Raw genomic sequence first — 55,475 nt, forward strand, 5'->3', positions numbered from 1 at the left:
GTGGCGGCACCTCAACGGCTGGGGCCAGATCACGCCCACGCTGTTCGACCTGGTGCCCGTGGCCTATGTCCTGGATCCCAGGCTGTGCCCCACAACGCCCCTGCGCCTGGTCGTGGGCGACAAGGGGGAGACGACACCGGCGCCAGGCCCGGCCAATGCGCAGGTCTGCCTGAAGGAGGACAAGGAGGGCATCCTGGATCTGCTGATGAACGGCCTGCTGGCCCGGCAGTAGGGGGAACGTCCCATGCGCCGCCTGCTGGCCGCCGCTTTTCTAGGCATGCTTTTGACCGGCACCGCCGGGGCGCAGGACACCCAGGCGGTGCCCTATGGCAGCTGGAAACAGCTGATGATCAACGGCCCCGCCTGCCTCACCTGGCGGGAGGCGTGGGAAGGCGGGACGCGGGAGTGCGCGAACGCCGATTACGAGGCCTGGCTGGCGGACATACGTCACTGGCGCCAGGAACGGCGCATCCGCATCGGCTATGATCCCGCCCGCTATGCTGATCCCCGCCTGGCCTGGACGCGCACCAGCTTCGTTCAGACCCAGATGATGGTGGAGGATCGCTATTTCTATGATCCGGTGGCCGGCCGCTATACCGTCGATCGCTACCTGGATGACCTGACGGCCCGCTTCGGCGGCATCGACGCCGTGCTGCTGTGGCCCGACTATCCCAATATGGGCATCGATGACCGCAACCAGCTGGACCAGGTGGCCAACCTGCCGGGCGGGCTGCCGGCGGTGAAGGCCATGGTGGCGGATTTTCACCGCCGGGGCGTGCGCGTGCTGCTGCCCATGATGATGTGGGACCAGGGCACCCGCGCGCCGGACCATCCCTGGCCGCAGGCCATCGCCGAGATGGCCAGGGAGATTGGCATCGACGGCATCAACGGCGATACCCAGGACGGCGTGCCTCTGGCGTTTTCCCTGGCGGCCGACAAGACCGGCCATCCGCTGGCCTTCCAGCCGGAAGGGGTGCTGGCGGACGAGGCCGTGGCCTGGGACCTGATGTCCTGGGGCCAATACACCTTCGCGCCCGTGCCCAAGGTCGACCGCTACAAGTGGCTGGAGCCCCGGCACATGGTCAACATTTCGGACCGCTGGGCCCGGGACAAAACCGACGACCTGCACTACGCCTTTTTCAACGGTGTCGGCTGGGAGGCGTGGGAGAACGTCTGGGGCATCTGGAATGGCATCAGCGCCCGCGATGGCGAGGCGATGCGCCGGGTGGCGACCCTGGAACGGGGCTTGGGAGGCCTGCTGTCCAGCCCGGACTGGCAGCCCTTTTATCCCACCCGTGCCGCCGGCGTGTACGCCAGCCGCTGGCCCGGTGCCGATGGCCGCGTGGCTTGGACCATCGTCAACCGCAACGACCACCCGTTGGATCAGACGGTGCTGGCCGTGCCGGCGGACGGGGCGGCCTCGCGCTATTTCGACCTCTATCACGGCGTGGAACTGGTGCCGCGCCGGGAAGGGGGCCAACTGCTGCTGTCCTTCCCGCTGGAGGCTCAGGGCTTCGGCGCCGTACTGGCCCTGCCGGACGCGCCGGATGCCGCCACGCGCGGCCTGATGGCGCGCATGAAGGCACTGACGGCCACGGATCTGGCCAGCCTGCCGCGCGTGTGGGCGCCGCTGCCGCAGCGCCTGGTCGATATCCCGGCCACGGTGCCCGCCGTCGCCGCGCCCGACGGTATGGTGGAAATCCCGGCGGGCAACTTCACCTTCCGTGTCCAGGGGCTGGAGATCGAGGGCGGCACCAACGCCGGCGTCGACGTCGCCTATCCCTGGGAGGGGGAGGCGCGGCGCTATCACGAGCATCGCCTGTCGCTGCCGCGCTTCTTCATGGACCGCTTTCCCGTGACCAACGCGCAGTTCAAGCGTTTCCTGGACGCCAGCGGTTACCACCCCAGGGACGACCGCAACTTCCTGAAGGATTGGAAGGGCGGTACCTATCCCGCCGGCTGGGACGACCGGCCCGTCACCTGGGTGTCACAAGAGGATGCGCGGGCCTACGCCGCCTGGGCGGGCAAGCGCCTGCCGCACGAATGGGAATGGCAGTACGCGGCGCAAGGGCGGGATGGCCGCCGCTACCCCTGGGGCGACACCTGGCGGGATGATGCCGTGCCCGTGCCGGAACGGGGCCGCGCCGTGCGGCCGCCCGATGCCGTGGGCGCCCATCCAGCGGGGGCCAGTCCCTTTGGTGTCCAGGATCTGGTGGGCAACGTCTGGCAGTGGACGGATGAGTACCAGGACGAGCATACCCGCGCCGCCATCCTGCGCGGCGGCAGCCTGTACCAGCCCCAGGGCTCCATCTGGTATTTTCCACAAGCCTACCGCAACGACCAGCACGGCAAGCTGTTGCTGATGGCCCCCTCCCGCGATCGCTCCGCCTTGGTGGGCTTCCGCTGCGTGAAGGACGCGGCCTAGAGCAAGATGCGATCAGCCATGATCGCATCTTGCTCTTAACCTGTTCATGATAGAGCGGAACGCGATCAGGTGACTCCACCTGATCGCGTTCCGCTCTAAGGGATCAAAGCCCGGGAGCCCGGCCCGTGTGACGCCGGGCGATACGCTCCAACGTGCCGTCCGCGGCCAGGCGGTCCAACCCCGCCTCCAGCCGTTCCCGGACCTCAGGATCCAGGTGGCGGGAGAAGACCATGTATTGGTCCTCCACCGCCAGCGAATGGGGCAGGATGCGAATCCGCCCGTCCCAGCCGTTGCTCTGGATGACCTCCGTCAGGCCGGGGTTGCGGAAGATGAAGAAGCGGCCCCTGCCGTTCATCAGCTTGCGCAGGTTGGTGTCGCTGTGCGCGGCCCAGGCGTCGATGCTGTGGTCTTCGATGCCGGCGCGGTGCAGCCGCTCCAGAAAGGCGGAGCCGGCGTTGACCAGGATGGTGTCGTGTCCGTCTGCCAGCGCCGCGCGCAACTCATCGAAGGTGGCGATGTCGGCCGGGTCGTCGGCGCGCACGGCCAGCACCGTTTCCATGCGGATGACGGCGCGGTGGGAATAGAGTATCCGGGCTTCCCGTTCCGCCGTGCGGTAGTAGCCGCAATCCGTGTCCAGCCGGCCGGCCGCCAGTTCCTGCACCGCCCGGTCATGGGTCAGCCAGTCCGTGGACCACACCAGCCGTACGCCGGCCACCTGGCGCGTCAAGGCCAGCAGGATTTCCTCGCACATGCTGGGGGCTTTGGCGTCCGATGGCCCGTGGCGCGGGATGCGCAGCTCCAGAACCGGTGTCGGCACGCCGCTGGGTGCGGGGGAGGCGTCCGCTCCCCCCCATGCGCCAAGGAGGGCGACTGTCAGCAGCGCCACGCGCCGCGCCCATCGCGCCATGCCTTTTCGATGTCGGCTTTTCCGGTCCACGCGGGCCCCCGTTTCCCACAGACGCCAGTTTACACCCTGGCGCGGCGTCTTCTAAGCGCGCCTTCGGTCAGGCCATGCCCAGGCGCACGCGGCGGGCCAGCGCATCCAGATCGGCGCGACGGGCCAGGATGGCGGCGTCCAGGCTTGCCACCACGGCGGCGCAGTCGGGCAGGCTGCGCCGGATGGCGAGGGTGCGCACCACCTGGCCCAGGAAGGGGCGCGGGGTATAGGCCAGGGTGCCGGTCAGGCCGGCGGCGCGGGCCAGATAGCCCATCTGCAGCTCGTCATGGACAAAGGCGTCGATGCGGCCGGCAGCCAGCATCTTCAGCACGCTGACGGGATCCGGCACCATCGCCAGGGTGGGGATGGTGCCCACATGCTCCGTCGCCCAGCCGTTGCCGACGTAGCTGCCCAGACTGAAGGCCGCCAGCTCCTCCAGGCTGCCAACCGCCTTGAAACGGTCGTCGTCACGGCGGTGCCAGATGCCGATGTCGCTGGTCATCACCGGCTGCAGGCAGAACTGGACATAAACGGCGCGGTCGGCGGAGGGCACGGTGCAGAAGCCGTCCGCTTGGCCGGCCCGCACGGTGGCCTGGGCGCGGCCCCAGGGCATCAGGCTGGTGGTCTGGCTATAGCCGGCGGCCGAGGTCACGACGTCCACATCGTCTTTCAGCAGGCCGGTGGCGTTGCCGTCCGCGTCGGCATAGCTGAAGGGCACCACGTTGTCCGCATAGACAAAACGCAAGGGCAGTAGCGCCGCGCGGGCGGCGTGGGGGCCCAGGGCCAGGCCCAAGCCAGCGCAACCGGCCCCCCGCAACAGGGCGCGGCGGTCCATGATGATGCCACTCATCTAGCCCCCCGCGTGTTCGGTCCTGGATGATCGAAGGTGCCGGGACGTGCGTTAACTAACGATCTGGAAACAGGTCGGTTCGTATTCCTAATCCGGACAGGCTACACCAGAGGGGCTGTGGGTGAAAGCGCCACCATCGATAGTGGTGATGGCGCCACCCCGGATCAGCGGACGGCGTCCGTCATCATGCGGACGAAACCTTCGCGGTCGGCGCGCTTGATGACCCGCATGTTGGGCACCTGGGGCGCCAGATCCGGATCGGCGTCGGCCGCGTCCGGCAGAATGGCGGAGGAGACGCTGGAATAGCCGCGCGTGAGCGTGCCGGCTGTCTCCACGTCCACCACGCAGTGCTCCGCCTCCAGCACCAGGGCCTCATTCAGGGCGCAGGCGCAGGTCAGGGCGTCGGGATGAATGCTGCCGTCGATGCGCTGCCGATCGCGCGAGAAGGCCAGGCTGTCGCGGTTTACGCGGGTGAAGAACTGGGATACCGGGGTGCCCAGGGCCGCGATGGCGTCCAGCTCGGCGCTGGTAATGACACCCTCGACCATGGAGCGGGTCCACGTCAGCATGCTGGCCTTGAAGCCGGCGTTAACCACGATCTTGGCGGCCTCGGGATCGACATAGAAATTGAACTCGGCAGCACTGGTGACGTTGCCCACGGCATTGTCGGTGCCGCCCATGATCCACAAATGCTTGGTGGCCTGGACGATGGCCGGTTCCTTCATCACCGCCAACGCCAGGTTGGTCAGGGGCGCCTGGGCGATGATGGTGACCTCGCCGGGGTGGGCCAGGACGGTGTCGATGATGGCGTCGACAGCGTGCTTGGCCTCCGGCCGCTGCTTGGCCGGCGGATAATTGGCGTCGCTCATGCCGTCCTTGCCGAAGACGTAGGCCGCGTCCAGCGGCTTGCGCATCATGGGCAGGCGGGCGCCCGGGTAGACCGGTACCTCGCCGCCGCGGCCGGCGGCCTCGACGGTGTATAGCGCGTTCTCCACGCACTGGTCGAAGGTCACGTTGCCATGGCAGATGGTGATGGCGTCCAGCGTCACCTTCGGATTGCGCAGGGCCAGCAGCAGGGAAAAGGCGTCATCGCCGGCGGTGTCGGTGTCGATCAGAAGGCGCATGGGCGCGGTCTCGCTTCAGAACTCAATTGGGGGATTGGCCAAGGGATGCGGCGGTGGTTTTAGAGCCGTGGCCCTGGCCCCACAAGCCGCTTTCGGCCTCGGCGGCCACGGCCGCCTCGAAATCGTGGAAGTCCGCCTCCAGCCGCCATTGCAGGGCGGCCTTGGGGCTCTGGTTCAGGAAGGCCTGGCAGGCGGCGGATGGGCTCGTGCCGGGGTGATCGGCGGCGCAGGATGCCACGAGCTGCCCCGGCATCCCCCACAGGCTGGCGCCGGGCAGGAAGGCATGCTCCAGCCCGTTGCGGGAGAAGGTTTTCAGCGTGGCGTAATCCAGGGCGTAGGTTTCGGCCGCGCGCACATACTCATGCGTCAGGTCGATACGCGACACGCCCTCGTCATCCGTGGACAGGGCCAGGGGCACGCCGAATGCGCGGTAGGCGGTGATGGGGTGGTCGCGGCCCTTCACGCCGAGGATGACGTCGTTGCTGGTCAGGTTGATCTCCACCAGCACGCCCCGGTCGGCCATGGTCTTCAGCACGTGCTGGGCATCCGTCTCCTGCCCGATGTCCACGCCGTGGCCGATGCGCTTGGCGCCCGCCACCTCCACCGCCAGGCGGATGTGATCGCGCAGGTCCTCTGGCGGCACCAGGCCCAAGGCCAGCTCACCGGCATGCAGCGACAGGTTGGCCGCCGGCATGCGCCGGCCCAGATAACCCAGCAGGCGCATCTGCAGGCCATAGTCCTTCAGCGTCACCGGGTTGTCCTCCGGCGCCACCAGGTTGACGCCGACGAAGCGCGGGTCGGCGGCGGTCAGGGCGTAGCCGTACAGGCTTTGCGCGAACACCTGCGGGGCGGGCAGCACGCGGATGACCTGGGCCAGATAGCGGATGCTGACGGCGCAGCCCGGCTGGGCGTCTGCCGTGCCGCAGCGCAGGATCTGGCGCATGCGGGCCTCCGCCGCGTCGGTATCGGTCTTCGCGGCGGCGATGATCGCCGGCAGGCCGGGTTCCACCTTGGCGCGCCAAGCCTCGAACGTGGCGGTGTCGCCGGGGATGGTCCCAGGGGCCGGTGTGCCCAGCGGGACGGCCAGGGCCGCCGCCTTGGACATGCCGTTGGACCACATCAGTTCCAGGTACAGCACGTGGCTGGCGGCGGCGCGGTTCGCCGCCTCCGCCAGCATCTCGGGCACCCGGGTCTTCAGCGCCGGCTCGAACTTGGCGAAGCTGTCGAAGAAATGGTCGTGCCCGGATTCCGCGCCCGCCACGAAGTTGCGCATCGACAGGGCGTTGATCAGCCGGTTGTACAGGCCGACGTCGCGCCGCGCGTCGGCCGCCGGCACCAGGCCGCGGGTGCAGGGGGCGGGCTTCAGTACCAGCGCCTTGGGGTCGGCGCACGCCGATTCCGCCGCCGCCCAGTCCACCATGTTCTCGGCATAGATGCCGCCGCTCATATGATTGTGCAGGTCGGCGCCCTTGGGCATGCGGCGCAGGAACATCGCCAGCCGCACCGGGTCGGCGCGCAGGTGGCGGAACAGCGCGGCCGTTCGGGACTCCGGCGTCTGGGGGGCTGCGGCCGGGGCGGGGGCGGGGGGAGCGGCCACCGGTGCGTCGCCACGGCCCCCGTCGGCAGCACAGGCGGCCAGAAGCACCAGGCCGCCCGCCGCCAAAATGGTGCGGATCCGCCCCGCTCCGGTATGCTCCGTCCGGGTACGCCCCGCCTGGGTGCGCCCCACCTGGGTGCGCAGTGCCCCCATACTCATGCCCCTCGCCCCTTGTCATTTCACCCGCCCACGGATGGCCGCCGCCGGGATAGGTCAGGGTCGGGCCGTCGACGCGTCCTGGGGCGGGGGCCACGGGGCGGATACGCCGTTGCCAGTCCAGGGCATTATGGGCATTGGCGGCCAGTGGTGCCACCGCCCAAATCCGGGAAGACTTTCAAGCCGGGCAAGGGTGTCCCGCCATAGCCGCCGGCTATCAAAACGGGATGTTGAACCTTAACCATTGGCCGTTAAACTTCCGGCTGACCAGGGCGCTCCCGTTCCGGGGCGTCTTTCCAGCCGTCAGGAGATCCCAAGGTGCGCGCCCTTTCCGCCCTCACCCTTTGCACCCCGCTTGCCGCTTTGCTGCTGCTGTCCTTGCCGGCGGCGGCGCAGACCCCACCGGCCGACCCCGACAAGAAGGCGGTGATCCAGCAGCAGAAGGAGAATGAGGACGCGGAAACCCTCTGCCGCGTCATCAAGGACAAGGCCGACTACGACAAGTGCCTGGAACTGTACTTCCTGGACCAGGACCAGTTCCGCGCCTTCCTCGATGCGCACAAGCCCAAGCCCGCGCCTAAGGCCTGAGAAAGAACGGCCGCCCTGGGTGTGCCCAAGGGGGGACGCCCCGGGCGGCCGTCTTTACGCCGACCGGTCAGAACTTGTAGCTGACGCGGCCATAGTAGAACGCCCCGTTGAAGCCGAAGGGCGAGTAGTTGCTGTAGGGATAGATGCCGCTGGTGCTGTTGGCGGCGATGACCTTGTCGGGATAGACGTCGAACACGTTGTCCGCCCCGATGGTGACGCCGATGGCGTCAGTCACCTGATAGCTGATGGCGATATCGGTGACCCACTTGGCGCCGTAAGTCTGGTCCAGCGCCGGGTTGCTGCTGTCCAGCGAGGTGGTGCTGCCATAGCGGGTGGTGCGCACCGTGGTCGACAGCTTCTCCCAGTCGTACGTCGCCGCCAGGTTCAGCTTGTTCTTGGGCTGACCCTTTTCGATACGGCCCTTTTCCGACCGGCCGAAACGGAAGACGGTGGTGCCCAGGCTGGCCAGCTGCGACGGATTGCCCTCCACCCGCGTCACTTCCGTATCGTTCAGGTTCAGGCCGGCGGTCAGCGACAGGCTGCCCGCGTCGCCCAGGTCGATGGCATAGCGGCCGACGATATCCACACCGCGCGTGCGGGTGTCGATGGCGTTGGTGAAGAAGCGGCCGCCGCCGATGCCGGTGACGCCGTTGGCCGCCAGCAGCTTCACCACCGCCGCACCCGTCAGGTTCTCCGACAGCACGATGCGGTCATCGATATCAATTTGGTAGAAATCCACAGTGGCGTAGAAGTTGTCCGTGGGGCGGAACACCAGGCCGGCGCTGTAATTGGTGGACTTCTCCGGCTTCAGCGGCTCGGCGCCCAAGGCCTTCGCCGCCGGGTCCGTCACCGGGAAGGTGCGGACGTCATAGGGCACGCTGTTGATGAACACCGTGCTGGTGGCGGAATAGTGCGACTGCGCCAAGGACGGCGCGCGGAAGCCGGTACTGATGGCCCCGCGCACGGACAGGGCGGAGATCAGGTCATACTTGGCCGACAGCTCGCCGTTGGTGGTGTCGCCGAAGTCGCTGTAATGCTCGTAGCGGCCGGCTAGGTTCACCAGGAAGTCGGGCGTCAGCTTGGTTTCCAGCTCGGCATAGGTACCGACGCTGCCCCGGCTGTTGGTGCCGGCGTCGGCTGGTTCGAAGCCGGGGAAGACCTGGGCGCCAGGGGCGGCCGCCGTGCCCTTGGACGGGCCATCCAGCACCGGCACGCCACCGTTGATATAGCTGGCAGGTTCTCCGGCCTTGATCGTGTAATCCTCGCGCCGCACCTCGGTGCCTACGGCGATGGACAGCGTGTCGGGCAGGAAGCCGACGTGGGCCAGCTTGCGCACATCCAGGTTGCCTACCAGCTCGTCCGACACCAGCTCGCCGGCGTGGAAGTCGCGCGGGCTGGCCGTGCCCAACGACACGTTGACGGAGTTTTCCACGCCATAGTCGAAGCGGTTGCGGCCGTAATCGACGCTCAGGTCATAGCTCCAGTCGTCGGGCAGGTCGCCGCGCACGCCCACGGTGGTGGACAGGTCCAGCTGCTTGGACGCGATGTAGGGCAGGTAGCCGTCGGGCGTCAGGGCCCGCACCGTGCGCACGTCCTGCGCCCGGCGGAAGAAGCCGGCGCTCTGCCCGTCGCGCTGGCCCAGGCTGGCGAAGGCGTAGATCTCCGCCTTGTCGTTCACCGGCAGGCTGGCGTTCAGGAACAGGTTGTATTCCTTGTCCAGCGGGTCGCCGAAGCGGCTGTCGTGGCGGTCGAAGGTGGCCTCGCGCGGGTCGCCGGCCGTCAGGTATTGCTGGCGCGGGTCGTCGCCCGACCGGTCGGTGGGGCGCGACCGGTGGGCCTCCGCCGACAAGGTGACATAGCCGTTGCGGGGCAGAGGCAGGCCGACATTGGCCTCCACCCTGCCGGTCTGGCCATCGCCGGCACCGTATTCGCCATATTCCACGGCGGCGCTGCCGCCGCTGTCCTGGCCCTTCAGGCGGATGTTGATGACGCCGGCGATGGCGTCGGAGCCATACTGGGCGGCGGCACCATCGCGCAGCACCTCGATCTTCTCGATGGCGATGGACGGGATGGTGTTCAGGTCCACGGCGTTGGAGCCGCGGCCCACGCTGCCGTTCAGGTTCAGCACGGCGCTGACGTGCCGGCGCTTGCCGTTGACCAGCACCAGGGTTTGGTCGGGGCTCAGGCCCCGCAGGGTGGCCGGGCGCACATGGTCGGTGCCGTCGGTGTTGGCCGGCTGGGGGAAGTTGAAGCTGGGCACCAGGGCGCGCAGCATCTGGGTGGTCTGCACCAGGCCGGTCTTCTCCAGCTCATCCACCGGCAGCACGTCGATGGGCACGGGGGAGGAGGCGACGGTGCGGTCGCTGCGCCGCGTGCCGGTCACCACCACCTCGTCCAGGTCGCTCAAGGTGGCATTGCTTTGCGGTGCCGGATCGGCCGCCTGGGCGGCCGGGACGAATAAGGGGGTGGCCAGGATCAACGCCAGCGCGGTGGCGGTCCGGCGCTGCCTGCCCAGGGGCAGGGACCTTGAGGAAACGGTCATGGATGAAGGCTCCCAATGGGTTGTCGCCGTCCGCCATCAGAGGGACGGACAGAAACAACGATTTTTTTGTGTTCATATTTTTATTCAACATACGAGATTAGCATGGCGCAAATCGTCGCAGTATCGCAAGCGCCGACGTGGAGCGGGGAGCGGCGGGGGTGCCATGCCGGAATTGTATAGATCGCATGGCGTTTGGCTGATCCACGATCTGGCAAATTTAACGGTACTACTAATGTGGTATGTAAGCCAAACGTCGCTTGACAGCGGGGGTGGGCGCCATTGAGCATGGGGATCAATTTGCGGCCCCCTTGGGCGCACCCCACCGGCGCCGGGTAGGAACACCCATGACGACACGGCCGACCATCGCCATCATCGGCGCGGGCTTCAGCGGTTCTTTGCTGGCCTTGCACCTTCTGTCCCGTGGGGCCGACTGTCCCCGCATCCTGCTGATCGAACGCGCCTCCGACTTCGGCCGGGGGCTGGCCTACGCCACTGGCAATCCCGCCCACCTGCTGAACGTCCGGGCCGGGAACATGAGCGCGTTCCCCGACCAGCCGGAACATTTCCTGGCCTGGCTGCGCCAGCAGGGCGATGCGGTGCCGGGGGCGGCCGGGGCCGGTCCCGCCAGCTTCGTCGCGCGCCAGACCTACGGCCATTACCTGCAAAAGCTGATCTCGGACGCCGCCAAGCAGTCACGCTCCGCCGGTCGCCTCATCCTGGTGCCGGATACGGCCGTGGCCCTGCGGCATGAGGGCGGGCGCATGGTGGTGCGCCTGGACGTGGGCCGGGAATACAAGCTGGACGCGGCCGTGCTGGCCATCGGCAATTTCCCGCCGCAGCCGCCGCACCTGTTCGACGGCGCCTTTTTCCGGTCCAGCCGTTTCCACCCCGATCCCTGGGCGCCCAGCGTGGCGCGCGACATCGGCGTGCGCGACAGCGTGCTGGTGGTGGGCACCGGCCTGACTATGGTCGACACGGTGCTGTCCCTGCGGGCGCGCGGCCACCAGGGGCAGATCGTGGCGCTGTCGCGGCGCGGCCTGTTGCCCCGTCGGCACACCGACGCCGTGCCCCACGTGGTGCCGCCGCCGCCGGACATGCCCACCTCCCTCTCCCGCGCCCTGGCCCATGTGCGCCGCCTGGTGCGGCAGGAACAGGCGGCGGGGCGCGCCTGGCAGCCGGTGATAGACAGCCTGCGCCCACGCACGGTGGCCTATTGGCAGGCCCTGCCCCTAGGCGAGAGGAAGCGGTTCCTGCGCCACCTGCGCCCCTGGTGGGACGTGCACCGCCACCGCCTGGCACCGGCCGTCGCCACCCAACTGACCGCCTTGCAGGCCACGGGCGCGCTGATCGTCACCGCCGGCCGGCTGCAGTCTATCGAGGAGGTGCCTGACGCCCTGCAGGGCCGGGTGCGCGTGACCTACCGCCCCCGGAACGAGGACGGCGACATCACCTTCCCGGTCGATCAGGTCATCAACTGCTCCGGCCCGGCCTGCGACATCCTGCGGGTGACCGATCCGCTGGTGCGCGACCTGCTGGCCCAGGGCACCATCCGCCCCGACCCCCTGCACCTGGGCCTGGACGTGGACGCCGAGGCGCGGGTGCTGGATGCCGGTGGCCGGCCGGTTCCCGGGCTGTACGCCATCGGCCCGGTTACGCGCGGCACCTTCTGGGAAATGACGGCCGTGCCCGACATCCGCATGCAGGCCGCCACCCTGGCGCAGCATATCGGCGCCTATATCGACCGCCATGCCAAGGTGGCGGTAGACGCGTGATCAGGCCTCCACCCGCTTCAGGAAGCGGTCGAACGAGGCATCCACTGCGTCACGGCCGCCGCCGATGATGTTGCGGCCCCAGGTGTAGCCATAGACATCCGCGAACCGCAGGCCGGCCAGCCGTTCGCGGATACCCTGCACATCCGCCGCCGTCATGGGCAGATAATTGGGGTAGCTGTACATGAAGGTGACGTGGCGGCGGTCCATCACCACCTGCAGCGCGTCGCCGGGGAACAGGGCGCCGCCAGGGCGGGGGCCGTCCCGCCAATGCAGGGCGGTGCTGCCGGGGAAATGCCCGCCGCAGCGGACCAGGGTGACGCTGTCCGACAAAGCCAGGCGGTCGCCCTCCCAGAATTCCACCTGCGGCGCCGGTCGCATGACCCAGTCGCGGTCGGCGGCATGCAGCAGGATCGGGATATTCCCCAGCGCCTCGCTCCAGGACACCATGGACGCATAGAAATGGGGGTGGGAGATGACGATCCTGTCCACGCCACCCCGCGCCTTCAGCGCCGCCACCCCGTCCTCCGTCACCAGCGGCACGCATTCCCACAGGATGGTGCCGGCATCGGTGGGCAGCAGCAGGGCGCGTTGGTCGATGGCGAAGGGCGGCGTCATGCCCAGCGCGAACAGGCCCGCGTCTTCCTCCAGACGGCTGCGATGGCGCGCGGCCAGCCCCTCCATGGTCGTCCAGCGCTGGCCCCGCCAGCCGACATACTGGCGCTCATCCTCGCAGATGGGGCAACGGTCGGGTGGGGTCGTGGCGGTGAACTGGGTGCCGCAAGTCTCGCAGATGGCGTGCATGGCGGTGGGTCCGGTCAGGCCAGGGCAGGGTGGGGGGCGACGCCTTGGGCAGCGCACCAGGCCAGATAGGCGGCCCGCGCGCTGGCGCTGTTGGTGGTCCCTATCACCTGGCCCCGCTCATCCAGATAATCGATATCCCCCGTCAGGCTGATGTGGATGACGCAGGGCTCATCCCCCACGGTCCGCCAGCTGTCGACATTGCCCGCCGGCTCGTGGACGAAGACGCCGGGGCCGATGATCTCCCCCGTCTCGATGATCTCGCGCGATCCCGACAGGGTGTAGGCGTGAACCTCCCCGCTGTGGCGGTGACGGGGGATGACGGTTCCGGGTTCCACCCGCAGCTGCAGGTCATAGCCGTCCTCGGCGAAGTGCAGCGGACGGAACGACAGGCCGGGGCGCAGCGGAACCCAGGCCTGGGCCAGGGCGTCGATGGGATGGGCGGTGGGGGCGTCTGCGGTGGCGATCATGACGGTTCCTCCGTTGTTCGTATCGGTCAGCGGGCTTGGGCGACGGTGCGCTGGGCGGTGGCCAGGGTGATTTCCTCCGGCCCCAGGATGCGGGTGATGCGGCCCTTGGCATCGATGATGGCCAGGCTGGGCACCTCGCGCACGCCGAAGGCGCGGAACAGGTGGCCGTCGGCGTCCAGGGTCAGGGGCAGGCCGCTTGGTACCGCCGTCTTGGGGTTGGCCTGGTAGTCGGCCAGGTCCTTGGCCGAAGCCCACAGGCCCGAGGCCACGCCCAGCCAATGGGCCTGACCCTGGTCGGCCAGGCTGGACGCTACCTCCCGCGCCTGGCGGCAGGCGGCCGCCATGGCCGGGCGGCTGGTGGCGAGATAAGATTCGCACCAGGGGGAAAAGAACAGGACGGCGCGGGGCTTGCCGTCGCGGCTGGGGCCACCCACGGGGAAGGCCTGGCCGGAGGTGATGCTGGTGGTCAGTCCTGGCAGGATGTCGCCCGGTTTGTAGGTGGCTTCCTGCGGATGGCCAGGGGCGGTGGCGATGCCGGCGGCACTCCCGCCCTCCGCCAGGGCCGCCTGCAGCGCCTGGTGCAATTTGTCGTCCGCCAGATGGCCGACGTACAGGATGCGGCCGTCGCGGCCGATGACCACGTGTTGCGGCGTCACCCGCAGGTTCAGGGCGGCGGCCAGGCTGCCGTCGTCCACCGCCACCGGCATACGCAGGCCCATCTTCTGGCGGAAGTCGCGCACCGTCGCCGGCTTGTCGTTGAAGCCGGTGTTGACGGCGATGATAGCGATGCGCTCCCCCTCCAGGGTGGTCAGTGTGGCCGCCGGGCCGGGCAGGCCCAGCAGGCCGCTGCCCGCCGCCTCCGCCCGGCCCTGGCCGCTTTCCGCATTGACGGCCGGCGTGCCGTCCGTGGCGGCATTGGCGGGGAAGGTGGCGAGGGCGGCCATCAGCAGGCCGGCATGCATAAGGGTGCGCATCAGGGCATTCCTTCAGGATCCGATGGGTCCAGCATGGCGCGGAATTGGATCAGGAACGAGAGCCGATCCGTGGTATTCCTGGTGATCCAATTGCGGACGCCGACACCTTGACCATCGCCCTGCAACTGGGCCTGGCGCTGCCGCCCCCCGGCTCCCGCCATGTCCGTCGCGCCCTGCATGACCAGTTGCGCGCCGCCATCCTGGACGGGCGGCTGGCACCGGGCCTGGCCCTGCCGCCCAGCCGGACTTTGGCGCAGGATCTGGGCCTGTCCCGCACCACGGTGGTGACGGTCTATGACCTGCTGTTGAGCGAGGGCTATGTCGTCGCCCGCACCGGCGCCGGCACCTTCGTCGCCGACACAGGCTCCAAAGCCCAGGCCGGCGCCGCGGCCGGGGCACCGCCGCCCAGCGGCGTACGGCTGAACCCCGCGCTGCTGGCGCCGGGCGGCGCCCGCGCACCCACCCCGCCGCCGGAGGTGGCGGTCAATTTCCGCCTGGGGCTGCCGGACACCAGCGGCTTTCCCTTCGACGTCTGGGGGCGGCTGTACATTCGGGCGCTGCGCGCCTTCGCCCGCACCCAGCCCGGCTATCGCGAGCCGGCGGGCCGGTCGGCGCTGCGGGCTGCGGTGGCGGGCCACGTCTCCTTCACCCGCGCCGTGGCTTGCCGGGCGGAGGACATCATCATCACCGCCGGCGCGCAGCAGGCCTTCGACCTGCTGGCCCGCGTTCTGGTGACACCGGACCGGCCTGTGGTGGCGATCGAGGATCCCGGCTACGCCTCCGCCCGGGGCGCCTTCCTCGCCGCCGGCGCCCGGCTTCATCCCGTTCCGGTGGATGGGGAGGGGCTGGTGGTTGACGCCCTGCCGCCGGACGCGGCGGTGGTCTACGTCACGCCATCGCACCAGTTCCCCCTGGGCGTGCCCCTGTCGCCCCGGCGGCGCCAGGCGTTGCTGGCCTATGCGGCCGTCCGGGGCGCCGTGATCGTCGAAGACGATTATGATGGGGAGTTCCGCTACGGCGGCCGGCCGCTGGACGCGCTGCAGACCCTGGATGGCGGTGTCCGCGTCTTCTATGTCGGCACCTTCTCCAAAAGCCTGTTCCCGGCCCTGCGCTTAGGTTTCATCGCCGTGCCCGCCTGGGCGCGCGACCATGTGCTGAGGGCCAAGCAGGTGGCCGACTGGCACGCCCCGGTGGTGGAGCAGGATGCCCTGGCCGCCTTCATGGCTGAGGGGCACCTGGCCCGCCATGTCCGGCGCATGCGCGCCGTTTATGATGACCGTCGCACCGCCCTGCTGGGGGCCCTTGCCGCCCATTGCGGCGATCTGCTGGACCCGGTGCCGGCGGTGGCGGGGCTGCACCTGGCGACGCGCTTCCGCCGGCCGTTGGACGCGGACGCCGTGGTGGCCCGGGCCCTGGCCGCCGGCATCGGGGTGGAAAGCCTGGCCAACTATGCGCTGCGGCCCACCCTGGGTGGACCCGTCTCGGGGGACGGTCTCGCCGGTCTCGTCTTCGGTTATGGCGGGGTGGGGGTGGATGCCATCGCGCCGGCCGTCAGCCGGCTGGCGGCCATCCTTCGGAACGCAGCGCGGTCCGCAGGCTAAAGGCCAGCAGGCCGGCCGACAGCAACAGGAAGATGGCGGCGTGCGGCTCCAGCCAGGTGCCGGCGATGGCGGCGATGGCGGCGAAGGCGACGCAGCAGCCCATCCATGCCACCAAGCCGGCGGCGCAGATCCAGGCCAACGCCCTGTCCCCCGGCCGCCCGCCCCGCAGCAGGTTCAGGGCGCCCAACAGGATGACCAGGATGCTGGCGCTCAAGGCCCACAGCAATACCATGGGCTGGTTGCCATAGGCGTTGAAGGAACCGGCGGTGTGCCCGCCGGCGCCCAGGATCAGCAGCACCGCCAGCGCGCGGTCGATGACCTTTCCCATAGCGGCTCCTCCCCTTGGCCCCCGTTCCGTTTTCAGCCGTTGGCGGCCCGCGCATAGAGATCCAGGATGCCGCCCCAGCCGCCGTCGCTGCCCACCTTGGCCCGCAGACGCTCGCCGTTCTCGGCGCCGAAGCGGTCCAGGTCGCGATGTTCCAGCGTCACCCGGGTCAGGGTCTCATCCAGGGCGGTGAAGGTCACCTCCACCTCCGAATAGGTGTCGGTACGGACCTGGAAATCGCCGTCCAGATGCCAGCTCAGCACCAGGCGGGCCGGCGGCTCCCACGCCAGCACGCGGCCCCAGTCGCATTCCGATCCGTCGTCGCCCACCTCATACCAGCGGCCGTCCACCTTGGGCTCGATGATGGCGTTGGCCAGGGGCGCCTTGCCGATGTGGTGGGTGGCGGGCCACCAGGTGGCGAAGCGGGTGGTGAAGACGTGGAAGGCGTGCGCCTGGCTGGCCCTCACCGTCACGGTCTTCACCACGGGTGCGATGGCGATGGTGCGTTCGGCGAGCGTCATGGCGGTGCCTCCCTCTTATGGTTTGTCGGCGGTTCTCTCCGCCTCGGCCACGAAGGCGTCGAGCGCGGTCTCCCAGAACTGGTCCAGCCAGCGGCGCAGCGCGCCCAGGCCGTGCGGGTCGATGTGATAGATGCGGCGCGTCCCCTCCGCCCGGTCGGTCACCAGCCCGGCATCCTTCAGCACCTTCAGGTGCTGCGACACCGCCGGCCGGCTGATGGGCAGATGCCGCGCCAACTCCCCCACCGGCTGCGGCCCGGCCCGCAACCGCTCGAACACCGCCCGCCGGGTGGGATCGGCCAGGGCAGTCAGCGCTTTTTCGTAAGACATAGCTTACGGTAAGCGATGACGAACGAATGAGTCAAGGGCCTTAGGTCGGTGGCCACGGCAGATGCAGTCAGTCAGCCATCCAAGGATTTAAAACGGGCTGCTGCAGCAGCCCGAAATCGGCGACGTTGCGCGTCACCAAGGTAAGGTCGTGAATTTCCGCCGTGGCGGCAATGAAGGCGTCCATCGCGCTAATGGATCGGCCGGTCGCCTGGCCGCGCGCCACGATGACGCCCCAGGCATCGGCCACCGCTGCGTCGATGGCCAGGATGCGGCGATCGAAGCGCAAGGGCAGGTCATCCCGCAACCATGTATCCAGTCGGTTCCGGCGCTGCCCCGGCGCCAATCGCTGCACGCCTTGACGCAGTTCCGCCAGGGTGGGGACGCTGAGATAGAGACGATCCTCATCTGCTGCGGCCAGCCATTCTATGACACCGGCGTCAGGGCGAGGCTTCACCCACTCCGACACCACGTTGGTGTCCAGCAGATAGTTCACAGATCAATCTCACGGGCGCTATCCGCCGCGCGTTCCACTATCAGGCCGGAATCACGCAAGGGGGACGCGGCGAAGAATTCGGCCAGATTGCCCACACGTCTCGTCTTGCGTTCCCACTCTTCGGCCGAGACGACCACGGCGGTGGTGCGGCCATTACGAGAGATGACCTGTGGGGTCCCGGCGGCGGCGCGATCAATCACCTCACTGAACTTGGCTTTCGCTTCAGCGACGGTCCAGGTTTTCATGTTCGCCTCCTCCTGATGACTATATTGGTCATCATAGTCATCCGGGTGCTCGCCGGCAAGGTCCACAGGCCACAATGAAAACCGATAGCCAAGGCGGCAAGCCATCCCGTAAGACAGCGGTAGTTCTGCTTAAGCGTGATCAGCCGTCATGATTCTCGACATCATCGCCGCCCTGGGCCTGCTGGCCATCCTTGCCATCTGCGTCCACGGCATGCGCGCGCCGCAGAAGCGCGCGGGCTTCCTGCTCATGGCCGTGGTGACCCTGGTGGCCATCGGTGTGCTGGTGGCGGATAATGTCGTGGCCATCGGCTTGGTGCATGGCGCGCGCTTCGGCGCCGTGATCCTGGGCGTGATGGGCCTGATCAACGGCGCCCTGGTCCTGGCGCAGATGGTTAGCGGCAAGCCGTGGAATCCCCGGACTCCACGGCGCCCCAAGCGGTAAGGGAACGGTCCTTTCAGGCCATCAACAAATCCACCAGCGTCAGGGCCATGACCTCGGTCGCCTTGTAGAGGTCGCTCAGCGGCAGGCGCTCGTCCGCGCGGTGGGCGTTGGCTTCCTCGATGGTGTGGGGGCCGGCACCGTAGAGCACGGTGGGGACACCGGCGGCGGCGTAGTGGCGGGCGTCGGTGTAGATGGGCACGCCCTTGGCGGCGACCGGCTCACCCAGGATGCGGGTGGCGTGGCGGCTGATGGTGTCGGTCAGGCGGTCGGTGCCGGCGATGGGCTTCAGGGGCTCGGCCAGCAGGATGCGGCGCACGGCCACAGTCGCCTCCGGCCGTTCGGCGGCCGCCGCGGCGATGACCTGGCGCAGGGTGGCCTCCACCGTGGCGCCCTGCTCCTCCGGGATCATGCGGCGGTCCAGGCGGAAGGTGATGCGGTCGGGCACGACGTTGGTGTTGATGCCACCGGAAATCAGGCCGACGGTCAGTTGCGGGCTGCCGATGCCGGGCACGGCGGAAACGGTGGCGGCATAGCCGGCGCGGTGCTGGTATAGCCAGCTGAGGATGACGGTCGCGGCCTCCAAGGCATCGATGCCGGTGGCGGGCAAGGCGGCGTGGGCGGACTTGCCCCGCACCTCCACCTCCAGATGCAGGCAGCCGTTGTGGGCGGTGACGATGCCGTAGCTGAAGCCGGCGGACACGGCATAGTCGGGCTTGGTCAGCCCCTGCTCCAACAGCCAGCGCGGGCCGATTTCGCCGCCCGCCTCCTCATCATAGGTCAGGTGCAGTTCCACCGTGCCGTTCAGCGCCACGCCCTGGCGCGCCAGCTCATCCAGCGCCATCAGGGCGTAGGTGTAGCTGGCGAAGTCGGATTTGGAGACGGCGACGCCACGCCCGTACATCCAGCCGTCCTTGACGGTGGCGGCATAGGGATCAACCGTCCAGCCCTCGCCCGGCGCCACCACGTCGCCATGGGCGTTCAGGGCGATGGTGGGCCCACCGGTGCCGAAGCTGCGGCGCACGATCAGGTTGGTGGCGCTGATCATGCCGTTGGCCTTGACCAACGCGTCGGGCACGACATGGCGTTCCACGGTGTAGCCCAGGCCCTCCAGCAACTCGGCGGCGCGGGCGGCGTGGGGGGCGCAGTCACCCGGCGGGTTGTCGGATGGCACCTTGATCAGCTCCGCCAGGAAGCGCACCTGCTCCTCCCGCTTGGCCGTCAGGAAGGTGTGGACGGCCCCCTGGATGGCGGTGTCGGTGGTCATGGGCGGGGTCCTTCGGCAAAGGAGACGGGTTCGAAACGGCGCAGGAAGTCCAGCAGCACGGTAACGGCCAGGTCGGCATCCTCCACCGTGATGGCCTCCGCCGGGTTGTGGCTGATGCCGCCCTTGCAGCGGACGAACAACATGGCCATGGGGCACAGTGCCGCCAGGGCCATGGCGTCGTGGCCGGCGCCGCTGGGCAAATGGTGGGGGATGATGCCGGCCCGCGCCACCGCCTGGCCCAGCTGGCGCATCAGGCCGGGGTGACAGTGGGCGGCAGGGGCGTCGTGCGTGGGCTGGATGTCCAGCGCCACGCCCCGGCGCGCCGCGATGACGGCCAGGGTGTGCAGCAGGCCGGCAGCGGCCGTTTTGCGGCTGCCGTCACGCGGGCTGCGCAGATCGATGGTGAAGGTGGCCTGGCCTGGAATGACGTTCACCGCACCCGGCTTGGCCTCGATGCGGCCCACGGTGGCGACCAGGTCGGGTTCCGCCCCGCCGGCCGTCTCCACCGCCAGCACCATTTCCGCCGCTGCCGCCAGGGGATCGTGGCGCAGGGCCATGGGCACGGTGCCGGCGTGGCCTGCCTGGCCGGTGACGGTGACGGCGTAGCGGCTGGCGCCGTTGATGGCGGTGACGATGCCCAGGGGCAGGCCCCGGGATTCCAGCACCGGTCCCTGCTCGATGTGCACCTCGACAAAGCCCAGCACCGTCGCCGGGTCGCGGGCCACGGCGGCCAGGCCGGCGGGGTCGCCGCCGAACTCCTTCAGCGCATCGCCCAGGGCGATGCCGTCGCGGTCGCGCGCGGCCAGGGCGTCGGGGGCAATGGTGCCGGCCACGGCGCGGCTGCCCGTCAGGGTGACGGGAAAGCGCACGCCCTCCTCATCGCCGAAGCCCAGAACCTCGATGGCGTAGGGCAGGCGTTCCCCCCGGCGGTTCAGCTCCGCCACGGCGGCGACGGCCGCCAGCACACCCAGGTTGCCGTCGTACTTGCCGGCGTTGCGCACCGTGTCGATGTGTGAGCCCAGCAGCAGGGCGGGCAGACCGGGCGTGTCTCCCTCATAGCGGCCGACGACGGTGCCGGCGGCGTCCAAATGCGCCGCCATCCCCGCCTCGCGCATCCAGATCAGCAACTGGTCGGCGGCGGCGCGGTGCTCCTGCGTCAGGTACAGGCGGGTCAGGGCCGGCCGGTCGGCGCTGTGCCGGGCGAAGTCGTCCAGGCGCGCCATCAGGGCGGGGCCGAAGATCACGGTAGCATTTCCTTCAGACGCAGCAGCGCGATGCGCTCCACCTGGTTTGTCGCCGTGGCGAATTCCGTCTCCGCATCATTGGCCACGCGGCTTTCGAAATTTTCCAGGATGGCGGCGCGGGTCAGGCCGCGCACCGCCAGGATGAAGGGGAAGCCGAAGCGCGCCTTGTAGGCGTCGTTCAGTTCCTGGAAGCGCGCGTATTCCTCGGGTGTGCACTTGTCCAGGCCGGCGGAGGCCTGTTCGGCGGTGGAATCCGCCGTTAGTTCCCCCCGCACAGCCAGGCGGCCGGCCAGGTCGGGGTGGGCCAGCAGCACGCCCAGGCGCCGCTCCCGCCCCGCCGCCCGGAACTGCGCCACCAGGGCGGCGTGCAGGCCATGGGCCGTGTCGGCGCCTGACGGCAGGCCGGCGTCCCACGCGGCTTCTGCGATCCACGGGGAATGCTCGAACACGCCGCCGAAGCGGGCAACGAAGGCGTCGCGCGTCTCAAAGAAGCCGGTCATGCGCCGGACCCCTTATAAGGATGGCGGGCGTGCCAGTGGCGGGCGATGTCGGCCCGGCGGGCGAACCACACGCCCTCATGGCCGGCGGCATAATCGAGGAAGCGCTCCAGCGCCTGGATGCGCCCAGGCTTGCCCACCAGGCGGCAATGCAAGCCGACCGACATCATGCGCGGCGTCTCGGCCCCCTCGGCATACAGGGCGTCGAAGCTGTCCTTGAGGTAGGTGAAGAACTGGTCGCCGGAATGGAAGCCCTGGACCTGGACGAAGCGCATGTCGTTGCAGTCCAGGGTATAGGGCACGATCAGCTGCGGCCTGTCGCCTACCAATTGCCAATAGGGCAGGTCGTCGTCATAGGCGTCGGCGTCGTAAAGGAAGCCGCCATGCTCCGCCACCAGGCGGCGGGTGTTGGGGCTGGTGCGGCCGGTGTACCAGCCGACGGGGCGCGTGCCGCTGACCTGTTCCAGGATGGTCATGGCCTTGGCCATGTGCGCGGCTTCCTCCGCCGGGTCCATATACTGGTAATTGATCCAGCGATAGCCGTGGCTGGCGATCTCATGCCCCTGGTCGACCATGGCGCGGATGACGTCGGGATGGCGCTCGGCGGCCATGGCCACGGCGAAGATGGTGAGGGGAATCTTCTTCTTTTCGAACAGCTTCAGCAGGCGCCAGACACCGACGCGGGAGCCGTATTCGTACAGCGATTCCATGGACATGTGGCGCACGCCGGGCAGGGCCTGGGCCGCCACCATCTCCGATAGGAAGGCCTCCGACGCCGCGTCGCCGTGCAGCACGCAGTTCTCCCCACCCTCCTCATAGTTCAGCACCAGCTGAACCGCGATGCGGGCGGCGTTCGGCCAGTCCGCCTGGGGCGGGTTGGCGCCATAGCCGATCAGGTCGCGTGGATAGTCCGCCGTCATCATGCCCGTGCCCGTCCCTGTTTTCCGCCAGCCCCTTAAGGCGCATCATCGCCCGATAGGGTTGCCGCCGCGACCCCTAAAGGTCCAGCATGGCCAGGTCAGCATATCGTGCGCCCAGGCATGGGCGCTTTCCTGATTGTTTTGAAAGACTTTCCCTGGGGTGGCTGGCTGACGGGGCGATGCGACCCCATGTACCTTTTGTGCATAAGCGAGATCAGGGCGACGAACGGGCGGTCATCATGAGTGCAGGCCATATGAATGCAGGCCGGGGCGAAGGGCGCCTGACAACCCACGTGCTGGACACCATGGCGGGCAGGCCGGGGGCCGGCATCACCGTCGTGCTGGATCGGCTGGGCGACGATGGCGCCCGCACCCGCGTGGCGGAGGCCCGCACCAACGCCGATGGCCGCTGCGACGGGCCCTTGCTGGCGGGTGCCGATTTGACCGTCGGCCGCTATGAGCTGACTTTCGCGGTCGGCGCCTATTTCCAGGCGCGCGGCGTGACCCTGACCGATCCGCCCTTCCTGGATGAGGTGCCCATCCGCTTCGCGATATCCGATGCCGGCCAGCACTATCACGTGCCCTTGCTGATCAGCCCCTACGCCTACTCGACATACCGGGGCAGCTGAGATGGCCCACCGCACAACCATCCGCTTCCTGCTGGGCAATGAACCACGCACCCTGACCGAAGTGGATCCGACGCTGACGGTGTTGGACTGGCTGCGTGGTACCGAGCGGCGCCTGGGCACTAAGGAGGGCTGCGCCGAGGGCGACTGCGGCGCCTGCACCGTGGTGGTGGGCCGCCTGGTCGACGGGGTGGTCAGGTATGAGGCCATCAACGCCTGCATCCGCTTCCTGGCCACCCTGGACGGCTGCCAACTGCTGACGGTGGAGCATCTGAAGCGGCCGGACGGTAGCCTGCACCCGGTGCAGCAGGCCATGGTGGACTGCCATGGCTCGCAATGTGGGTTCTGCACCCCCGGCTTCGTTATGTCGCTGTACGCCCTGAACCGGGCGGAGGACGCACCCCCTGTGCCGGATGAGCAGCGCATCGATGACGCCCTGGCCGGCAACCTGTGCCGCTGCACCGGCTACGCCCCCATTGTGGCGGCGGCCCAGCAACTGCGCGACCGGACGCCGGACCATATCGACGACGCCCTGCCCACCGTGACCCGGGCGCTGGCCGCCCTGGCCGACGACACGGTGGTGGAAACGGGCCGCGACGGCCGCCGCTTCCTGGCGCCGGCCACGGTGGACCAGCTGGCCGACCTGGTGCTGGCCAATCCCGATGCCACCATCGTTTCCGGCGCCACCGACGTGGGCCTGTGGGTGACCAAGCACCAGAAGGTGCTGCCGACTGTGATCTACACCGGCCGGGTGGCCGGCCTGGCGCGCATAACGGACCGGGGCGACGCCCTGGAGCTGGGGGCCGGCGTCACCTTCACCGCCGCCAAGGCCGCGCTGGGCAGGCTGCACCCTGACCTGGACGAACTGCTGCGCCGGGTGGGGGCGGAGCAGGTGCGCAACGCCGGCACGATCGGCGGCAACATCGCCAACGGCTCCCCCATCGGCGACACGCCGCCCGCCCTGATCGCCTTGGGCGCCAGCCTGACCTTGCGCCGGGGGACGCAGCGGCGGACGCTGCCGCTGCAGGATTACTTCCTGGCCTATGGCAAACAGGACCGCCAGCCGGGTGAGTTCGTGGAAAGCGTGACCGTGCCCAAGCCGGGCAAGGGCGATCTGTTCGCCGCCTACAAGATCTCCAAGCGCTTCGACCAGGACATCTCCGCCCTATGCGCCTGCTTCCTGGTGACGGTGGGCGACGACGGCCGCGTCACCCGCGCCCGCCTGGCCTATGGCGGCATGGCGGGCACGCCCAAGCGGGCGGACGCGGCGGAGGCGACGCTATTGGGCCGCCCCTGGGACGCCGCCGCCGCGCGGGACGCCAAGGCGGCCCTGGCCCAGGATTTCACGCCGCTCAGCGACTGGCGCGCCAGCGCCGCCTACCGCCTTACGGTGGCCGGTAACCTGTTGCTGAAGTTCCAGGCGGAAAGCGCGCCCGGCGCCCCCGCGACCCGTGTCCTCGCCCAGCGATCACAGGGTTGCGACATCGCAAAGGCGGTGCCCCATGCCTGACAAGACCCCCATCGACATCCCGGCGGTCGCGCGCCGCATCGACGGCGCCGTGCACGACAGCCGTCGGCATGAAAGCGCGCACAAGCATGTGAGCGGGGAGGCGCTGTACGTCGACGACATCGCCGAGCCCGCCGGCCTGCTGCATGTGCAGTTGGGCCTGGCCGCCCGCGCCCACGCCCGCATCCTATCGGTGGACCTGTCGGCCGTGCGCCAGGCCCCGGGCGTGGTGGCGGTGTTCACCGCCGCCGACATCCCGGGCGACAACGACATCGGCGCCGGCCTGCGCCATGATGAGCCGCTGTTCGCCGAGGATGTGGTGCAGTATCACGGCCACCCCCTGTTCGCCGTGGCGGCGGAGACGCGCGACCAGGCCCGCCGCGCGGCGCAACTGGCCAAGGTGGAATACCAGGATCTGCCGGCGGTGCTGGACATCGCGGCGGCGCGCGATCCGGGCACGCTGGTCACCCCGCCCATGACCCTGCGCCTGGGCGATGCCGAGGCGGCGCTGAAGACGGCCCCCCGTACGCTGTCCGGCCGCATCAAGATCGGCGGGCAGGAGCATTTTTATCTGGAAAGCCAGATCGCCATGGCCATCCCGGGGGAGGATGAGGACGTGCTGGTCCACGTCTCCACCCAGCACCCCAGCGAGGTGCAGCACATCGTCGCCCACGTCCTGGACATTCCCGACGGGGCGGTGACGGTGGAGGTGCGGCGCATGGGCGGCGGCTTCGGCGGCAAGGAAACGCAGGCCAACCTGTTCGCCGCCTGTGTCGCCCTGGTTGCCAAGAAGACCGGCCGCGCCGCCAAGTTGCGCCCCGACCGTGACGACGACTTCCGCATCACCGGCAAGCGCCATGATTTCGAGGTGGACTATCAGGTCGGTTTTGATGACCAGGGCCGCATCCTGGCCACCGACATGCTGTTCGCCGCGCGCTGCGGCTTCGCGGCGGATTTGTCGGGCCCGGTGACGGACCGCGCCCTGTTCCATGCCGACAATTGCTATTTCTACGGCAATGCCCGCATGTCGTCGCTGCCGTTGAAGACCAACACGGTGTCCAACACCGCCTTCCGCGGTTTCGGCGGGCCCCAAGGCATGGTTGCGGCCGAGCGGATGGTGGAGGAGGTGGCCTTCGCCACCGGCCTGGACCCGCTGGACGTGCGGAAGGTGAACTTCTACGGCACCACCGACCGTAACGTAACGCCCTATCACCAGACCATCGAGGACAACATCATCGGCCCCCTGGTCGATGAGCTGGAGGCGTGGTCGGACTATCGCGCGCGGCGTCAGGCCATCCGCGCCTTCAACGCCGCCAATCTCTATCTGAAGAAGGGCTTGGCCCTGACCCCGGTGAAGTTCGGCATCTCCTTCACCTTCACGCCCTATAACCAGGGCGGGGCGCTGATCCATATCTACACTGACGGCTCCATCCACCTGAACCATGGCGGGACGGAGATGGGGCAGGGCCTGAACACCAAGGTCGCCCAGGTGGTGGCCGATGAGTTCCAGGTGGACATCGGCCGCATCCGCATCACCGCCACCACCACGGGCAAGGTGCCCAACACCTCGGCCACCGCCGCCTCCTCCGGTGCCGACATCAACGGCAAGGCGGCGCAGAACGCCGCCCGTGTGCTGAAGGCCCGCCTGGTGGAATTCGCTGCCGGCCATTGGAACGTTTCCGAAGACGCCGTGGTTTTCACCGCCGACGGGGTGCGGGTGGGCGACCAGCTGCTGACCCTCAGGGAGGTGGCGAAGGCCGCGTACATGGGCCGCATTTCCTTGTCGGCCACCGGCTATTACAAGACGCCCAAGATCCACTGGGACCGGGCCAAGGGCCAGGGCCGCCCCTTCCTTTACTACGCCTATGGTGCGTCGGTGGCGGAGGTGACGGTGGACACATTGACGGGCGAGTATGTGGTGGACCGCGTGGACATCCTGCACGACTGCGGCGACAGCCTGAACCCGGCCCTGGACAAGGGCCAGGTCGAGGGCGGCTTCATCCAGGGCATGGGCTGGCTGACGACGGAGGAGCTGTGGTGGGATGCCCAGGGCCGCCTGCGCACCCACGCCCCCAGCACCTACAAGATCCCGGCCTGCGGCGATCGCCCGCGCCAGTTCAACGTCCGCTTGGTGCGGAACAGCCCGAATGTCGAGGACACCATCCACCGGTCCAAGGCGGTGGGCGAGCCGCCGCTGATGCTGGGCATCAGCGTGCTGCATGCCCTGTCCGACGCCGTGGCCAGCGTGGCGGACCATAAGGTCTGCCCGCAGTTGGACGCGCCGGCCACGCCGGAACGGGTGTTGGCGACCATCGAACGCCTGCGGGAGCGGACGGCATGACGGCGCCCAAGGTTCCGCTCTCCGCCCCCGGCCCGCAATCCGCCGGCCTGGCCGCCTGCCTGGCCCGGGGTGAGGCCGTGGTGTTGGTCACGGTGACGGAGGCGCGCGGCTCAACCCCGCGTGAGGTCGGCGCCTCCATGGCGGTGGGCGCCGACTGGCAGACAGGCACGGTGGGTGGCGGCCGGCTGGAACATCTGGGCCTGGAAACCGCCCGCCGCCTGCTGGTCGAAGGTGGCGAGCCGGTGCGCCTGGACGTGCCCCTGGGCCCGGCGGTGGGCCAATGCTGCGGTGGCCATGTCGTGCTGACGGTGGAGCGGGTGGACGAGGCGGTGCTGTACCGCCTGCGCGCGGCGGAGGCGACGGCCCTGGCCGGTCAACCCTGGCTGATGCTGTTCGGCGCCGGCCATGTCGGCAAGGCGGTTGCCCGCGCCATGGCACCCCTGCCGCTGCGCCTGGTGTGGGTGGACAGCCGCGCCTCGGAATTCCCGCCCGACCCGCCGGTGGATGCCGACATCCGCGTGGCGACGGAACTGCCCAGCCAGGTGGCCCTGGCCCCACCCGGCGCCGGCTACCTGATCATGACCCACAACCACGACCTGGACTTCGCCATCACGGCGGAGGCGGTGCAGCGCACCGATACGGCCTATGTCGGCCTCATCGGGTCGCACACCAAGCGCCAGCGCTTCTCCCGCTGGTACCAGGCGCAGGGGTATGATCCCAACCATTTGCGGCGCCTGATCTGCCCCATCGGCGCGGGCCTGTCGGGCGACAAGCGGCCGGAGGTCATCGCCGCCCTGACGGCGGCGGAGGTGCTGACGGCCCTGTTGCGCCGACCGCCGCAGACCACGGTGATGATGGGCGACATTTACGGGGCCATCTAGTGGGGGCCACCTGGTGGAGGGCGATTCCATGGCCGGCGCCGACACCGGCGTGATCTATCTGGATCATCTGGCCAGCACGCCCCTGGACCCCGCCGTGCTGGCCGCCATGCTGCCCTGGTTCCAGCCGGATCGCGCCGGCAACGCCCAGACCGTTCATCACAATCCCGGCCGCCAGGCGGCGCGGGCCGTCGCCCAGGCCGGCCGCGCCGTGGCGGCCCTGGTGGATGCGCCCGCGGATGCGACAGTCACCTTCACCCCCAGCGCCAGCGAGGCCAACCGCCTGGCGCTCCAGGGGCTGGTGCCGGCCGGCGCCCCGCTGCTGGTCTCGGCGGTCGAACATGACAGCGTGCTGCGCCAGCTGGACGGCCTGCGCGCCGCCGGCCATGCCGTGACCCTGCTGCCGGTGGACGGCCAGGGCGTCATCCGCCTGGATGCGCTTGAGGCCGCCTTGAGCCGGGCCGGTCCCCGGCCCGTGCTGTCGCTCATGGCCGCCAACAATGAGGTCGGCAGCCTGCAGCCGCTGGCGGCCGTGGCCGACCTGTGCCGCCCCCATGGCGCCCTGTGGCACTGCGACGGGGTGCAGCGCGTGGCCACCGGACCGCTGGCGCTGGGCGGCAAGGATCGTCCCGGTCCCGACATGATCACCCTGTCGGCGCATAAGCTCTATGGGCCCCAGGGCGTGGGCGCGCTGGTGGCGCGGGCGGGGTTGGCGCCGGCGGCACCGTGGTCCTGGGGTACGCCGCCCACCGCCTTGATCATGGGCTTCGCCGAAGCGGCGCGGCTGGTCCTGCGGCGGCGCGGAGCGGATTGCGATCATCTGGTGGCGCTGACGGCGCGGCTGTGGGCGGGCCTGAGCGCCGCCGTTCCCGGCGTCACGCGCAACGGCCCGGCCGATGGCCTGCCCGGCTGCCTCAATGTCACGCTGCCGGGCGTGGACGCCGCCGACCTTCTGCTGGACCTGCCAGACCTCGCCTTGTCCACCGGTTCCGCCTGCCGCTCCGCCACCGGCCAGCCCTCGCATGTGCTGACGGCGATGGGCCTGGACGCGGCGGCGGCCTTCGGCAGCCTGCGTTTTGGCCTGGGACGGGGGACCACCGAGGCGGCGGTGGACTTGGCGGTGGCCCGTATCGCGGCGGTGCTGCGGACGCGCTAATATCCCGGATGCGCAAACGGGGGAATGGCCCATGCCTGAGCAAGACGCGGTGATCCTTTGGCTGACGCGCGCCGACCCGGCCATCCGCTGGCAAGTGATGCGTGACCTGCTGGACTTGCCGGAAGCGGATTGGGCGGCGGAACGCGCCAAGGTGGAAACGGAAGGCTGGGGTGCCCGCCTGCTGGCCTGCCAGGATGCGGACGGGAAATGGGCCGGCGGCGCCTTCTTCCCCGCCGATTTCACCCCCGACGAATGGCATCGCAGCGGCCAGCCCTGGACGGCAACGGCCTTCGCGCTGGACCAACTGCGGGAATTCGGCCTGGACCCCACGACGGAGCGGGCCCGGCGCACCGTCGCCCTGGTCGGTGCCAACTCCCGCTGGGATGAGGGTGGCCAGCCTTACTGGCAGGGCGAGGTGGAGGAATGCATCAACGGCCGCACGGTGGCCAACGGCGCCTATTTTGGCGCTGACGTCGCCGCCCTGGTCGAACGCCTGGTGGATGATCGCCAGCCGGATGGCGGCTGGAATTGCGAGCGCGCCGCCGGTTCCGCTTGTTCCTCCTTCGCCAGCACCCTCAACGTGCTGGAAGGCCTGCTGGAGTATGAGCGCGCCACCGGCGGTACCGACCGCTCGCGGGACGCGCGGTGGACGGGGGAGGAATACCTGCTGTCCCGCCACCTGTTCCGCCGCCTGACGACGGGCGAACCGGCCGACCCGCAGTTCCTGGACCTGCTGCACCCCAACCGCTGGCGCTATGACATCCTGCGGGCGCTGGACTATTTCCGCGCCGCCGGCCAACTGACCGGGGCCCAGCCCGACCTCCGCCTGGCGGAGGCCGTCGCCCACCTGCGCTCCCGCCGCCAGGCGGACGGCACCTGGCCGCTGGACTGGGACCTGCGCGGGCGGGTGTGGTTCAAGGTCAACGACGGGCCGGGCAAGCCGTCGCCCTGGGTCACCCTGCGGGCGCTGCGGGTGCTGAGATGGTGGGACGGGACATTCCTAAAATGAATCAGGGAAACGACTAATGCATTACCAGCCTCGTCCGGATGGACTCGTCTCTGTAATTATAGACAGTAATGTCTGGAACCTGTTTTCCGATCTAAGGATAGACTTGGCAATCGAGTTACCTTCGGATCGTTTTAAACTGTTTATCCCGCGCGAGATCGAGATCGAACTCGCCGCAATTCCCGACCAAGCAGACAAAGTGGACCTGAAAGACTATGTTCGTGCCCAGGTGGCCGCAGGACATGTCCAAACCCAGCGGGTCTTCGGTTTCAATCACGACAGGGATGACCCTGAACGTTACGGTGGATTCGGTGTCGCTACATGGCAGTCTGAAACGGAGCGGGAATTCTATAATCTGATTCGCGAGCGCTATTTGCTCGGTAAGAAAGCGACCAAGAGCAAACTTTCTAAGAACGAGGGGGACGCAGCGCTAGGCGCGAGTTCCTTTTTCTCGATTGTGCTCACATGTGACCTCACGCCGGGGCCGCTCAGGGTAGCGCTTGAGAATGGTGGAAAGGTGCTCGATATGCGCCGTTTCCCGGAATTGGGTATAGCTCTCGCTGACTATGTCATGGTCTGCCACCACTCTCCGTGAACCAAGTGGTCGGCAGCATCGTTGTCAGCCGAACCTATGTGGTCTGTAATTATACAGAGATGGTTACCACTTAGACCGCCGCTTCCCGTCTTCGTACGATTTTTGAAGCTGTTGCCGATACGCGAACCCTGGCGCGGCGGCCCCCGTCCCCGTAGCGTTGTGCGGTTGCGAGACAAAAAGCGGGCGGCGGGGCCATGGAGTTCATTTTCTGGGAATGGGTCAATACGCTGGCGCGTTGGCTGCATATCGTGGCGGCCGTGGCGTGGATCGGATCCTCCTTCTACTTCATGGCCTTGGATGCCAGCCTGCGCAAGCGGCCGCACCTGCCCCAGGGTGTGCAGGGGGAGGCCTGGCAGGTCCACGGCGGCGGCTTCTACAACATGGTGAAGTATCTGGTGGCGCCCAGCCAAATGCCGGCCGAGCTCACCTGGTTCAAGTGGGAGGCCTACACCACCTGGCTCAGCGGCTTTTTCCTGCTGTGCGTCCTTTATTACCGGGGTGCCGACCTGCTGCTGATCGACCAGTCGGTCATGGCGCTCACGCAATGGCAGGCCATCGGCCTCAGCGTCGGCCTGCTGGCCGCGGGCTGGATCGTCTATGACCTGATGTGCCGCTCCCCCCTGGGCCGGCACAACGGTGCCCTGGCGGCGGTGGGCTTCGTCTTCCTGGTGGCGGCCTGCTGGGGCACGACGCACGTTTTCAGCCCGCGCGGCGCCCTGCTGCAGATGGGGGCGCTGATCGGCACCATGATGGTGGCCAACGTTTTCCTGCTGATCATCCCCAACCAGCGCAAGGTGGTCGCCACCCTGCTGGCCGGCGGCACGCCGGACCCGTCGCTGGGCAAGGCCGCGAAGCAGCGGTCGATGCACAACAACTACCTGACCCTGCCGGTCGTCTTCCTCATGATCGGCAACCATTATCCGCTGACCTACGCCACCCGCTACAACTGGGTGATCTTCGCCCTGATCCTGGTGGTGGGCGCCAGCGTCCGCCACTTCTTCAACATCAAGCACACGGGCAAGCCGGCGCCGTGGTGGGCCTGGGGCGTGGCCGCCGCCGGCATCGTCGCGGCCGCGTGGCTCAGCGCCCAGGGCTCCGCCGATGGCGGCCCGGCGGTGGGGGCCGCCTCCGCCACGCCGGCTACTTTCGCCCAGGCGCAGGAGGTGGTGATGAACCGGTGCAGCATGTGCCATACGGCGTCCCCGGCCTGGGACGGCATCAACGCCCCGCCGCATGGCGTCATCCTTGACAATCCGGGCGATATCCTGCGCCATGCCGACGACATCCGGCGCCAGGCCGCGCTCAGCAGCGCCATGCCGCCCGGCAACGTCACCCTGATCACGCCGGAGGAACGGGCCATCCTGGCTGCCTGGTCCGCCGGTGCGGCATCGCCTCACATGGCATCCGCAAGCGTCCCGTAACCTGGATATTCGTCATGGCGTTCACCCCCGGAACCACCGCCCTGCGCGGCCGGCTTTTGACCTTCCTGCGCGCGCCCCAGGGCCCGGGCGACCGCGACAGCTATCACCACATTGCCGACGGGCTGGTGGTGGTCACGGCCGGGCGTATCACGGCGGTGGGGGAGGCGGCGGACCTGCTGCCCACCCTGCCGGCCGGCATGGCGGTGGACCATTACCCCGACAGCCTGATCCTGCCGGGCTTCATCGACACCCACATCCACTTCCCCCAGACCCAGGTCATCGCCTCCTACGGGGCGCAGCTGATGGAGTGGCTGGAGAAGTACACCTTCATCGAGGAACAGCGGTACGCCGACCACGCGCACGCCAGCCGCAACGCCCGCTTCTTCCTGGATGAGCTGGCGCGCAACGGCACCACCTCGGCCGTGGTCTACGGCAGCGTCCACCCCGGCTCGGTCAAGGCCCTGTTCACCGAGGCGGAGGCGCGCGGCGTGGGCCTGGTGGCGGGCAAGGTCATGATGGACCGCCACGCCCCCACCGCCCTGACCGACACCGCCCAGACCAGCTACGACCATTCCAAGGCGCTGATCGGCGCCTGGCACGGCGTGGGCCGCCAGCGCTACGCCGTCACCCCGCGCTTCGCCATCACCTCCACGCCCGAACAGCTGGAGGCCGCCGGCGCGCTGCTGCGCGAGCATCCCGGTGTCTACATGCAGACCCACCTGTCGGAGAACCATGAGGAAATCCGCCAGGTGGCGCGCCTGTATCCCGAGGCGGCGGATTACCTGGACGTCTACGATCGCTACGGCCTGCTGGGCGACTGTTCCCTCTTCGGCCATTGCATCCATCTGAGCGAGCGGGAGATGGCCCGGATGCACGAGACGGCGTCCGTCGCCGTCTTCTGCCCCACCAGCAACCTGTTCATCGGCAGCGGCCTGTTCGATCGCGCCGCGTTGGAGAACCCGGTGCGCCCGGTGCGCCTGGGCCTGGCCACCGACGTGGGCGGCGGCACCAGCTATTCCCTGCTGCGCACGGCGGGGGAGGGGTACAAGGTCTTGCAGCTGCGCGGCCAAAGCTGGCCAGCGCTGGCGGCGTTCGACCTCATGACCCGGGGCAACGCCGCCGCGTTGGGCCTGACGGAGGAGATCGGCCAGATCGCCCCCGGCCGCTACGCCGACCTGGTGGTGCTGGACCCCAGCGCCACCCCCGCCATGGCCCACCGGCGCGAAGCCATCCAAGGCGACGTGGAGGAGGAACTGTTCCTGCTGATGACCCTGGGCGACGACCGGGCGGTGCAGGCGACCTATATCCAGGGGCGACGGGTGCACGATCGGGATTAGCGTGGTGCCCGGTATCCAACTGTGCGAAGATGTGTACACCTGAATACAAGCCGCTGTTTTAAGGAAAAGGCCATGTCCAACAGCACGACGTTGACTGTCAGGCTGAAACCAGAGGTCAAGGACCAACTGGCCCTGTTGTCGGCCCAGACCAACCGGACGCGATCCTATTTGGCTGCGGAGGCCATTGCCGACTACGTAGCGCGGGAAGTCGCTTTGGTGGAAGGTATCCAACGCGGCCTTGCCGATCTTGAGGCAGGCCGTTTGGTGCCGCATGACGAGGCAATGGATGAACTGGACGCTGCCATCGAGGATGTGGCGCGGAGCCGGGGGTGAAGCGCTCCGTTATTTGGTCACGCGATGCGCTGGAGGAATTGATCGGCATCGCGCGGCATATCGCCAAGGACAATCCCGAGGCAGCCCGCAAGGTGGCCGTGGCTATTCGCGCCACGGGAAAGGCCTTGGGTCAGCGTGCTCTGGGCCGGAAGGGCCGGGTGTCCGGCACCTATGAGAAGGTGGTGGCGGACCTTCCGTATATCGTCGTTTACAAGTTCATTGCCAAGCCAACAGGAGGCGAAGCTCTGGTGATTCTACGGGTCGTGCACATGGCGCGCGACTGGCTGCCGGAGACGTGGCCGCCAGCCTGACAGAGTTTTAGTTTAGGCCCCGACTTTGCAAGAAAGTCCTGGCCATTCTGGGCGTGAGCACGGTGTTTGGGGGGATGGGGTGATGGCCCTGCTGGAGAACATGCAGGTCTTCGTGCGCGTGGTGGACCTGGGCAGCCTGTCGGCGGCCGGGCGTAACCTGCGCATGTCGCCGGCCCTGGTCAGCCACCGCATCCAGCAGCTGGAGGCGCACCTGGGCGCCCGGCTGCTGAACCGCACCACCCGCCAGCTGCAGGCCACCGAGACCGGCCAGGTCTTCTACCAGCATTGCCTGGAGGTGCTGGAGGCGGTGGAGCGGGCGCACAGCAGCATCGCGGCGGAGGGGGGCGCCCCCTCGGGCAGCGTGCGGGTGACGGCACCCCTGGGCTTCGGCCGGCGCGTGCTGGGCCCCCTGGTGCCGGAGTTCCGCGCCGCCAACCCCATGGTGGATGTGCGCCTGCGCCTGTCCGACCATCTGCTGGACCTGCTGCGCGAGTCCGTGGACATGGCCATCCGCATGGCCACGCTGAAGGACAGCAGCTTCGTCGTGCGCAAGATCGCCGACCTGCGGCGCGTGCTGGTGGCCGCCCCCCGGTACCTGGAGGCGCGCGGCCGGCCCAAGGCGCCGTCCGACCTGCTGGAGCATGACTGCCTGCTGCTGCGCTTCCCCGGAACGCAGCAGTACCGCTGGACGCTGACCAGTCCCGGGAAAGACGAGGGCAAGAGCACCAAGCTGTCCATCGCCGGCCCCATGGATGCCGACGACGGCGACGTGCTGACCCGTTGGGCGGTGGACGGTCATGGCATCGCGCTGAAACCCCTGTGGGAGGTGGCGGAGGAGGTGAAGTCCGGTGCCCTGGAAATCGTGATGCCCGAGCACCCGCCCGAACCGGTGCAGCTGGCCATCGTCTATCCGCACCGCGCGCTGTTGCCGGCCAAGGTGCAGTCGCTGTCGGACTTCCTGGTGCCACGCGTGCGTACCCTGCTGGCCGCCAGCCATCCGGATGCCGTGCTGTGAGGGAGCGGCCCGTACGTCAAATGACGTATGGGGCCTGCCCATCTTTTAAGCGCACATCGACAGACGCCCAATTTCTGGGCGATGGTCGTTGCCCGCGCGGGTGGGCGTGTCAAGCTGACCGCGTGGTCAACCCCTGGCACGGCGGTTGCGAACCGCCGCCCGGGAAACAGTGGGGTGGCCTGGGAATGACGCGGGACGGAACAGCGCCGAAGGGTAACGGGGGGTGTTGTGCCTGACGCCGCCTTGGGACCGGCCAGCCGACTGCAGCGCCTGGAGGGCCGCGTCGTCCTGGGTGTGAAGGCGGACGCGGACGGCATCACCCGTCTGGACCGCCTTTACCAATCCGGCTCCGCCCGCCTGCGCCTGCCCAAGGGGCCGGGGGTGGAGGGCGTGCTGATCAACACCGGCGGCGGCCTGACCGGTGGCGACGCGCTGGAGACGGAGGTGATCGTGCCGGCCGGCGCCCGCGCCACCGTCACGACCCAAGCCGCCGAGAAGGTTTACCGCGCCAGCGCGGGCGAGGCGCGGGTGCTGAACCGCCTGGTGGTGGCCGGCCGGCTGGACTGGCTGCCGCAGGAGACCATCCTGTTCGATGGCGCCCGGCTGTGCCGCCGGTTGGACGTGGAGATGGCGCCGGACGCCACCCTGCTGGCGGCGGAGGCCACGGTGTTCGGCCGCACCGCCCGGGGGGAGCGGGTGACCCACGGCCTGTTCCGCGATGACTGGCGCATCCGCCGGGGCGGGCGCCTGGTCTATGCCGACGCCGTGCGGCTTGAGGGTGACATTGAAGCCCAGCTGGCCCGCGCGGCGGTGGCCGGTGGCGGTTGTGCGGTGGCGTCCTGCCTTTATGTGGCGGGGGATGCGGAAGCCCGGGTGGAGGCGGTGCGCGACCTGCTGCGCGCTGAGGGCGTGAAGGCCGGGGCCAGCGCCTGGAACGGCCTGCTGGCCCTGCGCATGGTGGCGCCCGATGGCCAAACCCTGCTGCGGGCGCTGGCGCCCCTGATCGAATTCCTGCGTGGGGCGCCGGTCCCGCGCGTCTGGCGCTGCTGAGGGAGTATCAAGCCCGTGAACCTGACCCCGCGTGAGAAGGACAAGCTGCTGATCGCCATGGCCGCCATGGTGGCGCGCCGCCGCCTGGAACGGGGCGTGAAGCTGAACCACCCCGAGGCCATCGCCCTCATCACCGACTTCGTGGTTGAGGGTGCGCGCGACGGCCGCCCGGTGGCGGAACTGATGGATCAGGGCGCCCACGTGGTGGGCCGCCACCAGGTGATGGAGGGCATTGCCGAGATGATCCCGGACGTGCAGGTGGAGGCGACATTCCCCGATGGGGTGAAGCTGGTCACCGTTCACAACCCCATCCGCTGAGGTGCCGTGATGACGATGATCCCGGGACAAGTCTTCACCAATGAGGGCGAGATCGAGCTGAACGCCGGCCTGCCCACGGTGACGCTGGACGTGGCCAACACCGGTGACCGGCCTATCCAGGTTGGCAGCCATTTCCATTTCTTCGAGACCAACGCGGGCCTGAGCTTCGACCGCGCCCAGGCCTATGGCCATCGGCTGGATATCGCCGCCGGCACGGCGGTGCGGTTCGAGCCGGGGCAGACCCGCACCGTCACCCTGGTGCCCTATCGCGGCGCCCGGACGGTCCACGGCTTCAACGCCCAGGTTTCCGGTCCCCTTAAGGGAGGCAATTGATGGCCGTGAGGATCAGCCGTGCCGCCTATGCGGACATGTTCGGCCCCACCGTGGGCGACCGGGTGCGCCTGGCCGACACCGACCTGATCGTGGAGGTGGAGAAGGACTTCACCACTTATGGCGAGGAGGTGAAGTTCGGCGGCGGCAAGGTCATCCGCGACGGCATGGGCCAGTCGCAGGCGACGCGCGCCCAGGGGCCAATGGGGGGTGCCGTCGACACCGTCATCACCAACGCCCTGATCATCGACCATTGGGGCATCGTCAAGGCCGACGTGGGCCTGCGCGACGGCCGCATCCACCATATAGGCAAGGCCGGCAATCCCGACGTGCAGCCGGGGGTGGACATCATCGTCGGGCCGGGGACGGAGGTCATCGCGGGCGAGGGCAAGATCCTGACGGCCGGCGGCATCGATACCCACATCCACTTCATCTGCCCGCAGCAGATCGAAGAGGCGTTGATGTCCGGCGTCACCACCATGCTGGGCGGCGGCACGGGCCCCGCCACCGGCACCAACGCCACCACCTGCACGCCCGGCCCCTGGCACCTGGCCCGCATGCTGGAGGCGGCGGAGGCCTTCCCCATGAACCTGGCCTTCGCCGGCAAGGGCAACGCGGCACTGCCGGCGGCGCTGGAGGAACAGGTGCGCGCCGGAGCGGCGGCCCTGAAGCTGCATGAGGACTGGGGCACCACCCCGGCCGCCATCGACACCTGCCTGGATGTGGGCGACCGCTTCGACGTGCAGGTGATGATTCACTCCGACACGCTGAACGAGTCCGGCTTCGTCGAAGACACGATATCCGCCTTCAAGGGCCGCACCATCCACGCCTACCATACCGAGGGGGCGGGCGGCGGCCACGCGCCGGACATCATCAAGGTCTGTGGTCTTTCCAACGTCATCCCGTCCTCGACCAACCCGACGCGGCCCTACACCCGCAACACGGTGGATGAGCACCTGGACATGCTCATGGTCTGCCACCACCTGGACCCCAACATACCCGAGGACGTGGCCTTCGCCGAAAGCCGCATCCGGCGCGAGACCATCGCGGCGGAGGATGTGCTGCACGACCTGGGCGCCCTCTCCATCATCTCCTCCGACAGCCAGGCCATGGGCAGGGTGGGCGAGGTGCTGATCCGCACCTGGCAGACCGCGCACAAGATGAAGGTGCAGCGCGGCCGGCTGGCGGAGGAGACGGGCGAGAACGACAACGCGCGGGTGAAGCGCTACATCGCCAAGGTCACCATCAACCCCGCCATCGCCCACGGCATGAGTGCGCATGTCGGCTCCATCGCCGCCGGCAAGCTGGCCGACCTGGTGCTGTGGTCACCGGCCTTCTTCGGGGTGAAGCCGGACCTGGTGCTGAAGATGGGCACCATCGTGGCCGCGCCCATGGGCGACCCCAACGCCAGCATCCCCACGCCCCAGCCGGTGCACTATCGCCCCATGTTCGGCGCCTATGGCCGGGCGGTGCGGCGCAGCGCCGTCACCTTCGTCTCGCAGGCGGCCTTGGACGACGGGCTGGGCCAGCGCCTGGGCCTGGAAAAGACCCTGCTGGCCGTCAGCAATACCCGGGGCGGCATCGGCAAGGCCGCCATGGTGCACAACAACGCCACGCCGCATGTCGAGGTGGACCCGGAAACCTATGAGGTGCGGGTGAATGGCCAGATCGTCACCTGCGAACCCGCCGACGTGCTGCCCCTGGCGCAGCGCTATTTCCTGTTCTGAGGATCGCCGCCTTGAGTGAAGACCTCCCCCCTTCGACTGATTTGCCCAGGGCCCATACCGTTCTGCCCGCCGGCTATTGGGATGCCGCCAAGGCGGTGGGCACCGTGACGCTGGATTTCGACCACCGCTGCCGCCGGCGCCTGCGGCTGGAGCGGGACGGGAGCGCTGGCGCCTTCCTGCTGGACCTGCCCAGCCCCCGCCATATCCGCGACGGCGATGGCCTGGTGCTGACCGGTGTCGGCATCGTGGCGGTCAGGGCGGCGCCGGAGGACCTGATGGAGGTGCGGTGCGAGGCCATAGCCGACCTGCTGCGCATGGCCTGGCACATCGGCAACCGCCACATCCCGGCCGAGCTGCGCGGCGACCGCCTGCGCATCCGTGCCGACCATGTGCTGGCCGACATGCTGACCGGACTGGGCGCCATCGTCACCCCCGTCTCCGCCCCCTTCGACCCCGAGGGCGGCGCCTATGGCGACAGCCCGGCCGGTGGCGGGCATGGTCACTCCCACGGTCATGGGCATGATCACGACCATGGACACGACCATCACCACCACGGGCACGGCCATGGCTGAGGCCGTCGCCGACGCTGCCGGCGTCTACCGCCTCATGACCTGGCTGACGGCCTCCTTCCCGGTGGGCGCCTTTTCCTACAGCCACGGCCTGGAATGGGGCGTGGAGGATGGCACCATCCGCACGGTGGAGGCGCTGGTGGCCTGGGTGGACGATCTGCTGACCCTGGGCTCCGGCTGGAACGACGCCGTGCTGGCGGCGGCGGCCTGGCGCGCCTCGGCGGCCAATAACTGGACGGGCCTGGCCGAGGTGGCTGAACTGGCGGCCGCCCTGACGCCTACGGCGGAGCGGCGGCTGGAAAGCCTGTCCCAAGGCCGGGCCTTCGCTGCCGCCATCGCGTCGGCCTGGCCCTGTGCCGCTGTCGACCGGCTGAAGGCGATGGGCGGCGACCTGGCCTATCCCGTGGCGGTGGGGGCGGTGGCCGCCGGCCATGGCCTCGGCCTGCCGGCCACCTTGCTGGGCTATCTGCACGGCTTCGTCGGCAATCTGGTGTCGGCGGCCCTGCGCCTGGTGCCCCTGGGCCAGACGGACGGCCAGCGCGCGCTGGCGCGGGCTGAACCCCTGGTGCTGGCCACCGCGGCCCGCGCGGCCCTTAGCACCCTGGATGATCTGGGCGGGGCGGCCTGGGTGGCCGACATCGCCTCCATGAACCACGAGACGCAATACACGAGGTTGTTTCGCTCATGAGCACGTCCACGTCTTCACCCAATGGCCCCCTGCGGGTGGGCATCGGCGGCCCCGTCGGTTCCGGCAAGACCGCGTTGATGGAGGCGCTGTGCAAGCGGTTCCGCGACATCTACAACATCGTCGCCATCACCAACGACATCTACACCAAGGAAGACGCCCTGATCCTGACGCGCGTCGGCGCGCTGGATCCCGACCGCATCCTGGGGGTGGAGACGGGCGGCTGCCCCCACACGGCCATTCGTGAGGACGCGTCCATCAACCTGGCGGCGGTCGATCAGATGAACGCCAAGTTCCCGGGCCTGGACATCATTCTCATCGAATCCGGCGGCGACAACCTGGCCGCCACCTTCAGCCCGGAACTGGCCGACATCACCATCTACGTCATCGACGTGGCGGCGGGGGAGAAGATCCCGCGCAAGGGCGGCCCCGGCATCACCCGGTCCGACCTGCTGGTCATCAACAAGATCGACCTGGCCCCCTTGGTGGGTGCCAGCCTGGAGGTGATGGACAGCGACACCAAGCGCATGCGGGGCGAACGCCCCTACGTCTTCACCAACCTGAAGACCGCGCAGGGCCTGGACGTCGTCACCCGCTTCATTGAACGCGCCGGCGGCTTGGCCGCCTAGGGGAAAGGGCGGCCTGGCCGCCTGAGCTTTATAGACATCGAACAGGGGAACCCGACCATGATGCACCGCCGCCTGCTGACCGCCCTGGCCGCCGCCGCCGCATTTGCCCCCGCCGTGGCGATGGCCCACCCCGGCATGCCCGGCCACACCCATGGCTTCACCGATGGCTTCGCCCACCCCTTCGGCGGGCTGGACCACCTGGCCGCCATGACCGCCGTGGGCCTGTGGGCTGGGCAGCAGGCCAAAGGGGGGCACGGCAGCCGAGCGGTGTGGCTGGGGCCCCTGGCCTTTCTGGCCCTGCTGGTGGCCGGTGCCATCGCCGGCGCCAACGGCCTGGCGCTGCCGGGTGTCGAATGGGGCATCGTCCTGTCGGTGGCGGCCCTGGGCTGGCTGACGGCCTTCGGCGCCCGGCTGCCCTTGGCCGCGGGCGTTGCCCTGATCGGCGCTTTCGCCCTCTGCCACGGCGCCGCCCATGGGGTGGAGATGCCGGCTGACGCCGATGGCCTGGCCTACGGCCTCGGCTTCGTCACCGCCTCCGCCGTCCTGCACCTCACCGGCGTCGCCCTTTCCCGCCTGGCGGAGCGCGCCGGCCTGCAACTGGTCCCGCGCCTGGCCGGCCTGGGCTTAGCGGCCATGGCGCCGCTGTTGCTGGCGGTGTGATGAGGCGCCTGCTTCTCCTCGGTGTGTTGGCCGCCGCCCCGGCGATGGCGGCCGACACGCCGCGTTGGATGGGCAACGGCGACAAGGCCGGCCTCGCCTATGATGGGGCGGGGGAGTTTTCCGGCATGGCGCTGAGCTGTGAGGCCGGCCCCCTGACCCTGTGGCTGGAAACCGACTGTGGTGGGGACGATACCTGTCCCGTGGCCCTGGTCCTGGATGGCCGCCCCATGCCTCTGGGCGTGGGACGGTATGTCGCCGATGGGATGAGCGGCGTGCTGGTGCCCTTCCCGGCCGCAGCGCTGGACCGCCTGGGCCGCGCCCGCCGCCTTCAATTTCGCATAGGATCGGCAGTGAGCCCGGCAATCACCACCGAGGGCCTGGCTGGGGCGATGGGGACGTTACGGGCCGCGTGTGGGGACGCTCAGCAACCGAAGTCCACCAGATAGAAGTGATCACCGACAGCGGCGTTGACGGCGTAACCGCAACTTAATTCCGACCCGGCGGCTCGATCATTCCAAGTGGTAGATTGTTGGCTGCGCGGTAATCCTATTTCGTCGCTCTCATCATAGACGACGCCGATGGTCATGGCGATGAAGCCGCCCCACTCGATGATTGCCAGTCTCGGCTGCCCAGTTTGGGGCAGGGCGCGGATTTGGGCCAGATAGCGGGGTCGAGCGATCGCAAAATGCAGGCGATCACCCAGAACGCGAGCGCCGAAAATGACCGGCTTTGGCCACAGGGCGGAAGCCAGGAAGACGAGGGGTAGGATGGCCATGGCGCAGGCCTGCGGAACGTTCCGCCGCCACGCCGATCGTAGGGCAGCCACGGTGGACGCCAGAGCTGCCCCGCTCCAGGCCACGATGACGACCAGTCCAGCGATCAGGTACAGGGGTGGTGCCGATAGCAGAACGGTCTCGATCAGCACCAGGCATAAGAAAAGACCGATGATGATCAGAATGGGCCGGTGGAAATGGTGTTGCAAGTCGGGCGGCATGTGATCAGCACCCCACGCCCACGGCATAGAAATGCTCGCCCAGTTCTGTGCGCACGCGATAGCCATAGGGGCAGGCGAGGTCGGTGTGCTCGGTCCGCGCCTTCCAGGAGGCGGATTGCCGCTCGGGCGGCAGGGTGACCTCATCGCTCTCATCATAGACCAGGCTGGTCGAGGCGACGATGAAGCCGCCCCAGCCCCAGACCAACAGCTTGGGTTCGCCGGTATCCGCCAGGGCGCGGACTTGGGCCAGGTATGAGGGGCGCCCCTGGGCGAAGTGCAGGTGGTCCGCCAGCGATTGCGCGCCACCCATGACCAGGCGGGGTTGAACCACCATCACCAGGAAGGCCAGGGCCAGCAGCGCCAGGGATAGGGCGCGCCGGGGCAGCCCGTCACGGCGGGCCCGCACCGCCTGGCGCGCCGCCGCCATCGCAGCACCACACCAGAGCGCGAGGAGCGCCAGGGCGTCGAACGGTGGTTCCCACTCCAGTGCGGTGTCGACCAGCACCAAGCCGGCGAAGAGGACGGCGGCGGCCGGGACGGGCCAAATAGCGGGACGGTCGGGGCTGAGGGTGGCGATGGCCATGAGGCAGCTCGGGTAGGGGGATGAGCTTACCTACCCTAGCCGTGACGCCTTGCCTCCTGGGCTGCATTTTCCCAGCAGAAACCGGCACTTATCGTGCATAATTTGTGCAGGCGGCAATCAGGGCGGGTCCTGCGCCGGGACCCGCGCCAGTTCCAGGATGGGCGTGTCCTTGATCAAATAAGGGCGCAGGTCGTTCCAAGGGATGGTCACTGCCGGCTCGCCAGCGGCATAGGGTGCCACCTCATAGGTTGCGAAGGCTACGCTCAGGCCGTCGCTGTCGAACTCCCAATGGGTAGGCTGGGCCACCATTGGCTCCAGTTCCGCCGCGGTGCCGGTGAACACTTTATTGTCTGGGCCAATGATCCCCTGTTCCACCAATCCGTCGTAGCAGCGCTTGGCCAGAAAGGCCCGCCATGGCTTGGCGGCGGCGAAGACGCGATCCGCCGTCAACTCCTTGCCCTCCTGGGCCAGGAAAAAGCGATTGGCGCTGTCGCTCGTGCCATGGGCGGCGCCGTGGCCGTAATCCCAGGTGTCGATCTGGATTTCGGCCACGTGGTCGGTGTAGGCGATCAGGCGGTAGGTGTTGACGATCTCCTCACTCGGTTGCGCCAGGCGGCCCGGCTTGGCCGCTTGCGTTTCGATGGTGGGGAATTTGGCCAGGGTGCGGATATAGGCGTTCACCTGTTTGTCCTGCGGCCGCGTGCCTGCCACCTGGTCCATGTTGAATTCCATCGTGCCGGTATCGTCGGCCCCGTCGGTTCCGGCCTCGGTGGCGACGTCGAAGCGCTGCATCTGATAGACGGTCGTGGTGCCGACAGTGCGCAGTGATTGGGGCAGGCTGCCCAGGCGCTCTTTATACTTTTCGCCCAGGCAGGTGGAAACGCCGTCCGGGGGGGCGCGTTTCACGGGTTTGCAATATCGGTGGACGTAGACCAGCCAGTTGTGCTGGTTCTGCACCAGTTCTGGCCTGATGTCGGCCGGGGCCGATGCCAAAGTCTGGCGATAGGCGGTGGCCAGCTTTTCGTCCGCCGCCGACAGGGACGGGTCGGCGCAGATCGCCTTTTCCACCGCCGTTTCCGCTTTGGCGCAGTCGAAACTGGCGGCGCCGGCTTGGTCCCTGAGAAGAAGCAGGCCGGTGGCACAAACAAGGACACGGGAAAGGCGCACTGGAAAACTTCCTTCGCTTAAGGGTCGGTTGGCAAGTGAAGTAAGTCGCCAACCCGTCGCCACAACACCTCCCGTGTCGCCGGAGCCACGGTGATGATCTGGCGCTCCAGTGTCGCGCGCAAGGCCGGTCCCATGTGCTCTTCCGGCATGGGCGTATAACCGTGGCGGCGGAACCAGGGGCCGTTCCAGGGTGGCGCCTGGAAGGTGGTCAGCGTCAGGGCCTCGGCGCCCAGGGCGCGGGCGTGGCTCAATGCCTGGGCCAGCAGGGCGCCACCAACGCCCCGGCCGCCGGCCTCGGGCATCACCGAAATATTGGCGATGTAAAGCTGATCGTCCTGGGGCTGCAGCAGGATGAAACCGGCGGTTCGTCCCGCGTGCTCGGCCACCCACACCGTGCCGACCGCCAGGCGCTCCCGCGCGATGGGCGGGCGGGCGGCGACAAAGGCCAGGTCCGGCCAGGTGGTGTAGCGGCGGCGGGCGGCGGCCTCCAGCGTTTGCAGGGCGGGCAACTCACCGGCTTCAGGCGCGCGTAGCCTCACGCTCACTGCTCAGGGCGCCTGCTATGCGCCGCCACCCAGTCGGTGATCAGGTCCAGGGCCACGGGTGCGATCGTTTCGGGGATACGGGCGTATTCGGTTGGGGCGCCGGTGTCGGCGGTTTGGAACATGTGGTTCAGGCCCGGCACCTCGCGCGCCTCGGCCTTGGGGTCGTCGGCCAGGGCGGCGCGCAGGGCCGGCAGGTTTTCGGAGGCTGAGACCTGCAAATCCTTGGACCCCACCAGGGCCAGAACGGGCAGGCGCAGGGTGCGCAGCGCGGGGGCGGGATCATAGGTCAGGAACCAGCGGTACCAGGGCTTGGTCACCGCCTCGATCACCGCTTCGGACGTGGCGATGCGGTTGTCGCCGCCCATCATGCCGCCCTGCAGCAGGATGCGCAGGCGGGCGCGGGCGCGTTCCGGATCCGACTCGTCCTTCACGATGGCGTACTCGCGCCGGTCCATGTCCACCAGGCGCTCGGCCCCGGACGCCCCCACGCCGGTGGCGCCGGCGATCAGGCGCTTCTGGCTCAGCAGGATGGTCTCCCCATCCACGCCCGGGCCTGCCATCAGCACCAGCCAGGCGATGGTGGGGTCGCGGCTGGCCACCATGGGGGCGATCAGCCCGCCCTCGCTGTGGCCGATCAGGCCGATGCGGCGCGGGTCGATGTCGGCGCGGCCGCGCAGATAGGCGACGCCGGCGGCGGCGTCGGTGGCGAAGTCGGGCGTGGTGGCGGCGTCGAAATCACCGGTGGACTGGCCGACGCCGCGGTCGTCCACCCGCAGCACGGCGATGCCGCGCCGGGTCAGCGCGTCGGCCAGCACCAGGAAGGGCTTGTGGCCCTCGATGGTCTCATCACGGTCCTGGGGGCCCGACCCGGTGATGAGCAGCGCGGCCGGAAACGGGCCCTTGCCCGGCGGCAGGGTCAGGGTGCCGGCCAGCCGGACGCCGGCTGCGGCCGGGTTGTCATACGCCACGCTGACCGTGCGATAGGGAAAGGGCGGATGGGGTACCTGGGGCCGCGCCTGTTCCGCTTGGATCTGCGCCGTGGTCAGGCGGGTCAGGGCCAGCGGGCGGGACTGGCGGGCCTGCCGCCAGGTGCCAGTCAGGGTCTGCCCGTCCGCCGACAGCGTGCCGGTATAGCCGCCCAGCACGGCCGGTATGTCGAAGGTGACCGTGTCGCCCTCGCGGCTGACGCTGGGGATGGGCAAGCCCAGAACCTGCTGGTCCACGCTGTCCAGCGTGCCGGCCAGGGCGGGGGCGCCGCCGGGGCCGGGCACGGTGGTGACATGGAACTCCAGCCGCAGGCGGGTCAGCCCGGTGTCCAGCGTGCCCCGCCAGTCGCCGGTCAGGGCGGCGGCGGGTGCCGCCGGTGCCTGGGATGGGGGCGGTGCCGCCCCCGCGGCATCAGGCGGGGGGCCGCCGGCGCAGGCGGCCCACAGCATCACCGTCATCCGCTTCCAAGCCCGTCGTCGCACCGTCCAGAGCCCTTCGCCAACTGGTCGTCCCGACATAAGCGTGGGGTCGACGGGCGCCGCTGTCCAGGGGGCAAGAGGTGGTGTGGCAGTGGGACGGGCCTCAGCCGCAAGGATCAGGCGATGGCGGCGGCCCGCCGGATACCGGGACGGAAACGGCGGGTCGCCAGGATGCCGGTCCCCACGAACAGCAGCAGCAGGATGCCTTCCGCGGCGCCGAAGGGTGGCTCGCTGCCCGTGGGGGCCAGCGCGTGCAGGGCCGGCACCTTCAGGAAGGATTGGGCCACGGCCACGAAGGCCAGCAGGAAGACGCTGGCGGTCAGGCTGGCGGCGTATATCCACCGCCAGGCCCCGCGCAGGCCGAAGGCGTAAAGGGCCGCGATGGCCACCGCCAGGATCAGCAGCGACAACGCCCCCACGCCATGCGAAGGCAGGAAGCCGCTGAAGGGGAAGCCGAAGCCGGTGAGGTCGGTCAGGACGGCTGCCGCCAGGTAGACGGCGGTCAGCGCCGGCGGCACCCGGCTGCTGAACAGGCCGCTGAGCAACAGCAGTCCCGCCGCCAAGGCCAGCAGGCTGAGATCGGTATGGAAACCCACATAGCTGGTCGGATCGAACATGGCTTGCTCCCCTTGGTCGAAAGGGCGGTTCCCTGCCACCCATCCCCAATCTGCCACCCTCCGTCATGCGCGGTCTTGTATCGGCCGACCCTCTTCATGGATCATGCGCACGGGATGCGGGGCCCCGGCAGCGAGGCCCCTCTGCCTACGAAACAGGCTGCGGGCGGGATGCGGTCAACAGGATCGCGCCCCGCTTTCGGGAGAGGGCGCCGCACGGCATGATCGACAAGCTGGAATTCTTCATCGCGCTGGCCCGGGAACAGCATTTCGGCCGCGCGGCGGAGGCCTGCGGCGTCACTCAGCCCACCCTGTCGGCCGGCCTGAAACAGCTGGAGGACCAGCTGGGCGTGCTGCTGGTCAATCGTGGCGCGCGCTACATGGGCCTGACGCAGGAGGGGGAGCGGGTGCTGGACTGGGCCCGCCGCATCGTGGGCGACGCCCGCGCCATGCGGCAGGAGGTGCGGGCCCTGCGCCACGGCCTCAGCGGCCACCTGCGCATCGCGGTCATCCCCACGGCGCTGGCCATGGTGCCCATCCTGACCACGCCCTATCGCGAGCGGCACCCGGGCGTGAAGTTCACCGTGCTGTCGCGCACCTCCATCGAGATTTTGCATCTGCTGGAAGGGCTGGAGATCGACGCCGGCCTGACCTACTTGGACAACGAACCCCTGGGCCGGGTGCGCACCGTACCCCTGTACCGCGAACAGTACCGCCTGCTGATCTCCCGCGACAGCCCGCTGGGCGCCCGTGCCCAGGTCAGCTGGGCCGAGGTGGGGGAGATACCGCTGTGCCTGCTGACACCGGACATGCAGAACCGGCGGATCATCGACCGGCTGTTGGCCATCGCCGGCGCCACGTCGGCGCCGACCCTGGAATCCAATTCCATGATCGTGCTGTTCTCGCACGTGCGCACGGGCAAGTGGGCCAGCATCATGCCCGAGGTGCTGACCACGGCTTTCAACTTCCCGGAGGAGATCCGGGCCATCCCCATCGTCGACCCGGCGGCGGTGCATGACATCGGCCTGGTGGTGCCCTATCGCGACCCCATGACGCCCCTGACCGCCGCCTTGGTGGCCGAGGCCAAGAAGGTGGCCCGCACCTTTGGCGAGCCCATGGCTCCCTGACCGCAAAAAAGGAACCCCCCGGGGCGGTGGCCGCTCCGGGGGTTCCTCCATATGATGCCCGGCGCTCGGGCGGTACTCAGTTCGACGCCACCAGCTTCTGGCGGACGTCGGCCAGCAGGGCCCGGGCCTCGGCGCGGCGTCCGGCGTCCCACACGGGCTGGGTCACGGACACCGGCGCCTCCAGGGCGTGGGCCAGCACCTTGGCCGAGCGCTCGTACTCACCCTGCTGCGACAGGAACTCGCCGTAGAAGTAGTTGGACTCCAGCCCGTTGGGGCTCAACGCGATGCCGCGCTCCAGGTACTTGCGCGCCTTGCTGTCGCTGCCGAAGCCGATGGGGAAGCCCGGCATCAGGTAATAGAGCGAGCCCAGGTTGACCGCCGACGCGCCGTCCAGGGCGGTGGGGTCGATCCTGTCGGCCTGTTCGAACAGGTCGCGGGCCTTGCGCACCAGCTCCAGCGAGCCGGCGTTCTGCTCATAGCCGGCGATGCTGCCCAGGATCAGGGCGGTGCTGATCATCGGCTCGGCGCGGCCCGGGTAGCGGGTCTGCAGGTCGGTGGCGCGGACCAGCAGATCCCGCATCTTCTGGGCCTGGGCCTTGTCGTCGTGCATCTGGTACTTGATGACCGACCAATCGCGCAGCAGCTGCGTCACGTCCTGCGTCATCGCCGGGTCAGTGGGCTGGGCCGCCGCCGGGGCCGCCGCCATCACCGAAGCCGGGCTGTCGACCGAGGCGGCCTGCACCGCAATCGGGGCCGCCAGCATCAGGCTCAGCAAGGTTGAGGTCGCAACAAAAACACGCGCACGCATAATCCACGTCCCAGTGACGGGCGTCCTAGTTGGGCGTCCTATATGGTTTCGATGTGCCGCGGGCGGGCCGAAGCAGGCCAGGCGGCGTGATAGAAGTTTTCTATCGCAACATGGAACGGCTTCGTTGATTATGTTCCGGCGATAGCCAACTTCTAATGACAGGGAGAATGCCTGAGAAGTGAGGCCGCTGCTGTGACGTCTGCCACAACAAGTACCCCGTGGGACCGTGAAAAGGCCGCTGAAGTCATTGCGGCGCACCAAAATCTTGAAGGGCCAGCATTGCCGATACTGCATGCCTTGCAGGAGACCTTCGGCCATGTGCCCGAGGACGCGGTGCCCTTGCTTGCGGACGCGCTGAACCTTTCCCGCGCCGATGTTCACGGAATTGTAAGCTTTTACCACGACTTTAGAGAGGCGCCCGCCGGTCGCCACGTGGTGAAGCTGTGCCGGGCCGAGGCGTGCCAGTCCATGGGCGGTCATGCCTTGGCGGAAGGCCTGCTGCGCCGCCTGGGCCTGGACTGGGGCGGCACCACCGGCGACGGCCAGGTGACGATTGAGCCTGTCTATTGCCTGGGGCTGTGCGCCTGCGCCCCGGCGGCCCTGATCGACGGCCGCCCCCTGGGCCGCCTGAACCGCGAACGCCTGGACGCCGCCGTGAACGAGGCCCGCAACGATTGGTCGACGCCATGAGCACCCGCATCTTCATTCCCCGCGACGTGGCCGCCCTGGCGGTGGGCGCCGACGAGGTCGCGCGCGCCGTGGCGGCGCAGGCCGCCGCCCTGGGCACCGCCGTCACCATCGTGCGCACCGGCTCGCGCGGTCTGTTCTGGCTGGAACCGATGGTGGAGGTGGAAACCCCCTTGGGCCGCATCGCCTACGGCCCGGTGCAGGCCGGCGACGTGGCCGCCCTGTTCACCGCCGGCTGGCTGACGGGCGCCACGCACCCCCTGCGCGTCGGCCGGCCGGAGGACCATCCCTTCCTGGCCCGCCAGACGCGGCTGACCTTCGCCCGCTGCGGCATCGTCGATCCCCTGTCGGTGGAGGATTACAAGGCGGCCGGCGGCTATCGTGGCCTGGCCAAGGCCATCGAAGTGGGCGGGGCCGCCACGGTGGAGGCGGTGACCAAGTCCGGCCTGCGCGGTCGCGGCGGCGCCGGCTTCCCCACCGGCATCAAGTGGAAGACGGTGCGCGATGCCATCTCTGACCAGAAGTACGTCGTCTGCAACGCGGATGAGGGCGACAGCGGCACCTTCGCCGACCGCATGATCCTGGAGGGCGACCCCTTCTGCCTGATCGAGGGCATGACCATCGCCGGCCTGGCGGTGGGCGCCACGCGGGGCTACATCTACTCCCGTTCCGAATACCCACACGCCAACGCCACCATGCGGGCGGCGCTGGACATCGCCCGCGCCGCCGGCCTGCTGGGCCGTGACATCCTGGGCTCCGGCCTGGAGTTCCACCTGGAACTGCGCGTGGGGGCCGGCGCCTATGTCTGTGGCGAGGAAACGGCGCTGCTGGAAAGCCTGGAGGGCAAGCGCGGCGTGGTGCGGGCCAAGCCGCCGCTGCCGGCGCTGAAGGGCCTGTTCGGCCGGCCCACCGTGGTCAACAACCTGCTGTCCCTGGCCACCATCCCCGTCATCATGGATCTGGGCGCGCAATACTACGCCGACTTCGGCATGGGCCGGTCGCGCGGCACCATGCCCATCCAGCTGGCCGGCAATGTCCTGCATGGCGGCCTGTTCGAGACGGCCTTCGGCCTGACCCTGGGCGAGATCGTGATGGAGGTGGGCGGTGGCACCAATAGCCGCCGGCCGGTCCGCGCGGTGCAGGCGGGTGGTCCCCTGGGCGCTTACCTGCCGCCCAGCCAGTTCGACACCCCTTATGATTACGAGGCCTTCGCCGCGCGTGACGCCCTGATCGGCCACGGCGGTCTGGTGGTGTTCGACGACACGGTGGACATGGCCCACATGGCGCGCTTCGCCATGGAGTTCTGCGCGGAGGAATCCTGCGGCAAGTGCACGCCCTGCCGCATCGGTTCCACCCGGGGGGCGGAGGTGGTGGACCGCATCCTGGCGGGCCGCGACGTGGCGGCCAACATCGCGCTGCTGGAAGACCTGTGCAACACCATGAAGTTCGGATCGCTGTGCGCGCTGGGGGGCTTCACGCCCTATCCGGTGTTGAGCGCCGTCCGTCATTTCCCCGAAGACTTTCATACGCGCAATTCCCCGGGCCGGCCTCTGCCGGCCGCGGCAGAGTGAAGGAGGGTCCGGCCATGGGCTTGGTTCCTGAGATCGACTACGGCACCCCGCATCCCCGCGGCCTGAAGGGCGACACCGACGCCAAGATGGTCACCCTGACCATCGACGGCGAGACGGTGACGGTGGCGGAGGGCACCTCCATCATGCGCGCCGCCATGGACAGCGGCGTCACCATTCCCAAGCTGTGCGCCACCGACACGCTGGACGCCTTCGGCTCCTGCCGGCTGTGCCTGGTGGAAATCCAGGGTCGGGCGGGCACGCCCGCCTCCTGCACCACGCCGGTGGCCCCGGGCATGGTGGTATCCACGCAGACGGAACGGCTGAAGCGCCTGCGCAAGGGGGTGATGGAGCTGTACATCTCCGACCACCCGCTGGATTGCCTGACCTGTGCCGCCAATGGCGACTGCGAGCTGCAGGACATGGCCGGCGCCGTGGGTCTGCGCGAGGTGCGTTATGGCATGGAGGGGGCTAACCACCTGGGCCAAGCCAAGGACACCTCCAACCCCTATTTCACCTTCGACCCGTCGAAGTGCATCGTCTGCTCCCGCTGCGTGCGGGCCTGCCAGGAGGTACAGGGCACCTTCGCACTGACCATCCAGGACCGGGGCTTCGCCAGCAAGGTCTCGGCCGGCATGGACGAGGATTTCATGGACAGCGAGTGCGTCAGCTGCGGCGCCTGCGTCCAGGCCTGTCCCACGGCCACCCTGATGGAAAAGTCGGTCATCGAGATCGGCCAGCCGGAGCATTCCGTCGTCACCACCTGCGCCTATTGCGGCGTGGGCTGCAGCTTCAAGGCGGAGATGCGCGGGACTGAGCTGGTGCGCATGGTCCCCTACAAGGACGGCGCCGCCAACCGCGGCCATTCCTGCGTGAAGGGCCGCTTCGCGTGGGGTTACGCCACCCACCGCGAGCGCATCCTGAAGCCCATGATCCGGTCCAAGATCACCGACCCGTGGCGCGAGGTGTCGTGGGAAGAGGCCATCAACTACACCGCGTCGGAATTCAAGCGCATCCAGGATAAATACGGCCGCGCCTCGGTCGGCGGCATCACCTCCTCCCGCTGCACCAATGAGGAGACGTATCTGGTGCAGAAGCTGGTGCGCGCCGGCTTCGGCAACAACAACGTCGACACCTGCGCCCGCGTCTGCCACTCCCCCACCGGCTACGGCCTGGGCACGGCCTACGGCACCTCCGCCGGCACCCAGGACTTCGACAGTGTCGAGGATACCGACGTCGTCATGGTCATCGGGGCCAACCCCACCGATGGCCACCCGGTGTTCGGTTCCCGCCTGAAGAAGCGGCTGCGCCAAGGCGCCAAGCTGATCGTTGTCGATCCGCGCCGCATCGACCTGGTGAAGACCCCACACGTGGAGGCGGCCCACCATCTGCCGCTGCGTCCCGGCACCAACGTCGCCGTGGTCACTGCCATCGCCCATGTCATCGTCACCGAGGGCCTGGTGAATGAGGCCTTCGTGCGCGAGCGCTGCGACTGGGACGAGTTCCAGGACTGGGCGGCCTTCGTCGCCGAGGAGCGGCACAGCCCCGAGGCCATCGCCGAGTATACCGGCGTGCCGGCGGCCGAGCTGCGCGCCGCCGCCCGCCTCTACGCCACCGGCGGCAACGCCGCCATCTACTATGGTCTGGGGGTGACGGAGCACAGCCAGGGCTCCACCACCGTCATGGCCATCGCCAACCTGGCCATGGCCACGGGCAATCTGGGCCGGCGCGGCGTGGGCGTGAACCCGCTGCGCGGCCAGAACAACGTCCAGGGCAGCTGCGACATGGGCTCCTTCCCCCATGAGCTGCCGGGCTACCGCCATGTCCACGACGACGCCACCCGCGCCATTTTCGAGGACATGTGGGGCGTGACCCTGGAAAGGGAGCCGGGCCTGCGCATTCCCAACATGCTGGACGCGGCCGTCGACGGCACCTTCAAGGGCCTGTACGTCCAGGGTGAGGACATCGTGCAGTCCGATCCCGACACCCATCACGTCACCGCTGGCCTGGAGGCCATGGAGTGCGTGGTGGTGCAGGACCTGTTCCTGAATGAGACGGCGAACTACGCCCATGTCTTCCTGCCCGGCTCCACCTTCCTGGAGAAGGATGGCACCTTCACCAACGCGGAACGGCGCATCAACCGCGTGCGCCGGGTCATGCCGCCGCGCAACGGCTACGCCGACTGGGAAATCACCCAGATCCTGTCCAACGCCCTGGGCTATCCCATGACTTACAGCCACCCGGCGGAGATCATGGCGGAGATCGCGGCCACCACCCCGGGCTTCCGCAACGTGACCTACGAGATGCTGGACGAACGCGGCTCCGTCCAGTGGCCGTGCAACGACGACGCGCCCGAAGGCACGCCCATCATGCACATCAACGGCTTCGCCCGCGGCAAGGGCAAGTTCGTGCTGACGGAATACATTCCCACGGATGAACGCACGGGCGCCCGCTTCCCCCTGCTGCTGACCACCGGCCGTATCCTCAGCCAGTACAATGTCGGCGCGCAGACCCGGCGTACGGCCAACAGCGAATGGCATAAGGAGGACAGGCTGGAGATCCACCCGCACGACGCGGAGAACCGTGGCGTGCGCGACGGCGACTGGGTAAAGCTGCAAAGCCGCGCGGGTGAAACCACGCTGCGCGCCCTGATCACCGACCGGGTGTCGCCCGGCGTGGTCTACACCACCTTCCACCACCCCATGACCCAGGCCAACGTGATCACCACCGACTATTCCGACTGGGCCACCAACTGCCCCGAATACAAGGTGACGGCGGTGCAGGTCAGCCCCAGCAACGGCCCGTCCGACTGGCAGGAGAAGTACAAGACCCACAGCGACCTCAGCCGCCGCATCGTTGGCACGGATGCCGCTGAATGACGGACCGCGTGACGCCGGTGCCGCAAGCCCTGCCGGATGCCAGCCGCCCGGTCACCCGGGTGGCCTGGCGCGATGGCGTTCCCCTGGACGGGGACCGCGTGGTGGCGGAGGAGACGGCGGTGGCCATCAGCTACGACAGTGCGGCCTACGCCGTGCTGATGGCGACCCCGCGCGACCTGGAAGACTTCGCCCTGGGCTTCAGCGTGACCGAGGGCATCATCACCGGCCGTGCGGACATCGCCGACCTGGACCTGGTGGTGGTGCCGGAAGGGGTGAACGTCCGCCTGTGGCTGGCCAAAACCCCGGGGGAGGCGCTGGAACGCCGTCGCCGTCGCCTGGCCGGGCCCATGGGCTGCGGCCTCTGTGGCCTGGAAAGCCTGGCGGAGGCGACACGGGCCCTGCCGGTGGTGCCGCAGGGCTTCACCATCGATGCGACCCAGGTGGCCGCCGCGCGCGACGACCTGGCCAACCATCAGCCGCTGTTCGAGGAGACGCGGGCCGTCCACGCCGCCGGCTTCTGGCTCGCCGGTTCAGAAGGCCAGCCCGGCCGCATGGTGGCGGTGCGCGAGGACGTGGGCCGCCACAACGCGCTGGACAAGCTGGCGGGCGCCTTGATCCGGGGCGGTGTCGACGCCGCGTCCGGCCTGGTGGTGATGAGCAGCCGGGTGTCGGTGGAACTGGTGCAGAAGGCGGCCGCCATGGGCGTGCCGGTGCTGGTGGCGGTCTCCGCCCCCTCCGCCCTGGCCATCCGCACGGCCGAGGCCGCCGGCATCACGCTGGTGGCGGTGGCCCGCCGAGACGGGTTCGAGGTTTTCACCCATGCCGGCCGGATCGTGCCGGGCGATGGGGCGGAAGCGAAGCAAGGGAATACACGGCATGTCGCCTGACAAGCTGGTCTATATGGCCAATCAAATCGGCAAGTTCTTCACCTCCCAGCCGGGCGACAAGGCGGCGGCCGGCATCGCCAACCACATCGCCAAGTTCTGGGAACCCCGGATGCGCCAGGCGATCCAGGCGCATGTGGCCCAGGGCGGTGGCGGATTGGACCCAGAGGTGCTGAAGGCGGTGGAAAGTCTGCCCAAAGTAAATTAGACTATCTGTGTAGAATAAAAACAGTAGGCCGGGGGAATTGGTGGCGTTCCTGAAAGGAGCGGCTATCTGCTTTTTGCTGTCTTAAAATAAAGCGGGAGACGTCAATGAGTGTGGCAACTTCGGGCCCCACGGGAGGAAGCTCGTCCGGCTCGATCCTGGATCGCGAAAGGATAGTCGCAAAGGCGGGTTTTAACCGGTGGCTGGTACCGCCGGCGGCGCTGGCCGTCCACCTTTGCATTGGCATGGCCTATGGCTTCAGCGTCTTCTGGCTGCCGCTATCCAAGGCCCTGACCGGCACGGATGAGGCGGCGTGCAAGGATATTTCCCTGCTGGCGGCCCTTACCACCACCACCTGCAACTGGCGGGTGGCCGACATCCAGATCATGTACACCCTGTTCTTCGTCGTCTTGGGCTCGGCGGCGGCCCTGTGGGGCGGCTGGCTGGAACGGGTCGGTCCCAGACGCGCCGGTGTCGTCGCCACCTTCTGCTGGTGCGGCGGCATGGTGGTTTCGGCCATCGGCATCATGGTGCATCAGCTGTGGCTGGTCTGGCTGGGCGGCATCATCGGCGGCGTGGGCCTGGGGCTGGGATACATCTCGCCCGTCTCCACCCTCATCAAATGGTTCCCCGACCGGCGCGGCATGGCGACGGGCATGGCCATCATGGGCTTCGGCGGCGGTGCCATGATCGGCTCCCCCCTGGCCAACATCCTGATCAATCAGTTCAAGGGCCCGGATGGCCCGGGCGTGTGGCAGACCTTCCTGGTCATGGCCGCGCTCTACTTCGTGTTCATGCTGGCGGGTTCCTTCGGCTATCGCATCCCGCCCGCCGGCTGGCGGCCGGACGGCTGGACGCCCCCTGCGGCGGCGCAGCGGGCCATGATCACCCATGGACACGTACACCTGGACAACGCGCACAAGACGCCGCAGTTCTGGCTGATCTGGGCGGTGCTGTGCCTGAACGTCAGCGCCGGCATCGGCGTCATCGGCATGGCCTCCCCCATGTTGCAGGAAATCTTCGCCGGCAAGCTGATCGGCCACCCCGAACTGGGCTTCGACCAGCTGGACCCGGGGCAGAAGGTGGCCATCGCCACCATCGGCGCAGCCTTCGCTGGCTTGATCTCGCTGTTCAACATCGGTGGCCGCTTCTTCTGGGCCTCCATGTCGGACAAGCTGGGCCGCAAGATGACCTATTGCGTCTTCTTCGTCCTCGGCCTGGTGCTGTACGCGGCGGCGCCCAGCCTGGCCCGCGCCGGCAGCGTGGCGCTGTTCGTGCTGGCCGTCGGCGTCATCCTATCCATGTACGGCGGTGGTTTCGCCACCGTGCCGGCCTATCTCGC

Annotated in this window: 58 protein-coding genes (2 of these 58 cut by a window edge); 34 read left to right on the top strand and 24 right to left on the bottom strand. The window is 68.7% G+C overall.

The genetic code is table 11. The annotated features are described in order from the left end of the window. Window positions 1–232: the 3' end of a nucleoside hydrolase gene (locus tag Y958_RS22245; protein ID WP_244909642.1), read on the top strand. 764 nt of this gene lie to the left of the window's left edge; only the last 232 of its 996 coding nucleotides appear in the window; the start codon falls outside the window, past its left edge; the stop codon is at window positions 230–232. 12 nt (window positions 233–244) lie between these two features. Further along, window positions 245–2,425: a formylglycine-generating enzyme family protein gene (locus Y958_RS22250; RefSeq protein ID WP_088874189.1), complete on the top strand. Its 2,181-nt coding sequence runs from the start codon at window positions 245–247 to the stop codon at window positions 2,423–2,425. Window positions 2,426–2,528: 103 nt separating this feature from the next. Here Y958_RS22250 and Y958_RS22255 read toward each other — a convergent pair whose 3' ends face one another. The 4 genes from Y958_RS22255 to Y958_RS22270 all read right to left on the bottom strand — a co-directional run bounded on the left by Y958_RS22255 (window position 2,529) and on the right by Y958_RS22270 (window position 7,092). Then, window positions 2,529–3,311 (bottom strand): substrate-binding periplasmic protein, encoded by a 783-nt coding sequence (locus Y958_RS22255; protein WP_186291558.1) that lies wholly within the window; start codon window positions 3,309–3,311, stop codon window positions 2,529–2,531. Between the two features lie 118 nt (window positions 3,312–3,429). After that, window positions 3,430–4,212 (bottom strand): substrate-binding periplasmic protein, encoded by a 783-nt coding sequence (locus tag Y958_RS22260; protein WP_088874191.1) that lies wholly within the window; start codon window positions 4,210–4,212, stop codon window positions 3,430–3,432. Window positions 4,213–4,376: 164 nt separating this feature from the next. Beyond that, complete coding sequence (locus Y958_RS22265) at window positions 4,377–5,336, bottom strand: nucleoside hydrolase (RefSeq protein WP_088874192.1); 960 nt, start codon at window positions 5,334–5,336, stop codon at window positions 4,377–4,379. 22 nt (window positions 5,337–5,358) lie between these two features. Beyond that, complete coding sequence (locus Y958_RS22270; protein ID WP_244909643.1) at window positions 5,359–7,092, bottom strand: amidohydrolase family protein; 1,734 nt, start codon at window positions 7,090–7,092, stop codon at window positions 5,359–5,361. A gap of 315 nt (window positions 7,093–7,407) precedes the next feature. On the opposite strand from Y958_RS22270, the gene Y958_RS22275 reads away from it, so the two are divergent. Beyond that, window positions 7,408–7,677, top strand: a complete 270-nt coding sequence (locus Y958_RS22275; RefSeq protein ID WP_088874194.1) for a hypothetical protein — start codon at window positions 7,408–7,410, stop codon at window positions 7,675–7,677. A gap of 67 nt (window positions 7,678–7,744) precedes the next feature. On the opposite strand, the gene Y958_RS22280 is transcribed toward Y958_RS22275, so the two are convergent. After that, a complete protein-coding gene (locus Y958_RS22280) occupies window positions 7,745–10,219 on the bottom strand; it encodes a TonB-dependent receptor plug domain-containing protein (RefSeq protein ID WP_244909644.1) in 2,475 nt (824 codons plus the stop codon). A gap of 344 nt (window positions 10,220–10,563) precedes the next feature. Between Y958_RS22280 and Y958_RS22285 the strand changes: the two genes are divergently transcribed. After that, a complete protein-coding gene (locus Y958_RS22285; protein ID WP_088874195.1) occupies window positions 10,564–11,991 on the top strand; it encodes an FAD/NAD(P)-binding protein in 1,428 nt (475 codons plus the stop codon). Here Y958_RS22285 and Y958_RS22290 read toward each other — a convergent pair whose 3' ends face one another. From Y958_RS22290 to Y958_RS22300, 3 genes are read right to left on the bottom strand one after another with little or no spacing between them, the layout of a single operon-like run. Then, the gene (locus Y958_RS22290) at window positions 11,992–12,792 is read right to left on the bottom strand and encodes an MBL fold metallo-hydrolase (RefSeq protein ID WP_088874196.1); all 801 of its coding nucleotides are present in this window, start codon (window positions 12,790–12,792) and stop codon (window positions 11,992–11,994) included. Window positions 12,793–12,806: 14 nt separating this feature from the next. Further along, entirely contained in the window at window positions 12,807–13,259 is a 453-nt protein-coding gene (locus tag Y958_RS22295; RefSeq protein ID WP_088874197.1) for a cupin domain-containing protein, read from the bottom strand. 26 nt (window positions 13,260–13,285) lie between these two features. Further along, window positions 13,286–14,233 carry a TlpA family protein disulfide reductase gene (locus tag Y958_RS22300; protein WP_186291559.1) on the bottom strand — a complete coding sequence of 316 codons (948 nt, stop codon included), beginning with the start codon at window positions 14,231–14,233 and terminating at the stop codon, window positions 13,286–13,288. Window positions 14,234–14,340: 107 nt separating this feature from the next. Here Y958_RS22300 and pdxR point away from each other — a divergent pair, with 107 nt between their 5' ends. Beyond that, window positions 14,341–15,834 carry a MocR-like pyridoxine biosynthesis transcription factor PdxR gene (gene pdxR / locus Y958_RS22305; protein ID WP_211098751.1) on the top strand — a complete coding sequence of 498 codons (1,494 nt, stop codon included), beginning with the start codon at window positions 14,341–14,343 and terminating at the stop codon, window positions 15,832–15,834. On the opposite strand, the gene Y958_RS22310 is transcribed toward pdxR, so the two are convergent. The 5 genes from Y958_RS22310 to Y958_RS22330 form a co-directional block, all read right to left on the bottom strand. Beyond that, window positions 15,785–16,162 (bottom strand): hypothetical protein, encoded by a 378-nt coding sequence (locus Y958_RS22310; RefSeq protein WP_088874198.1) that lies wholly within the window; start codon window positions 16,160–16,162, stop codon window positions 15,785–15,787. The genes pdxR and Y958_RS22310 overlap by 50 nt on opposite strands. 32 nt (window positions 16,163–16,194) lie before the next feature. Beyond that, on the bottom strand, window positions 16,195–16,680 hold the full coding sequence (locus tag Y958_RS22315) for an SRPBCC family protein (RefSeq protein ID WP_088874199.1): 486 nt from the start codon (window positions 16,678–16,680) through the stop codon (window positions 16,195–16,197). Between the two features lie 15 nt (window positions 16,681–16,695). Then, on the bottom strand, window positions 16,696–17,007 hold the full coding sequence (locus tag Y958_RS22320; protein WP_088874200.1) for an ArsR/SmtB family transcription factor: 312 nt from the start codon (window positions 17,005–17,007) through the stop codon (window positions 16,696–16,698). Window positions 17,008–17,074: 67 nt separating this feature from the next. After that, entirely contained in the window at window positions 17,075–17,500 is a 426-nt protein-coding gene (locus Y958_RS22325) for a type II toxin-antitoxin system VapC family toxin (RefSeq protein ID WP_088874201.1), read from the bottom strand. Then, on the bottom strand, window positions 17,497–17,745 hold the full coding sequence (locus Y958_RS22330; RefSeq protein WP_088875162.1) for a type II toxin-antitoxin system Phd/YefM family antitoxin: 249 nt from the start codon (window positions 17,743–17,745) through the stop codon (window positions 17,497–17,499). Before Y958_RS22330 ends, Y958_RS22325 begins: the two co-directional genes overlap by 4 nt. A gap of 148 nt (window positions 17,746–17,893) precedes the next feature. Here Y958_RS22330 and Y958_RS22335 point away from each other — a divergent pair, with 148 nt between their 5' ends. Further along, window positions 17,894–18,187 carry a hypothetical protein gene (locus tag Y958_RS22335; protein ID WP_088874202.1) on the top strand — a complete coding sequence of 98 codons (294 nt, stop codon included), beginning with the start codon at window positions 17,894–17,896 and terminating at the stop codon, window positions 18,185–18,187. A 13-nt stretch (window positions 18,188–18,200) separates the two neighbouring features. On the opposite strand, the gene Y958_RS22340 is transcribed toward Y958_RS22335, so the two are convergent. Genes Y958_RS22340 through puuE form a run of 4 tightly spaced genes read right to left on the bottom strand, consistent with a single transcriptional unit; the run spans window position 18,201 to window position 22,115 of the window. Next, window positions 18,201–19,451: a M20/M25/M40 family metallo-hydrolase gene (locus Y958_RS22340; protein ID WP_088874203.1), complete on the bottom strand. Its 1,251-nt coding sequence runs from the start codon at window positions 19,449–19,451 to the stop codon at window positions 18,201–18,203. Then, entirely contained in the window at window positions 19,448–20,695 is a 1,248-nt protein-coding gene (locus Y958_RS22345) for an allantoate amidohydrolase (protein WP_244909645.1), read from the bottom strand. Before Y958_RS22345 ends, Y958_RS22340 begins: the two co-directional genes overlap by 4 nt. After that, window positions 20,692–21,195 carry a 2-oxo-4-hydroxy-4-carboxy-5-ureidoimidazoline decarboxylase gene (gene uraD / locus Y958_RS22350; RefSeq protein WP_088874204.1) on the bottom strand — a complete coding sequence of 168 codons (504 nt, stop codon included), beginning with the start codon at window positions 21,193–21,195 and terminating at the stop codon, window positions 20,692–20,694. Before uraD ends, Y958_RS22345 begins: the two co-directional genes overlap by 4 nt. Continuing rightward, a complete protein-coding gene (gene puuE / locus Y958_RS22355; RefSeq protein WP_425600691.1) occupies window positions 21,192–22,115 on the bottom strand; it encodes an allantoinase PuuE in 924 nt (307 codons plus the stop codon). The genes uraD and puuE overlap by 4 nt, the downstream gene beginning before the upstream one ends. Window positions 22,116–22,351: 236 nt before the next feature. Between puuE and uraH the strand changes: the two genes are divergently transcribed. The 21 genes from uraH (at window position 22,352) to Y958_RS22460 (ending at window position 41,052) form a co-directional block, all read left to right on the top strand. Then, complete coding sequence (gene uraH / locus Y958_RS22360; RefSeq protein ID WP_244909646.1) at window positions 22,352–22,741, top strand: hydroxyisourate hydrolase; 390 nt, start codon at window positions 22,352–22,354, stop codon at window positions 22,739–22,741. Window position 22,742: 1 nt separating this feature from the next. Next, window positions 22,743–24,248, top strand: a complete 1,506-nt coding sequence (gene xdhA / locus Y958_RS22365) for a xanthine dehydrogenase small subunit (RefSeq protein WP_088874206.1) — start codon at window positions 22,743–22,745, stop codon at window positions 24,246–24,248. Continuing rightward, a complete protein-coding gene (gene xdhB, locus Y958_RS22370; protein ID WP_088874207.1) occupies window positions 24,241–26,586 on the top strand; it encodes a xanthine dehydrogenase molybdopterin binding subunit in 2,346 nt (781 codons plus the stop codon). Before xdhA ends, xdhB begins: the two co-directional genes overlap by 8 nt. Then, window positions 26,583–27,467 carry a xanthine dehydrogenase accessory protein XdhC gene (gene xdhC / locus Y958_RS22375; RefSeq protein ID WP_088874208.1) on the top strand — a complete coding sequence of 295 codons (885 nt, stop codon included), beginning with the start codon at window positions 26,583–26,585 and terminating at the stop codon, window positions 27,465–27,467. Before xdhB ends, xdhC begins: the two co-directional genes overlap by 4 nt. A gap of 28 nt (window positions 27,468–27,495) precedes the next feature. Further along, window positions 27,496–28,620, top strand: a complete 1,125-nt coding sequence (locus Y958_RS22380) for a cysteine desulfurase family protein (RefSeq protein ID WP_244909647.1) — start codon at window positions 27,496–27,498, stop codon at window positions 28,618–28,620. Between the two features lie 31 nt (window positions 28,621–28,651). Then, window positions 28,652–29,629: a squalene cyclase gene (locus tag Y958_RS22385; protein WP_088874209.1), complete on the top strand. Its 978-nt coding sequence runs from the start codon at window positions 28,652–28,654 to the stop codon at window positions 29,627–29,629. Between the two features lie 16 nt (window positions 29,630–29,645). Next, a complete protein-coding gene (locus Y958_RS22390) occupies window positions 29,646–30,221 on the top strand; it encodes a hypothetical protein (RefSeq protein ID WP_088874210.1) in 576 nt (191 codons plus the stop codon). 194 nt (window positions 30,222–30,415) lie between these two features. Then, window positions 30,416–31,642 carry a urate hydroxylase PuuD gene (locus Y958_RS22395; protein WP_088874211.1) on the top strand — a complete coding sequence of 409 codons (1,227 nt, stop codon included), beginning with the start codon at window positions 30,416–30,418 and terminating at the stop codon, window positions 31,640–31,642. A 14-nt stretch (window positions 31,643–31,656) separates the two neighbouring features. Further along, window positions 31,657–32,979, top strand: a complete 1,323-nt coding sequence (gene guaD / locus Y958_RS22400) for a guanine deaminase (protein ID WP_088874212.1) — start codon at window positions 31,657–31,659, stop codon at window positions 32,977–32,979. Window positions 32,980–33,051: 72 nt separating this feature from the next. Then, the gene (locus Y958_RS22405) at window positions 33,052–33,312 is read left to right on the top strand and encodes a CopG family ribbon-helix-helix protein (RefSeq protein ID WP_088874213.1); all 261 of its coding nucleotides are present in this window, start codon (window positions 33,052–33,054) and stop codon (window positions 33,310–33,312) included. Further along, window positions 33,309–33,623: a type II toxin-antitoxin system RelE/ParE family toxin gene (locus Y958_RS22410; RefSeq protein WP_088874214.1), complete on the top strand. Its 315-nt coding sequence runs from the start codon at window positions 33,309–33,311 to the stop codon at window positions 33,621–33,623. The genes Y958_RS22405 and Y958_RS22410 overlap by 4 nt, the downstream gene beginning before the upstream one ends. Before the next feature lie 82 nt (window positions 33,624–33,705). Continuing rightward, on the top strand, window positions 33,706–34,638 hold the full coding sequence (locus Y958_RS22415; protein ID WP_088874215.1) for a LysR family transcriptional regulator: 933 nt from the start codon (window positions 33,706–33,708) through the stop codon (window positions 34,636–34,638). Between the two features lie 228 nt (window positions 34,639–34,866). Further along, entirely contained in the window at window positions 34,867–35,688 is an 822-nt protein-coding gene (locus Y958_RS22420) for an urease accessory protein UreD (RefSeq protein WP_088874216.1), read from the top strand. A gap of 15 nt (window positions 35,689–35,703) precedes the next feature. Beyond that, window positions 35,704–36,006: an urease subunit gamma gene (locus tag Y958_RS22425; protein ID WP_004273333.1), complete on the top strand. Its 303-nt coding sequence runs from the start codon at window positions 35,704–35,706 to the stop codon at window positions 36,004–36,006. Between the two features lie 15 nt (window positions 36,007–36,021). Beyond that, window positions 36,022–36,339, top strand: a complete 318-nt coding sequence (locus Y958_RS22430; protein WP_088875166.1) for an urease subunit beta — start codon at window positions 36,022–36,024, stop codon at window positions 36,337–36,339. Further along, window positions 36,339–38,063: an urease subunit alpha gene (gene ureC, locus Y958_RS22435; RefSeq protein ID WP_088874217.1), complete on the top strand. Its 1,725-nt coding sequence runs from the start codon at window positions 36,339–36,341 to the stop codon at window positions 38,061–38,063. The genes Y958_RS22430 and ureC overlap by 1 nt, the downstream gene beginning before the upstream one ends. An 11-nt stretch (window positions 38,064–38,074) precedes the next feature. Further along, the gene (locus Y958_RS22440) at window positions 38,075–38,635 is read left to right on the top strand and encodes an urease accessory protein UreE (RefSeq protein WP_244909648.1); all 561 of its coding nucleotides are present in this window, start codon (window positions 38,075–38,077) and stop codon (window positions 38,633–38,635) included. Continuing rightward, window positions 38,595–39,320, top strand: a complete 726-nt coding sequence (locus Y958_RS22445; protein WP_244909649.1) for an urease accessory protein UreF — start codon at window positions 38,595–38,597, stop codon at window positions 39,318–39,320. The genes Y958_RS22440 and Y958_RS22445 overlap by 41 nt, the downstream gene beginning before the upstream one ends. After that, window positions 39,317–39,946: an urease accessory protein UreG gene (gene ureG / locus Y958_RS22450; protein WP_088874219.1), complete on the top strand. Its 630-nt coding sequence runs from the start codon at window positions 39,317–39,319 to the stop codon at window positions 39,944–39,946. The genes Y958_RS22445 and ureG overlap by 4 nt, the downstream gene beginning before the upstream one ends. Before the next feature lie 57 nt (window positions 39,947–40,003). Beyond that, window positions 40,004–40,606: a HupE/UreJ family protein gene (locus Y958_RS22455; RefSeq protein ID WP_088874220.1), complete on the top strand. Its 603-nt coding sequence runs from the start codon at window positions 40,004–40,006 to the stop codon at window positions 40,604–40,606. Continuing rightward, complete coding sequence (locus Y958_RS22460; protein ID WP_088874221.1) at window positions 40,606–41,052, top strand: hypothetical protein; 447 nt, start codon at window positions 40,606–40,608, stop codon at window positions 41,050–41,052. Before Y958_RS22455 ends, Y958_RS22460 begins: the two co-directional genes overlap by 1 nt. On the opposite strand, the gene Y958_RS22465 is transcribed toward Y958_RS22460, so the two are convergent. The 6 genes from Y958_RS22465 to Y958_RS22495 form a co-directional block, all read right to left on the bottom strand. Beyond that, window positions 41,028–41,600: a hypothetical protein gene (locus tag Y958_RS22465; protein WP_145616647.1), complete on the bottom strand. Its 573-nt coding sequence runs from the start codon at window positions 41,598–41,600 to the stop codon at window positions 41,028–41,030. The two genes, Y958_RS22460 and Y958_RS22465, sit on opposite strands and share 25 nt — an antisense overlap. A gap of 4 nt (window positions 41,601–41,604) precedes the next feature. Beyond that, window positions 41,605–42,183 (bottom strand): hypothetical protein, encoded by a 579-nt coding sequence (locus Y958_RS22470; protein WP_088874223.1) that lies wholly within the window; start codon window positions 42,181–42,183, stop codon window positions 41,605–41,607. 117 nt (window positions 42,184–42,300) lie between these two features. Beyond that, entirely contained in the window at window positions 42,301–43,350 is a 1,050-nt protein-coding gene (locus tag Y958_RS32065) for a DUF3298 domain-containing protein (protein WP_186291560.1), read from the bottom strand. A 17-nt stretch (window positions 43,351–43,367) separates the two neighbouring features. Beyond that, a complete protein-coding gene (locus Y958_RS22485) occupies window positions 43,368–43,889 on the bottom strand; it encodes a GNAT family N-acetyltransferase (protein WP_186291561.1) in 522 nt (173 codons plus the stop codon). A 2-nt stretch (window positions 43,890–43,891) separates the two neighbouring features. Beyond that, a complete protein-coding gene (locus tag Y958_RS22490; RefSeq protein WP_186291562.1) occupies window positions 43,892–45,340 on the bottom strand; it encodes an alpha/beta hydrolase family protein in 1,449 nt (482 codons plus the stop codon). A gap of 137 nt (window positions 45,341–45,477) precedes the next feature. Beyond that, window positions 45,478–45,978 carry a hypothetical protein gene (locus Y958_RS22495; protein WP_088874226.1) on the bottom strand — a complete coding sequence of 167 codons (501 nt, stop codon included), beginning with the start codon at window positions 45,976–45,978 and terminating at the stop codon, window positions 45,478–45,480. A gap of 218 nt (window positions 45,979–46,196) precedes the next feature. Between Y958_RS22495 and Y958_RS22500 the strand changes: the two genes are divergently transcribed. Next, the gene (locus tag Y958_RS22500) at window positions 46,197–47,102 is read left to right on the top strand and encodes a LysR family transcriptional regulator (RefSeq protein ID WP_088874227.1); all 906 of its coding nucleotides are present in this window, start codon (window positions 46,197–46,199) and stop codon (window positions 47,100–47,102) included. 76 nt (window positions 47,103–47,178) lie between these two features. On the opposite strand, the gene Y958_RS22505 is transcribed toward Y958_RS22500, so the two are convergent. Continuing rightward, a complete protein-coding gene (locus tag Y958_RS22505; RefSeq protein WP_145727538.1) occupies window positions 47,179–47,910 on the bottom strand; it encodes a tetratricopeptide repeat protein in 732 nt (243 codons plus the stop codon). Between the two features lie 192 nt (window positions 47,911–48,102). Between Y958_RS22505 and Y958_RS22510 the strand changes: the two genes are divergently transcribed. From Y958_RS22510 to Y958_RS22535, 6 genes are all read left to right on the top strand, one after another. Further along, window positions 48,103–48,600, top strand: a complete 498-nt coding sequence (locus Y958_RS22510; protein WP_088874229.1) for a formate dehydrogenase subunit gamma — start codon at window positions 48,103–48,105, stop codon at window positions 48,598–48,600. Continuing rightward, the gene (locus Y958_RS22515; RefSeq protein WP_088875169.1) at window positions 48,597–50,168 is read left to right on the top strand and encodes a formate dehydrogenase beta subunit; all 1,572 of its coding nucleotides are present in this window, start codon (window positions 48,597–48,599) and stop codon (window positions 50,166–50,168) included. The genes Y958_RS22510 and Y958_RS22515 overlap by 4 nt, the downstream gene beginning before the upstream one ends. Window positions 50,169–50,182: 14 nt before the next feature. Beyond that, window positions 50,183–53,044 (top strand): formate dehydrogenase subunit alpha, encoded by a 2,862-nt coding sequence (gene fdhF, locus Y958_RS22520; protein WP_088874230.1) that lies wholly within the window; start codon window positions 50,183–50,185, stop codon window positions 53,042–53,044. After that, window positions 53,041–53,931 carry a formate dehydrogenase accessory sulfurtransferase FdhD gene (gene fdhD / locus Y958_RS22525; RefSeq protein WP_088874231.1) on the top strand — a complete coding sequence of 297 codons (891 nt, stop codon included), beginning with the start codon at window positions 53,041–53,043 and terminating at the stop codon, window positions 53,929–53,931. The genes fdhF and fdhD overlap by 4 nt, the downstream gene beginning before the upstream one ends. After that, complete coding sequence (locus Y958_RS22530) at window positions 53,921–54,136, top strand: formate dehydrogenase subunit delta (protein WP_040846996.1); 216 nt, start codon at window positions 53,921–53,923, stop codon at window positions 54,134–54,136. Before fdhD ends, Y958_RS22530 begins: the two co-directional genes overlap by 11 nt. Before the next feature lie 242 nt (window positions 54,137–54,378). Continuing rightward, on the top strand, window positions 54,379–55,475 hold the 5' portion of the coding sequence (locus Y958_RS22535; RefSeq protein ID WP_244909650.1) for an OFA family MFS transporter. Its footprint extends 418 nt past the window's final position; 1,097 of the gene's 1,515 nt are visible here — the first part of the coding sequence; its start codon is at window positions 54,379–54,381; the stop codon falls past the right edge of the window.

This window comes from Nitrospirillum viridazoti CBAmc, assembly GCF_000730165.1.
In the GTDB taxonomy this organism is placed as follows: Bacteria; Pseudomonadota; Alphaproteobacteria; order Azospirillales; family Azospirillaceae; genus Nitrospirillum; species Nitrospirillum viridazoti.

What these genes read in the sequence shown, in the direction of transcription:
- Y958_RS22500 (WP_088874227.1), top strand. Translation starts at nt 46,197, where the DNA reads ATGATCGACAAGCTGGAATTCTTCATCGCGCTGGCCCGGGAACAGCAT.
- Y958_RS22265 (WP_088874192.1), bottom strand. Translation starts at nt 5,336, where the DNA reads ATGCGCCTTCTGATCGACACCGACACCGCCGGCGATGACGCCTTTTCC.
- Y958_RS22295 (WP_088874197.1), bottom strand. Translation starts at nt 13,259, where the DNA reads ATGATCGCCACCGCAGACGCCCCCACCGCCCATCCCATCGACGCCCTG.
- Y958_RS22385 (WP_088874209.1), top strand. Translation starts at nt 28,652, where the DNA reads ATGCCTGAGCAAGACGCGGTGATCCTTTGGCTGACGCGCGCCGACCCG.
- Y958_RS22290 (WP_088874196.1), bottom strand. Translation starts at nt 12,792, where the DNA reads ATGCACGCCATCTGCGAGACTTGCGGCACCCAGTTCACCGCCACGACC.
- xdhC (WP_088874208.1), top strand. Translation starts at nt 26,583, where the DNA reads ATGACGGCGCCCAAGGTTCCGCTCTCCGCCCCCGGCCCGCAATCCGCC.
- puuE (WP_425600691.1), bottom strand. Translation starts at nt 22,115, where the DNA reads ATGATGACGGCGGACTATCCACGCGACCTGATCGGCTATGGCGCCAAC.
- Y958_RS22380 (WP_244909647.1), top strand. Translation starts at nt 27,496, where the DNA reads ATGGCCGGCGCCGACACCGGCGTGATCTATCTGGATCATCTGGCCAGC.
- Y958_RS22455 (WP_088874220.1), top strand. Translation starts at nt 40,004, where the DNA reads ATGATGCACCGCCGCCTGCTGACCGCCCTGGCCGCCGCCGCCGCATTT.
- Y958_RS22285 (WP_088874195.1), top strand. Translation starts at nt 10,564, where the DNA reads ATGACGACACGGCCGACCATCGCCATCATCGGCGCGGGCTTCAGCGGT.
- Y958_RS22490 (WP_186291562.1), bottom strand. Translation starts at nt 45,340, where the DNA reads ATGACGGTGATGCTGTGGGCCGCCTGCGCCGGCGGCCCCCCGCCTGAT.
- Y958_RS22530 (WP_040846996.1), top strand. Translation starts at nt 53,921, where the DNA reads ATGTCGCCTGACAAGCTGGTCTATATGGCCAATCAAATCGGCAAGTTC.
- uraH (WP_244909646.1), top strand. Translation starts at nt 22,352, where the DNA reads ATGAGTGCAGGCCATATGAATGCAGGCCGGGGCGAAGGGCGCCTGACA.
- Y958_RS22340 (WP_088874203.1), bottom strand. Translation starts at nt 19,451, where the DNA reads ATGACCACCGACACCGCCATCCAGGGGGCCGTCCACACCTTCCTGACG.
- Y958_RS22320 (WP_088874200.1), bottom strand. Translation starts at nt 17,007, where the DNA reads ATGTCTTACGAAAAAGCGCTGACTGCCCTGGCCGATCCCACCCGGCGG.
- Y958_RS22315 (WP_088874199.1), bottom strand. Translation starts at nt 16,680, where the DNA reads ATGACGCTCGCCGAACGCACCATCGCCATCGCACCCGTGGTGAAGACC.
- Y958_RS22395 (WP_088874211.1), top strand. Translation starts at nt 30,416, where the DNA reads ATGGAGTTCATTTTCTGGGAATGGGTCAATACGCTGGCGCGTTGGCTG.
- Y958_RS22495 (WP_088874226.1), bottom strand. Translation starts at nt 45,978, where the DNA reads ATGTTCGATCCGACCAGCTATGTGGGTTTCCATACCGATCTCAGCCTG.
- Y958_RS22505 (WP_145727538.1), bottom strand. Translation starts at nt 47,910, where the DNA reads ATGCGTGCGCGTGTTTTTGTTGCGACCTCAACCTTGCTGAGCCTGATG.
- Y958_RS22465 (WP_145616647.1), bottom strand. Translation starts at nt 41,600, where the DNA reads ATGCCGCCCGACTTGCAACACCATTTCCACCGGCCCATTCTGATCATC.
- Y958_RS22335 (WP_088874202.1), top strand. Translation starts at nt 17,894, where the DNA reads ATGATTCTCGACATCATCGCCGCCCTGGGCCTGCTGGCCATCCTTGCC.
- ureG (WP_088874219.1), top strand. Translation starts at nt 39,317, where the DNA reads ATGAGCACGTCCACGTCTTCACCCAATGGCCCCCTGCGGGTGGGCATC.
- Y958_RS22515 (WP_088875169.1), top strand. Translation starts at nt 48,597, where the DNA reads ATGAGCACCCGCATCTTCATTCCCCGCGACGTGGCCGCCCTGGCGGTG.
- uraD (WP_088874204.1), bottom strand. Translation starts at nt 21,195, where the DNA reads ATGACCGGCTTCTTTGAGACGCGCGACGCCTTCGTTGCCCGCTTCGGC.
- Y958_RS22445 (WP_244909649.1), top strand. Translation starts at nt 38,595, where the DNA reads ATGGACACGACCATCACCACCACGGGCACGGCCATGGCTGAGGCCGTC.
- Y958_RS22415 (WP_088874215.1), top strand. Translation starts at nt 33,706, where the DNA reads ATGGCCCTGCTGGAGAACATGCAGGTCTTCGTGCGCGTGGTGGACCTG.
- Y958_RS22430 (WP_088875166.1), top strand. Translation starts at nt 36,022, where the DNA reads ATGATCCCGGGACAAGTCTTCACCAATGAGGGCGAGATCGAGCTGAAC.
- xdhA (WP_088874206.1), top strand. Translation starts at nt 22,743, where the DNA reads ATGGCCCACCGCACAACCATCCGCTTCCTGCTGGGCAATGAACCACGC.
- guaD (WP_088874212.1), top strand. Translation starts at nt 31,657, where the DNA reads ATGGCGTTCACCCCCGGAACCACCGCCCTGCGCGGCCGGCTTTTGACC.
- Y958_RS22260 (WP_088874191.1), bottom strand. Translation starts at nt 4,212, where the DNA reads ATGAGTGGCATCATCATGGACCGCCGCGCCCTGTTGCGGGGGGCCGGT.
- Y958_RS22460 (WP_088874221.1), top strand. Translation starts at nt 40,606, where the DNA reads ATGAGGCGCCTGCTTCTCCTCGGTGTGTTGGCCGCCGCCCCGGCGATG.
- Y958_RS22300 (WP_186291559.1), bottom strand. Translation starts at nt 14,233, where the DNA reads ATGCGCACCCTTATGCATGCCGGCCTGCTGATGGCCGCCCTCGCCACC.
- Y958_RS22405 (WP_088874213.1), top strand. Translation starts at nt 33,052, where the DNA reads ATGTCCAACAGCACGACGTTGACTGTCAGGCTGAAACCAGAGGTCAAG.
- Y958_RS22330 (WP_088875162.1), bottom strand. Translation starts at nt 17,745, where the DNA reads ATGAAAACCTGGACCGTCGCTGAAGCGAAAGCCAAGTTCAGTGAGGTG.
- ureC (WP_088874217.1), top strand. Translation starts at nt 36,339, where the DNA reads ATGGCCGTGAGGATCAGCCGTGCCGCCTATGCGGACATGTTCGGCCCC.
- fdhF (WP_088874230.1), top strand. Translation starts at nt 50,183, where the DNA reads ATGGGCTTGGTTCCTGAGATCGACTACGGCACCCCGCATCCCCGCGGC.
- Y958_RS22470 (WP_088874223.1), bottom strand. Translation starts at nt 42,183, where the DNA reads ATGGCCATCGCCACCCTCAGCCCCGACCGTCCCGCTATTTGGCCCGTC.
- Y958_RS22390 (WP_088874210.1), top strand. Translation starts at nt 29,646, where the DNA reads ATGCATTACCAGCCTCGTCCGGATGGACTCGTCTCTGTAATTATAGAC.
- xdhB (WP_088874207.1), top strand. Translation starts at nt 24,241, where the DNA reads ATGCCTGACAAGACCCCCATCGACATCCCGGCGGTCGCGCGCCGCATC.
- Y958_RS22280 (WP_244909644.1), bottom strand. Translation starts at nt 10,219, where the DNA reads ATGACCGTTTCCTCAAGGTCCCTGCCCCTGGGCAGGCAGCGCCGGACC.
- Y958_RS22250 (WP_088874189.1), top strand. Translation starts at nt 245, where the DNA reads ATGCGCCGCCTGCTGGCCGCCGCTTTTCTAGGCATGCTTTTGACCGGC.
- Y958_RS22270 (WP_244909643.1), bottom strand. Translation starts at nt 7,092, where the DNA reads ATGAGTATGGGGGCACTGCGCACCCAGGTGGGGCGCACCCAGGCGGGG.
- fdhD (WP_088874231.1), top strand. Translation starts at nt 53,041, where the DNA reads ATGACGGACCGCGTGACGCCGGTGCCGCAAGCCCTGCCGGATGCCAGC.
- Y958_RS22310 (WP_088874198.1), bottom strand. Translation starts at nt 16,162, where the DNA reads ATGGGAAAGGTCATCGACCGCGCGCTGGCGGTGCTGCTGATCCTGGGC.